The following is a 51,044-nucleotide window of genomic DNA, read 5'->3' on the forward strand; positions in this document are numbered from 1 at the left end:
CGCAAATCTTTTTTCATTTGCGCCATAATTCTTTTTACATGTCTGTCTGGATCTACAATTTTTATCTGCTTAAATTGCTCCATTCTATAGTACTTTCCATTTCTTTCAGAGAGTTCTACAATTCGTTTTTTATCACCTAATTTCGGGATGGTAACTTTAATGTTTTCCCCCAAATCAACTTTAAAAGGCACATATATTTCTGGAGATTGCGAATTAAAACGTTGCCTAATTTCTACAATAAAAAGTTCTAATAGTTCCTTATCAGTTTCATCTAACTTTTTCTTGATTTCTGTGGTGTGAGATTGAATTATAGAACCATTAGAAATCTTTAAAAAATTGGCATATCCATGGGTTTCATCAGAAATAATAGAAAAAACATCCACATTATTTATAGCCGGATTTACAATGGTACTTTTAGATTGGTAATTGCCTAACAAATCTAACTTTTCTTTAATTTTTTGCGCTTCTTCAAACTCCATTTTTTCTGCAAAACTGAGCATCATTGCTTGAAATTTCTCCAAACTTTCTTTAAAATTACCTTTTACAATATTTCGAATTTCTTTAATAGATTCGTTGTAATTAGCTTCTGTTTCCAAACCCTCACAAGCGCCTTTACAATTTTTTAAATGATATTCTAAACAAACTTTATATTTCCCATCGTTTATGTTTTGGGCGCTTAAATCGTACATGCAAGTTCTTAAAGGATACAATTCCTTAATTAAATCTAACAATACTCTAACTGTTCGTACAGAAGTATAAGGTCCAAAATATTCTGAGCCATCTTTGATAACTCTTCTAGTCATAAAAATTCTTGGAAAACGTTCTTTTTTTATACAAAGCCAAGGATAACTTTTATCGTCTTTTAAAAGAACATTGTATTTTGGTTTGTATTTTTTTATGAGGTTATTTTCTAATAAAAGCGCATCTGTTTCTGTATTTACTACAATGTGTTTTATACGAACAATTTTTTTAACTAAAACTCTGGTTTTACCATTTTCGTGTGTTTTGGTAAAGTAAGAATTAACTCTTTTCTTTAAATTTTTTGCTTTGCCCACATAAATAATTACATCTTCTTTATCAAAATATTGATAAACTCCAGGTTGATTTGGTAAGGTTTGTAATTGAAGTTCTAGAGATGCAGACATAGAACGAAAATACGTTTTTAGAGTGATAAATTAATCTATTCTATCATCAAATTCATTTAAAAATTTTGAGTTTGTATTGTCTACAACTTGCCAGCCATAAATTGCTGATAATTGATATATTTTAGAAATCTCTTCAAAAAAACGAGTTTTTGCTTCTTTTTTCAAATTGATTAACTCTACTGTTTGCTTAATTTTTTCGATACTTTTTTGATTGATTTTATTTAAATCATCTTTAGAAAAAGAGTTGAACTGACTTTGTTGTAAATCGAAATATTTAATGTCTGGAGCAATTGTAATTTCTTCTTTTGGTATTTTATTGATGTAAATTTTCTTTGCTAAAGAATCTATTTGAATTTCTAATTTAGACAAATCGTAACCAACCTCAACATTGGCATTTACAGTAACTATGGCTTGTTTATCAAAAGAAATTGTTTCGTAAAAATATTTTTTAGAGTCTTTAAAATTATAAATTTCCGAGAAACTAGCACTGGAAACTACAAGTTTACTCATGTTTTTAATAGCATTTACAACTATTTTAGTTTCCTCTTTTTGTTGCCGATTTTCACTTTTTTGATACCAAAATTTAGCAATCAAAAAACCAACGAGAAAGACGAGAATATATCTTGAAATCTTCATATAATGTGCATATAGCAATTAAATACTAATCTTTACACAAGTTACTAAAAAATATGGTGATATTTAGAAAAAGGCTATTCTTCAGCTATTTTTGTTTCAATCTCTTCTTGCTCTTCTTTTGGGAATGCATATTTGCTAAAAATAAAAAGTAAAACCACACCAATTGTAATGTAAGAGTCTGCTGGATTAAAAATATATTGAAAGAATGTAAATAAATCTCCACCCACAAAAGGAATCCATTCTGGTAAACTACCTGACCAAATTGGAAAGTAAAACATATCTACAACCTTCCCATAAAACAACTCACCATCTGTAGTTTCTGGAAATAAAGTAGCAATACTATTTTCTGGGTGATTAAAAATTACTCCATAAAAAATAGAATCTATAATATTACCAACTGCACCAGAAAAAATAAGTGAAATACCAATAATTACTGCATTGTGTACTTTGCGCTTTATATTACCAATTAGCCAATAAACTAAAGCACCAACAGCAACAACTCTAAAAAGCGTTAAAAAAAGTTTACCTGCTTTTCCTCCAAATTCAAAACCCATTGCCATTCCATTATTTTCTACAAAATGGATTTTAAACCAATCGAAAACTACAACCTCTTCACCTAAAACAAAGTGCGTTTTTACATAGATTTTTATTACCTGATCTAAAATAATTGCGATTAAAATAGTAAGAATTGCAAGATTCTTTTTTGACATTTTTTTTATTTTAAAGTCACAAAAATAACAATAATATTATCTTTATTTGGTTGTTAAGAAAATATTAGCTTTTACAGAAGTTATTTTCAATTCTTTTTTAAATTCTAAATTTTTAATTTGATACTTTTTATCATATAAAATACTATCAACACTAATCTTCCCAATATTGGAAACTACATCTATATTTGTTTTTTTTAGGTTTGCAAAAATAGTTCCAGCATATATTTTTATTTCTGTATTTGCTTGTATTTCATTTAGTTTTACAATTCCTTTTTCTATAAATATGGAGATTTCATTTGTGTAATTTTTAGATTCGATATTAATATTTTCTCCAAAAATTATCACTTTTTTATCCTTTGGAATTTTAATAATTGCTCTTGCTCTTTCTAATCTTTTGGTTATAAACTTTCTAAAAACGGTTTCGTCTTCTGGTATTTCGTTAAATTGAAAAGAGATATTAGCAACATTTTCATCATCATTAAAAATAATATGTTTTTCTAAAGGATTTTCTGCAAATAAAATAATTTCTATAAAATTGGATGTGGAATTTTCTAACACAAAATCGTCTAAGCCAGCTGTATAAAACTCAATTTGTTTAGAATCTGATTGAATCTTTTTCAAAACCTTTTTCTGAGAAAAACTCAGAAAGGATATAAAAACACATGCCATAAACGCTGTTTTTTTCATAAAAAAAAGCTTCTTAAAAAGAAGCTTTAAATAATTTAGTTTATGATTATTGAGCTCTTTTTGCTTCAATACTTAAAGTTGCGTGAGGAACTAATTTCAGACGTTCTTTCTGTATTAATTTACCTGTAACTCTACAAACACCATAGGTTCTATTTTCTATACGTAACAAAGCGTTTTTTAAGTCTCTAATAAACTTTTCTTGTCTAATTGCCAATTGCACGTTTGCTTCTTTATTCATAACATCAGAGCCTTCATCAAAAGATTTAAAAGATGGTGAAGTATCATCTGTTCCATTATCTGCATCATTTTTATACGCTGCTTTTAACAACTCTAAATCTTCGTTTGCTCTTGCAATTTTCTTATTGATGATTTCCTTAAACTCTTGTAAATCAGCTTCTGAATATTTTACTTTAACGTCTGACATGTTCTTAATTTTTTTCTATTAATATTTTACTTTTTATAGCATCAAACTCAATCTCTGTTCCATTTGATAACTCATCTACAAAAACCAATTCTGTGGTTAATGTTTCACTCATAATGTAGTCTTTATTATCTTTAATTGATTGTTGTAAGTTTTCGAAATTTAAAACTGTTAACTTAATTTTATCTGTTACTTCTAAACCTGAGTCTTTACGTGCATTCTGAATTCTGTTTACCAATTCTCTAGCAACTCCTTCCTTGCGTAATTCTTCAGTTATAGTAACATCTAAAGCCACTGTTAATGAGCCTTCATTTGCAACTAACCAACCTTCAATATCTTTAGATGATATCTCTACATCTTGGGTGTCCAAAGTAATATTTTTTCCATTAATTTCAAGAGAAATGTTGCCAACTTTCTCTATTTTGTTAATATCTTCTTGTGTAAACTTACCAACCTCTGCAGCAATAAAACGCATATCTTTCCCAAATTTAGGTCCTAATGTTTTAAAATTAGGTTTAATTTGTTTGATTAAAATATCTGAAGCATCTTCCATCAACTGAATTTCTTTGATGTTAACTTCATGTTTTATCAAATCTGCAACCGCTAAAATTTCCTCCTTTTGTTGTTGATTATCAACAGGAATCATAATTTTTTGCAAGGGTTGACGCACTTTTATCTTCTCTTTTGCTCTTAATGATAAAACTAAAGATGATATCGTTTGCGCACTTTCCATTTTACGCTCTAAAGATTTATCAACAAAAGAAGCGTCAAAAACAGGGAAATCTGACAAATGAATACTTTCTGAAGTTTCTTTATTGGTAACCGAATTCAAATCTTGATACAGTTTGTCCATAAAAAATGGTGCAATTGGTGAAGCCAATTTTGCAACAGTATTCATACAAGTGTATAAAGTTTGATAAGCAGAAATTTTATCGGTTTCATACGTTCCTTTCCAAAAACGTCTTCTACTTAAACGTACATACCAATTACTTAAATATTCTTGCGTAAAATCTGAAATGGCTCTTGCAGCTTTTGTTGGTTCGTAATCTGCATAGAATTTATCTACATTTTCAATTAGGGTGTGCAATTCAGATAAAATCCATCTGTCTAATTCTGGTCTTTCTTTTAAAGCAATATCTAATTCTTTGTATGCAAAACCATCAATATTTGTATATAAACTAAAGAATGAATACGTGTTATAAAGTGTACCAAAAAACTTACGTTTTACTTCTTCTATTCCTTCTAAATCGAACTTTAAATTGTCCCAAGGATTTGCATTGGAAATCATATACCATCTTGTTGCATCTGCTCCATAAGTTCCTAAAGTTGTAAAAGGATCTGCTGCATTTCCTAAACGTTTAGACATTTTATGTCCGTTTTTATCTAAAACCAATCCGTTTGAAACTACATTTTTATAGGCAACATCATCAAAAATCATGGTTGCAATTGCATGTAATGTATAAAACCAACCACGTGTTTGATCTACACCTTCTGCAATAAAATCTGCTTTTCGCCAAGTTGTATCTACTAATTCTTTATTCTGAAAAGGATAATGCCACTGAGCATAAGGCATTGAGCCAGAATCGAACCAAACATCAATTAAATCGCTTTCGCGTTTCATAGGTTTTCCTTCGGATGAAACTAGGATAATTTCATCGACAATGTTTTTATGCAAATCTATTTTGGCATAGTTTTCATCAGACATATTTCCGATCTCAAAATCTTCAAAAATATCCTGATTCATAACTCCTGCATCCACAGATTTCTTCATTTCTGCTTTCAATTCTTCTACAGAACCAATACAGATTTCTTCTTTACCATCTTCTGTTCGCCAAATTGGTAGTGGAATTCCCCAATAACGTGAACGAGATAAATTCCAGTCGTTTGCATTTGCCAACCAATTCCCAAAACGTCCAGTTCCTGTAGATTCAGGTTTCCAATTAATGGTTTTGTTCAACTCGTGCATTCTATCTTTTACATCCGTAATTTTAATGAACCAAGAATCTAATGGATAATATAAAATAGGTTTGTCTGTTCTCCAACAATTTGGATAACTGTGCTTGTATTTTTCGACTTTAAAAGCCTTGTTTTCATTCTTTAATTTAAGACCAAGTCTTTCATCAACAGATAAATATTTATCTTGATTTTTTAAAACGTCTTTTAATTTTTCTTGTTGCACTTTCAATTCAACCTCTTCATCACCTTCATTTAAATATTCAGATTTTACATATTCACTTGCAAAACCGTAAATAGCATCTTTAATTTCTTTTCTAAATTTACCCTGTAAATCTACCAAAGGAACTAAATTATCATTTTCATCTTTTACCAATAAAGGCGGAATTTCGGGGCTTGCTTGTTTTGCAACCAAAGCATCATCTGCACCAAAAGTGGGAGCTGTATGCACAATTCCTGTTCCATCCTCAGTGGTTACAAAATCACCTGCAATTACTCTAAATGCGTTTTGCTTATTTTCAAAATCTAAATTAAAATCTAAAAGTTGTTCGTATTTAATATTTACTAAATCTTTACCAATAAATTCTTTTACAACGTAAAAAGGAATTTTTTTATCTCCAGTATTATAAGCTTTTAATTCTTCTAAAGTTTCAACTTGAAAAGCATTTTTTCCTCCAAACTGTTTTCCAACTAAGTTTTTAGCTAAAATAACTTTTACAGGTTCAAATGTATATTGATTAAAAGTATCTACTAAAACATAGTCAATTTTTGGCCCAACAGTTAAGGCTGTATTACTTGGCAGAGTCCAAGGTGTTGTTGTCCAAGCTATAAAATGAACATCACCTAAATTTTGTAAGAAATCTGGAAGTGTATTGTTTATCGCTTTAAATTGCGCAACAACGGTTGTATCAGTAACATCTTGATACGTTCCTGGTTGATTCAATTCGTGAGAACTTAAACCAGTTCCTGCTTTTGGAGAATATGGCTGAATTGTATAGCCTTTATAAATTAATTCTTTGTTATAAATCTGTTTTAGTAACCACCAAACAGATTCCATATATTTTGGTTCATAGGTAATATATGGATCTTCCATATCTACCCAATATCCCATTTTTTGAGTTAAATCGTTCCAAATATCAGTGTAACGCATCACAGCTTTTCTACAAGCTGCATTGTAATCTTCTACAGAAATTTTTACGCCAATATCTTCTTTGGTAATTCCTAATTCTTTCTCAACACCTAATTCTATTGGCAAACCATGTGTATCCCAGCCAGCTTTTCTTTTCACTTGAAAACCTTTCATGGTTTTATAACGTGGAAAAATATCTTTAATAGCTCTCGCTAAAACATGATGAACTCCTGGTAATCCGTTTGCAGAAGGAGGTCCTTCAAAAAAAATGTATGGTTCTGCGCCTTCTCTAGAAGTTACACTTTTTTCGAAGATGTTGTTTTCTTGCCAATAATTTAGAATTTCTTCTGCTACATTTGGTAAGTCAAGTCCTTTATATTCAGGAAATTTCGCTTTCATTTTATCTCTTTTCTGATAAGGTTGCGAAATTAAGGATTTTCTTGGAAATTTTGAGTTTGTTTATGAATAAGTTACAAAGTGAAAAAAGCTACAAAGTTGCAAAGTTTAAAAGAATATAACTTTGCAACTTTGTTACTCTAAAGCTTTGTTACTTAATATTACAAACCCCTTTCATTTTTAATTTTTTCATAAGCATCTTGTATGCTTTGAAACTTTTCTTTTGCACCTTGTAAATGTTCTTCGCCCAAATCTTGTAGTTTATCTGGATGATATTTTTTCACCATTCTTCTGTAAGCGGATTTTATTTCATCATTTGATGCTTCTTTTTCGATTTCTAAAATTTTATAAGCATTTCCAGATTCATCGTAAAACATCGCTTTTATAGACTCATAATCGTTTTGATTGATGTATAAATATCCTGCAATTTTTCTAATTTCTTCAACCTCTTTTTCTGATACAAATTCATCTGCTTTTGCAATACCAAACAAAAAATGAACTAATTGTAAACGAGAAGCATGAGACATGTGTTCTCTAATTTGAATACAAACTTGACGTGCAGAAATTTCTTTTTTTACAATGCCTTTAAAAAGTTTAAAAGCGTTATTTGCTCTTTGTTTTCCATACATGTTTAAAAACTGAGAGCGCACATAATCTAATTCTCGTTGATCTACTTTTCCATCAGATTTTATAACTATCGAAGCCAAAACCAGCAAGCTCATTTCAAAATCTCCAGATTGTGTATCCTTTCTTCTAAAACCTCCTTTTGGTTGCCTTTCTTTATTATAATCTATTTGTTCTTGTTTAAACTCATCAACTGTAAAACCATCTACAAAACTACCAAGAGCAAAACCAAGTGCAGCGCCTATTGGACCTCCTAAAGTAAAACCCAAACCTGCACCTAACCATTTCGAAAAACCACTCATAAAATGTATAAATTTAGCTTCAAATATAAGTAAACATCAGCATTTTGAGGCTTTTTTATTATATCAATTTTATTGATGAATCTATAACATAACAATTTATTTTCGACTTGAATTTTATTGCTTTTATAGTTATATTTGCAACTTAAATTAAAATGATTATGTATCCAGAAGAATTAGTAAAACCAATGCGTGATGAGTTAATAAACGCAGGTTTTAAAGCATTATATACAAGTGAAGACGTGGAAAGCGCACTTTCTAAAAAAGGAACAACTTTGGTAATGGTAAACTCAGTTTGTGGTTGTGCAGCTGGAACTGCAAGACCTGGAGCAATTGCTTCTTTAGGTGCAGAAAAAACACCAACAAACTTAACAACAGTTTTTGCTGGAGTAGAAAAAGAATCTACTCAAAAAGCAAGAGAATTTATGATTCCTTTTCCTCCATCATCACCAGCAATTGCCTTATTTAAAGATGGTAATTTGGTGCATATGTTAGAAAGACATCATATAGAAGGAAGATCTGCACAAATGATTGCACAAAATTTAGCTGCTGCTTATGATGAGCATTGTTAAAAGCCTATCCTAAATCCTTTCTAAAGGAAAGGACTTTTTGATTAGCTTTTATAAACATGTAATGAAATGCAATAGTACTTGTGAGTTTTCACATTTTTATTCAAAAAAAAATAAAATTCCACGTTTTTGCGTGGAATTTGTATTTTAGTAAAAAATGAATTTATGTCATCCGTTTTAAAAACTTATACCAAAGAAGAACTTTTAAAGAAGTTTAAAACTCAAAAAAATATTGCTATTATTCAAGGGTTTGTAATTTTCTTAATGATTTTATTAGCTATTTTTTCAACCATAGAAAATGGCATTTCTTTTCAAACCTTTTTGCCTTTATTTTTTATTCCTATGGAATTTGTAATGCTTTTTGAAATGAAAAAAATAAAAAAGGAATTGGCATTAAGAAAATAAAATGGACAAAGAACAAATTATTCAAAATACTATCAATTTTGTAAAAGAAGAGTTAAAAGATGCTGAAGGTGGCCATGATTGGTTTCATATAGAGCGTGTTTTTAGAAATACTTTATTAATTGCCAAAGAAGAAAAAGTAGATGTTTTTGTAGTTTCTTTAGCTGCTTTGCTGCACGATATTGCAGACCCAAAATTTAATAATGGTGATGAAAAAATTGGCCCTAGAAAAGCAAGAAATTTTTTAATTCAACAAAAAGTACCAAAAGAAATTGGGAAACATGTCGTAAATATTATTAAATACCTTTCTTTTAAAAATAGTTTAGAGAGTTCTAAAAAACAATTTACATCTAAAGAATTAGAAGTGGTGCAAGATGCAGATAGGCTAGATGCAATTGGTGCAATTGGTATTGCAAGATGTTTTAATTATGGTGGTTTTAAAAATAGGGCTTTGTACAATCCTGAAATTATCCCCAATTTAAATATGACAAAAGAAGAGTATAAAAATTCTGATGCGCCAACCATTAATCATTTTTATGAAAAACTGTTGTTGCTAAAAGATGCAATGAATACTGATTCTGGCAAAAAAATTGCAGAAAATAGACATCAATTTATGCAAAACTATCTAAAACAATTTTATGATGAATGGAATGGAATTAGTTAAAAAACTAATTTTCGTTTGCTACTTCTAAAGCTGTAATTTTATATTCTAGAACTGCTAATTCTTCGCCAAAATCTATAATCTGTTCTACAGTTAAATCTTTGCTAGAGTTTACAAAGTCTCTAATTTGTTTGCTTTTATAATTGTAATATTCTAAAGCTTTTTCAATTTTATTTTCTGCTATCAGTTCCATATTTATTGTATTAAATCTTTCATTTCACTTCTATATTTTGAGGCACTTTTACCTGTAAATTCTTTAAATAACTTATTAAAATGAGAAAAGTTATTAAAACCGCAGTCAAAACTTATATCTGTAATATTCATATTACTTTCTGCTAATAGTTTTGTTGCATGCACAACTCTGTACTCGTTCACTAGCTTTGTAAACGTTTTTCCTGTAGATTTTTTAAAATACCTACAAAAAGCAGGCACTGTCATACTTACCAATTCAGAGACTTCGTCTAAACTAATGTGTTCTTTAAAGTTATCATTTATATGTTTATAGACAACTTCGATCTTATTACTGTCTTGATGCGAACTTTCAAAAGCAAAACCATTGGCGTTTAAAAGTGTATAATCTTCTGTGGTTGCCAAATCATTTAAAATTTCAATAAAAGAAGTAATTCTTTCTGCACCATCAAGCTCTACTAACTTTTCAATTTTAGCACCTATTCTTTGTTTAATTTCTATGTTGAAGCGAATTCCTTTTTTTGCACGTTCGAAAAGTGAATCAACAGCTGCCATTTCTGGAATTTTAAAAAAATCTTTGCCAAGAAAATCGGGCATAAATTGAATTAAAGTCTCTGAACCATTGGTTGTTAAACGATCTAAATAACCAATATGTGGCAAATTAGAGCCAATAAGTACTAATTGACTATTGTTAAAATAGCTGATATGATTCCCTATATGTCTTTTTCCTTTTCCTTTATTTACGTAAACCAATTCTATTTCTGGATGAAAATGCCAAAAAGGCGTATTGGTCTTTAAAAATTCTACATGTTTTTTCACCAATAAAGAACTCCCAAAGTTGGGTGTAATTTTTTCGAGTGTTGGTTTTTTCTGTATCATAATATAATACAAAAGTACAACACAAAAAACAGATAATGTATATAAGATTACCATTTTTGTGTTCTATTTTAACTGTTTATGGTTTTACCATAATTTTAAAAGTTAATTTAGAATATAAATGTACCAATTCTGTTGTTTTCAAAACTATACTTGTGCCGTAAATTTGCACAAAAAAAATGATGGTTAATCAAAACAGTATTTTATTTATATCAGTAATGGCATTTTTTGTAACCCTGTTTATATTTCAGTTGGTTATTGCTGCCAAAGTAATTAAAGCGATTTATAACCCTACAAAATAATTATAAAATTATGAAAACAATTAAAAGCAAAATATTGGTAATAGCATTCATGTTCATAACATTGATAGGCTATGCAAAAAGTGAAATTAATTTTAACAACGCTGTTAGTGTTTTAGACGCTAAAAAAGTAAAAGTTGAATTTAAAGATGTAAAACTAGGAGACAAGTTAGTTATTAGAAATGAAGAAAATGTTGAGCTTCATTCTGAACAAATTTCTCAAAAAGGAGATTTTTCAAAAATCTTTGATTTATCTTCTTTAGAAAATGGAAAGTATTCCATCGAACTTCATAAAGATTTTGAAATTATAGTAGAATCTTTTTTAATTGATGACAATCAAGTAATGTATTCTGAAGATTCTGAGAAAGTAATTTTTAAACCAATTGTAAGAAATGAAGAAAATTTAATATTGATTTCTAAAATTTCTTTTGACAAAGAACCTTTAATGGTAAGCTTATATTATAACAATGATCTTATTTATTCAGAAACTGTTACAGGTGATACTATTTTAAATAGAGTTTACAAATTGAATAAAGAACTAAAAGGAGATTATCGAGTTGTTTTATATAGTAATGATAAAAGTTACATCCACAATTTTAAAATTTAATGATTGGTTTATTAGTTAACTGTTAGTTAAATTCTAAATTTAACTAAAAAACGAGCCTTTATTGGCTCGTTTTTTTTTGCAATTTATTAAAAAAGGTTTTTCTCAGCATTAGATTCCTGGAAAATCTGGCTTTCTTTTTTCTAAAAAAGCGGTGGTTCCTTCTGTAAAATCTTTAGTGCCAAAACATTCTCCAAATTCTTCTATTTCTATATCAAAACCATTTACACCATCTTCAAAATTTGCGTTTATGGCTCTTATTGCTGCAGAAATTGCGACTGAAGAGTTGCGCATTATTCTACTAGCTAATTTTTCTGCCAATGGCAATAATTCTTCTTGCGTTGTAACATAATTTACCAAACCATAGGTTTTAGCTTCATCTGCAGAAATCATTGCAGCAGTCATAATTAATTCCATTGCTTTTCCTTTACCAATTAATTGTGGCAAGCGTTGTGTGCCTCCATAACCTGGAATTACGCCCAAAGAAACTTCTGGTAAACCCATTTTTGCATTGTCTGATGCAATTCTAAAATGACAGGCCATTGCCAATTCTAAACCACCACCTAAAGCAAAACCATTTACAGCTGCAATAACTGGTGTAGCTAAATTTTCTACCAAATTAAATAACATTTCTTGACCCAGTTTTGCTAATTTACCACCTTCATTCACTGAAAAATCTGCAAATTCAGAAATATCTGCGCCTGCTACAAAAGCTTTATCTCCAGAACCAGTAAGGATAATTACTTTTATTTTGGTCTCTTCTTCTAAAACTTGGAAAGCCTCACTTAACTCCTGAATAGTTTCTTTATTTAAAGCATTTAGTTTTTGGGGCCTGTTTATAGTAATTTGAGCTATACCAGCACTTTTCTCTATTAAAATATTATTAAATTTCATTTTTAAAAATTTATTCTTGTTATTATTTTTTTGGTAATATTACTGTAAATTCTGTTCCTTCTCCTTCTTTAGATGTAAACGAAATAGAGCCATCGTAAGCTTCTATAATGTTTTTTATCATTGGCAAACCTAATCCCATTCCACTTGATTTTGTCGTAAATTTAGGCTCAAAAATTAAATTTTTCACTTCTTCAGAAATCCCTCTTCCATTATCTGAAACTACAATTTTTACACTATTTTTTATTGAAAAAACCTCGACATTTATCATTGGGTTTTCTTCATTTTCTGATGCCTGTAATGCGTTTTTAACCAAGTTTGTAACAATTCTAATCAATTGAGTTTTATCTAAATGAGCAAATAATTCTTTTTCTTTTGTTGTATATATAATAAACTTTTTGTTGAATATATCTAACGCTAACTTTAAAACACTAATTACATCTATGGTTTCTCTTTTTTGGGTTGGCATTTTAGCAAAATCAGAAAAAGCCGAGGCAATAGAGCTCATCACATCAATTTGTTGAATTAAAGTTTTGCTATATTCTGCCAATTTTTCTCTTATATTTTCATCTGTAGGATCAAATTTTCTTTCGAAACTTTGCACTGACAAACGCATTGGTGTTAGCGGGTTTTTAATTTCATGTGCCACTTGTTTCGCCATTTCTCTCCAAGCTTGTTCACGCTCACTCCTTGCTAATTTTGCAGCACTTTCCTCTAATTGATCTATCATGCTGTTATATGCTTCTACCAAAATTTCTATTTCTGAACTTGCAGAATCTAGCATAATTTTTTCGTTTCGTTCGTTTAAACGTGTTTGCTGCATTTTATCAGAAATAGTTTTTATAGAACGTGTAATGTAGCTTGATAGAAAATAAGCAATGGCAATTGCGATAATAAACATTAGCAAATAAACCAATCCTAATCTAAAAATAAATTCTTCAAGCTCGTGTTCAATTTCAGAATTATCTTGTGTAAACTGCAATTCTAAAATGCCTATTCTTTTAAATTTTGGATCGTTTATGTAACTGTAAGATGTTTGGTAACCCTTTCCATCATCCATTACCAATGGTAATAAGATTCTGTGATTTGAGTTTTGTGCCAAATCATTTAAAACATTGTAGCTTAAAGGTTTTATTTTAACAACTTCGAAAGCATTTTCTTTGGACGAAACCAATAAATTTCCATGCAAATCGAATATGGATATGTTTAATCTATTTAATGAAGAAATTTCATAGATACGTTCTTGAAAAATCTTATCTAGATTAGCAGTATTTACTGGATATGTTGTTTTGTTGGTGAGTTCTAAATTTATAGTTTGTTGAGTAGTCGCTTCTTTGCGCTCAAAACGCTGAATGTTATAATCTTTCGTTTGCTCATCATATTGATAAACAGTTACTCCCAAAATTAAAATTGATGCTAACAACACCAATAAAATCATAGAGAGAAAAATGCGTATTTTTAGTGATATTTTCTTAAAATTAAACAACTTATTCTATTTTTATACGTTTTGTTTTCATCCATAAAGTATCATCAAAATCGGTGTCTTCATCCCAATCATATTTACTTTCTGCATCAAAACCAAGATTAGTTTTAATGATTTTATAAGCTACTTTAATATTTCTACCATTGTAAACATAATCAATAAATAAAGAATCTGTTTTTACAAACCATGTACCTACAGACTCATTCGATTTTTTGTTTTCTCTGTTAATAAACCAAGCAGAAAAAGTACCATCTTCTTTGTATGTAGATTGTGCAACAAATTCGGGATCATTTTCAAATTTATCTACATAAACGGATAAAGAATCTGTATTATTTACAGTTGGCATTTCTATTTTTAAATACGTAGTTTGCCAGGAGCCTGTTAAATATTCTTTTAGAGATTCTTCTTTTTTACAAGCAACAATAAGCGTTCCAAAAAGAAATAGTAAAATAAAATGTTTTGGTTTCATTTTTTACTTTTTAAAAAAGTACAAGATAAGTAAATTAAAAATTCGTTTCAGCCATAAATTAAGATTTAACAAGAGGCAAAAACTTTCTTCTAAATTCTATAATTAAAGGAATTCCTCTGGCTAAAATCCAGAGTGTGAAAGCAATCCAAATAGCTGCTAATTTATAGTCTAACCAATCAAAAAATAATAGTGTTGGTATAAAAACCAAGCCTGTTGATGCGATTAAAACATTTCGTAAATACTTCATAAAACCCATTCCTTTAAACATTCCATCAAAAATAAAAGTAATTGCGCTAATGGGTTGTGTTAAGATAACTATCCAAAAAACGCTGTAAAACTGTTCTAAAACCAAAGGTTCTTTGGTAAAAATTTGACCAATAAAATTATAAAAAATAAAGCTAAGAGAAGCAATTATAAAGCCTATCATCAAACCATATTTTATAAGCTTATTACTTAATTTTAATAAAGTTTGGTACTCTTTTGCGCCTAATAATTTACCTGCTAAAATATTCCCTGCACTGGAATAACCATCAATCATAAAAGCGCCTAATAGCCACAAATTTAACCCAATGGTATAGGCTGCTATGTATTCTTTACCATAACTTGTTGCATACGCTGTTGCAAAATATAATGCTGTATTTAAGGCAATTGTTCTTATAAATAAATTACCGATCATACTCAATAATTTAGGGATTTCTGGGTGAAAAGTAGTTTGAACTTTTAATGAAATCGATGTTTTTTTAATTAACAAAATGAATGCAATTATGGCCATTGTAATTTGTGCAATTACACTTGCATAAGCTGCTCCTTCTATATTCATTGCTGGGATAAGTCCGTCAATTCCATATACTAAAACAATATCTAAAACAATGTTTAATATTGCCCCAATTATAGCAATGATCATTGGGTAAAAAGTATTCTGCAATCCTCTAAAAATACCAAAAACTGCAAATACAAAAAGAGAAAAAGGAAAACCGAAAATTCTAATTTTAAAATAAATAATACAATATTCTAAAACTGAACCTGAAGCGTTGTAAAATTGAAAAATTTGTTTGGCAAACGGATAAGAAATTGCCAAAATTAAAATACTTCCAAAAACGATTATAGCAATAGCTTGTGCAGGCAATGACTTTATTTCGTCTAATTTATTAGCACCTAAATATTGAGATATAATAGAAGAAATAGCGCTTCTAATTTGTCCAAAAACCCAAACTAACATCGAAATAAAAGCACCTACAATACCAACAGCTGCCAAGCTTTCTGTAGCATTCTCGCTAATATTACCAATAATCGCAGTGTCTGTAATAGATAAAAATGGCTCTGCAATACCAGCTATTAATGCAGGAATTGCCAGTTTATTTATTCTTTTAAAGCTTATATCTGTATTCAAAAAAAATATTTGTGCAAAGGTACATATCTAAAAAATTAGAAAAAACCATACGCATTATAAATTCCTGAAAAATGAGTAACTTTGTAACCTAAAAATTTCTATTATGAAAAATATTTTAGTCCCTATTGGATCTACAGAAACTGCAAAAAACACCTTGCAATATGCTATTGATTTTGCAAGCGAAATAAATGCAAAAGTGTTCGTTTTTAGAGCTTATGGTGTGCACTCGAAAGCAGGGACAATGATTAATATTAATAAAATTATTGAACGTGAAACCAATTTGTATTTAAAAACAATGGTGAATTCTGTTGATATAAAAAACGTGAATGTAAAATTGGTTTCTGCACAAGGTTCTTTATTGGACACTGTTTCTAATGTTGATAATGAAATTGGTATCGATTTAATTATTGTAGGTGCAAAAAGCAATTCTATTAAAGAAGAATTATTTTTAGGAAAAACAGCTGGAAGCTTGGTAAAACAATCAGAAATACCAGTTTTAACAATACCTGAAGGTTATAAATATTCGCGTATAAATAATATTTTAATGGCGTGTAAATCTGGTAATATTGATAGTAAATCTGTTTTAAAACCTGTTCAATTTATTGCAAAGAAATTTAGCTCTGAAGTAAATCTATTGCTAATAAAAACTCCAGGTTATAAAGAAGAAGATTTAATAATAGATAAAAATTTAAAGAAAATACAATCTACTTTAACTGTAACAGAGAATGCCACTGCTTTTCAAGGAGTGTTAGAACATTTTCAAACACATCAGCCAGATATGCTTTGTGTTTTTAGACGTAAAAGAGGTTTCTTTAAAAAGTTGTGGGAAAAGAACACCATTTTAAAAAAAGAGTTTTATTCTAATGTTCCTTTACTAATTTTGATTGGGAAATAACTAATACTTCAAATCAGCAGGTTCTATAAAATCAATTTCAGGATTGTAAATTTCTTTGATATATTCTTTTAGCACTTCTATAAATTCTTCTAATTTTTCTGGAGTAATATTGTTATCTGGACTTCTGTTATTGGATGAAAAATTAATAGCTAAAAAACCACTATTCAAATTTTTAAAAGAAAAAATACCTGCTTTTAAGTTTTTAGAAAAGTCGAAATTTTTGTTTTTAGAAAATAAAAAACAATACAATAAAACCTGAATGGCTTTGTATTGTTCTTTCTCTCTCAATTGCTCAAAATTTAACACTTTTAATTCGGTACTTTTTACCATTCCAGATTTATAATCTATAATTCTAATTTCGCCATTTAACTCATCAACCCTATCTACATTACCATGCAATTTTACAGGAAAATCAATACCATCAATTTCTATTTCTGCAGATAAATTTTCTTCTGTTGCAATTATTTTTAACTGATTTCTATCGTCTTTTAACAGCTTTTTTTCTTGCGCTAAAAAATTAGTTACAAATCTGTTTGCAACTTCGAAAATTAAACGGTTTTTTCCTGTTGATAAATCTCCATTTTTAAATTGAATTTTAAAATGTTTTACAACCAAATCTTTGGCTATTTTTTCCATTTGTAAAATAGCATCAACTTTTAAAAATTTGCCTATAAATGGTTTATATAATTCGTCTAAAGTTTCGTGTACAACTGTACCTAAAGTATTGTAAGCAACTGTTTCTTCAACATCATCAAACTCTTGTATTTTTAAAATTTTCTGTTTGTAAAAAGCAACTGGATTGTGCAAATAATTGGTTATTGATGAGGGAGAAAAACCACTTTCTGCAATTTCTTTTAATCGTTCAAAAATAAAATCACTTTTCGGAATTTCTTTTAAATCCACTTTATGAGAAACAACTTTTGGCGCTACAATTTTCTGAACACAATCTGTCCTCATCATTTCTAATTGGGTAACAAATCTGCTTTTTTCTCCACTTCCGAAAACATCATTTTCTGTATTATATAAGATAAAAATATTTTTTGCTCTTTGTAATAATCTAAAAAAATGATACGAAAAAATAGCGTCTTTCTCCCTATAAGTAGGCAAACCAAACTCTATTTTCACATCAAAAGGAATAAACGAATTTTGTTGGCTACTTGCTGGTAAAATCCCTTCGTTTGCCGAGGCCAAAATTACTGTTTCAAAATCTAAAACACGCGTTTCCAACATTCCCATTAACTGTAAACCTTTTAATGGTTCTCCCTGAAAAGACAAACTTTCTGATGAAATTAATTGCTTAAAAAAATGCGAAAGTATTTTTAAATCTGTCAAATATTCGAACTCGTTTTCTAAGGTTTTTAATTGTGTAAATGCAGTATAAAATCGAAATAAATATTCTTTTTCTAAGGTATTTACATCTTCTTTTAGCAAATTTATTAAATCTAAAATTCGATCTATAAAATTGGCAACTGTAGTAAATGGTTTGAACAAATTTATTACCACTTCTTTAACCTCTGATGTTACTTCTTTTAATAAATCTGCAATTAAAGTTTCGTTTATAAAAGTTTGATTTTCTTGGGCTATTTGGGTGATAAAAGTATCGATATTATCAATTGAAGTATATATAGATTGATGTTTAAAAAAGCGAATTACGTCTTTGTAATAGAATTCGTTTACAATATTCTTTTGTAATTTTTCTTGCGAAATAAACAATTGAAAAACTGCGAATAATAAACCAGAAGTGGGTACATCTTTTAAAGGATAACCCATAGTAATATTTATGGCATTTACGTTTTTTGGTAGAGAATTTAAGGTAATTGGCATTAAAGTTTCATCAGCTAAAACCAAAGCTGTGTTTTTAAAATGATGCGTTTCTTCTAAAATTTCACCAATATATTTTATTTGAGTGGTGTTTTTTGCAGCACCAATAACCTGTATTTTTTTAGGCGATGAAAACGTATTTCCTAAAGATTTGAGTTTGTTTTTTTCGAAATACTTCCACTCTTTCTTATATTTTCTGATAAATTTTCCTGCTTGATGATTCGAATTGAAAAATACTTCATCTATGTCCCAATAAATTTCTGAATTTCCTCTTTCTAATACTTTTTGAAACAAGATTTCTTCTGCTTTATTTAATGCATTAAAACCAATAAAAAAAAACTTTTTATCACTTTTTTCATCTAAATATTGATCAACTTTTTTAATAGCTTCTCTGTACATTAAACCCTGATAACCAATGTTTTTACCTAATAAAAATTGATAAAAAGCATCATAATACGTTTTCATTTTTTCTAAAAAAGAATAATGATCTTTTATAAGTTCTGTTTCTTTAAAAGTTCCTTTTACAGACCATTTTCGCAAACGATCTATATCTCTTAAATAAATAAAAATATCATTGGTATTTACCAAATGTTGGTCTATTTCGTTAAAATCTTGTAAGACAGTTAAAGCCCAAGAAGAAAAAATATCAAAAGAATCTGCATTTTTTTCTACATTTTTATAAATACTATAAAAATGAAATAAAAGCTGAATGCTATCTACTTTCTGAATGCCCGAAATTTGCTGAATAAACTGCTCTATGTTCATCATTTCTGGCAAAAAACCTACAGAAATTTTGTCTTTGAATTCTTGTTTTACAAATACTTTTGCTCTTTGTGAAGGCAGTATAAAAACAACATTTTCAAAAGATTTTGTAGTGAGTAAAATATCGTCTATAGTTTCAGAAATAAAAGATTGCATCGCTTTTTTTTGGTTTTCTAAATTACAAAAACTTACATTTATACTTCTGTAATTTTTAAATTTATTTACATGAAAAATGAATTACATATTGTTGGTATTCAGGCTGATTTAGTTTGGGAAAATCCTAAAGAAAATCTTAGCTTTTTCGAAGAGAAAATATATACCCTCCCAAAGGAAACTGATTTGGTTGTTTTGCCAGAAATGTTTACAACTGGGTTTACAATGAAACCTGAAAATGTTTCAGAAACTATGGATGGAAATGCTGTTTCTTGGATGAAAAAAATGGCAATAGAAAATCAATTTGCAATTACTGGAAGTTTGGTAATTAAAGATAACCAGAAATATTACAATAGATTGATTTTTGTGCATCCTTCAGGAAAAATTGAAACTTATGATAAAAGACATTCTTTTACCTTGGCTGGAGAACATAAAGTTTATACTTCTGGGAGTAAAAAGCTAATCGTTGACTATAAAGGATGGGAAATTTGCCCATTAATTTGTTATGATTTACGTTTTCCTGTTTGGGCTAGAAATGCCGAAAATTACGATTTACTAATTTACATGGCAAATTGGCCTGTAACTAGAATTAAAGCTTGGGATACACTTCTAAAAGCTCGTGCAATTGAGAATATGTCTTACACAATTGGCGTAAATAGAACTGGTAAAGATGCTAACGATTATGAATATTCTGGAAATTCTTTAATTGCTGATTATTTAGGTACAGAAATCTCGACTTTAAACACAAATGAAGTTGGAATTATAAGTGCAAAAATTATTAAAGAAAATCAACTTAACACACGTGAAAAGTTAGGGTTTTTGAATGATAAAGATTCTTTTACAATAGAAATATGATTATACATAATATAGATATATCTGAAATAGAAGAAGTCTTTAAATTCTATAAAATTGCGTCAGATTATCAAAAAGCTAAAAAAACAGTCGTTGTTTGGCCCGAGTTTGATAGAAAATTAATTGAAACAGAGATTGAAGAAAGCAGACAATTTAAATTAACGATAGCCAATGAGATTGCTTGTATTTGGGCAATTACTTTTAGTGATGAACAAATTTGGGAAGAAAAAAATAGTAATAATGCTATTTATATTCATAGAATTGCCACGAACCCTAATTTAAGAAAAAATAATTTTGTGGCTAAAATTGTAGATTGGGCAAAGATTTATGCTCAACAAAAAAATATACAATTTATTAGATTAGATACGCTGGGTAATAATGAAAAATTAATTGAGCATTATAAAAATGCAGGTTTTCAATTTTTAGGAATGTTCGATATGAAAAATACAAGTAACCTGCCAAGTCATTACCATAATACGCCTGTTTGTTTGTTTGAAATTGATCTGTTTAAAACTAAAAAGTAAACAGTTTATATAACTGGAATATAAAAACGGATAAATTTAAAATTACTCTTTATCCAAAACTGTAATTGGTAAATTTTCGGTTCCTGCGTAAAAAACTATTATTTCAACAGATTTGTTGCCTTCGTTAATTCCATAATGGATTTTATTTACCAACTCTACAATTACATCACCTTCTTTTAAAATAAGGATGTTGTTATTTATATCAACAACCTTTAGAACACCTTTTAGAATAATACCCGAATTAATTACTGGATGATAATGTTTGTGAAGCTTTGTTTTTGGCGGAATTGTAATTTTTAAAACTGTAATTTTTGGTTTACCTTCTGGGTAATTTGGTAAATCATCTCCATTCCAACTTTTAGTGGTTTCTGCTAGTTTTACTACTTGAATTTCTTTTATTTTTGATACAGCACAAGAAGATAGAAATAAGACGAAAACAACAAAACAAAAGATATTTTTCATCCAAAAAAACAATAAATTAACTTGGTTGTATCATCCATTTAAAGTTGAAATCTGTCTTAGGGATTACAATTCTTTCTGTAATTTTGTACATTCTTTCTGGTAATTTCATTAAATAATCTCTGGCTTTTTCTGCATCTGGAGTTAAGTTGGTAATTTTATCTATCTCCCAATTTTCGGTTAGTTTTTTCAAAATGTCTACATAGTCGAAACCTGTATAAACGCCTAGTCTTTGTGCAACTGTAGAAAAATTATCAAACAAACTGCCTTTTGCACCAAAAGATTCTCTTAAATGCATTGCAGGCATTACAATTTTATGTTTCATCATGTGTTGAAATGCCAACATCATTTCACTCGCATCAATTTTAAAAATTTCTTTTACAAAATGTGAATATGCTTGGTGATGACGCATTTCGTCTCCTGCAATAATTTTAGACATTTTTGCTAAAGATTTATGTCCTTTTTGTCTTGCTATTTTAGCAACATTATTATGAGAAACGTATGTTGCTAATTCTTGAAATGTTGTGTACACAAAGTTCTTATAAGGGTCTGTTGATGTACCAATGTCAAACCCATCTGCAATTAAATGCTGGGTAGAAATTTCTACTTCACGCATATTTACTCTGCCAGATAAATACAAGTATTTGTTTAAAACATCTCCATGTCTGTTTTCTTCTGCTGTCCAAGTTCTTACCCATTTTGCCCAACTATTATCTGGGTCTTGACAAACACCATCTAAGTCTAACAACCAAGATTCGTAAGTTGGTAAAGCTTCTTCAGTAATAGTATCACCTACTAAAACTACCCAAAAATCGTCATGCAATTCTTTAGATATTTCTCTAATTTCTTCTACTTCTGTTATAAAAGAATCGCTTTGAGAATTAGGCAAAAAATCTGTTGGTTGCCAAATTTTTTCTGCAGGAATTAAATAAGTATCCATAAAACTCTGCATCTTTTTTTCTAAAGTTAGCATTACTTCTTTACGTACGTTTTTTATGGACATGGTATTTATTTTATATATTTTGTAATAACAGATTCTGTTTGTTCTAACAACTCTTCAAAAGGTAAAGAATCAATTTTAATAGGTTTATGAACAATTATTGTAATTGGACTTCCAATACCTAATGGAAACTTTCCGTATTTAAAAACTTTCCAAGAATTATTTATAGTTAAAGGTACAACATATCCATCTTTATTGAACTTTGTAATTACTTTTAAACCATTTATTGCAAATTTTTTAGGCTCCCCTGTTCTGCTTCTGGTGCCTTCTGGAAAAATAGCAGCTCCCCATTTATTTTTATTGATTCTTTTTGCAAACTCCATCAATTCTGATATTGCTTGTTTTGAATCTTTTCTATTAATAAGTGCTGCACCTCCATGTTTTAAATTATATGAAATACTTGGTATGCCTTTGCCTAATTCAATTTTGGAAACAAATTTTGGATTGTGTTTTCTAAAAAACCAAATAATTGGTGGAATATCGAACGTAGATTGATGGTTAGACACAAATATAATGGATGTATTTTCTGGTAATTTATGCTCGTTTATTAACCTAACAGGAACTCCAATAAGTAACATAGATCTCATTAAACACAAATTTAATAATGCCACAATTTTTGCATGTCCTTTAGAACCAAAAAGGTTAAATGCCAACCATTGTAATGGATGAAAAATAAGCAATATTAAAATAAATACAATTGCAAATATGGGTGATAGTATGTAACTTATTATCTTCATTAATTAAACCAATTGTTCCAAGGAATTCTAGAAAGAATTAATAACAATGCCAAGCCATAAAAAACAGCAAATGTTTTAAATTTTGCAACATCAGTTGTTTTCTTTTTATGTTTAGACCAACCAATTGTGATTAAAACAATCGCTAAAATCATCATTATAGGATGTTCTATTGCTAATAATCTAATTTCTTTTGTTTTCATTACTGTACTTGCATCTGTTGTTAAAAGCTCGAACCAAGGAGACATAAAATACCAACCTAAACCAATTAATAACTGAATATGAGAAACAATTAATGCAAATAGACCAATACGTAAATCTTTGTCTGTGAATTGTTTTTTTTGAGTAAACCCTATTATTGCGTTTACCACTGCAAAAATTAGTATTAATAAAACTAAATAAGCCCAGTAAGAGTGTATTTCTTTCATATAAAAAATTTTAAATTGAAATGTAAATTTACAATTTTCAAATAAAAAAACCACCTCAATTGAGGTGGTTTTATTTTAAAATCTATAGATTTTATTAAGATTGCTTATATTAGAAATTATATCTAACACTTGCATTCCAGGTTCTTCCTAAACCAAAGAAACCTCTGTTAGAAACATCAATTCCTTGAAATAATGTTGAAGATGAAGTTGCTTGATTTGCAGAAGTTAATTCTGATAAATATCTTTTATCTAAAACGTTGTTTACGTTAAATCTAAAATCTAAAGATTGAGATTTATCTTGTACTAAATTTAATCTGTAAGATACACCAGCATCAATTAATTCATAAGAAGGTAATTCCAACTCTCCTCTAGTAGGATTTACGTTTGCAAATAAACTATCGTAAAATCTTAAATCTGAATCTACACTTAAACCTGGCATAATTGTATAATCAAAACCTAAACCAGCTGTAAATTGTGCAGCATCTCCAACATTAATTCCATCTACATTCTCTACAGTAGTTGATCCAATTGGATTTCTGTTTTCATCAAATTCTTGAGTAACTAATTCACCTACATATTTCCAATCACCTACAGAAGTAAATCCTTTTATTCTTAATTGTTCTGTTGGTTGATAAATAAAATCAAACTCTGCACCCATATGATATTGACTCTGACCTGTAGTTTGAGTAAATGTAACAAGACCTGTTGTAGGATTTACATCCGAAAAACCATCAACTCTGTCTTTCCAAGAAGTACTGTATAAATTTATACTTGTAGAAAATTTTTCTGATTTGTAGTTATAACCCATTTCTAAACCTACTATTTTCTCGTTTTGAGAAACTGGGTTTACAGCATTTGTAAAGTTGTTAAAGATATTATCATGGTATGGTTGACGAGAATAAAAACCACCATTAAAATAAAAAGTACTAGCCTCGCTTAAATTAAAGCTAGCTCCAGCCTTTAAGTTGTAGCCAAGATTATTAATTTTTTCTGAATCCTCGAATTCTGGCAAATAATCGTATCTATCAAATCTTTGGTGTGCTTGATTAGAAACTGACCCTTGAAAGAAAGCTGACATTGAATCATCTGAATATTCTAACTGCGTGAACAAACCTCCATAGGTAATTCTTTCATCATTATCGTAATCAATTCTTTGAGATACATCTATTGTACTAAAAGTATTCGTCCAAGGATTTGCATCTACACTTTGATTTACTGTGTTAGCAACTACTGGTCCAACTCTATTGTCGTCATCATTTCTTAAACTTCTATCTTCTGTCCAAGAAGATAAACCTCTAAAGTTTTCAACTTGTCTAAAGTGCGTACCATAATAAGTTCTGATATCTGTTCCAATATTCCAAGTTAAATTATCATTTAATTTAGTTTCTAAATTAGAAACTACACCATACCAACTATGTAAATTCATAGAAGCTCTAGTTATGTAACCATTAGAATTACCATTTGGTCTTAAAGGATTTGTTGCATTTAACGCATAGATAGCATCATAATCTATTTGACCATCAGCGTTACTATTTACTCTTGCACCTAAAGGTCCAGTTCCTCCACCTCTACCAAAAGAAGCATACAATACTGTAGATAAATTAGTAGCATCAGAAATTTTATAATCCCAGTTTAAATTTAATACTGGTTTGTGATAAAAGTTTCTTCTTTCTGACATGTATTCTCCTTTATAAGTACCCCAGTTACCATTGTATTTATAACCTCTAGTTAAGTAATCAGAAATACTTTTTGTAAAGTTTTGATCATGCCATTGTGGAGCACCAGTAATTAAAAAGTTGAAGTTGTGAGTTTCATTAGGCTTATAACCAAAAGAAATAAAATAAGTCTGACCTTGACCTCTTGTACCTTCGTTGTAACCATCACCTTGCCAATGAGACAACATAACAGAAGTTCCCCAACCACTATCGCTAACACCTGTGTTATAAGATAAAGTTGTTTTTAAGTAACTATCATTTGCTGTACCAGCATAAAAATAACCACCTTTTTGTTTGTCTGTAGTTTTGGTTACAAAGTTCATTGTACCACCTACAGAAGAAATAGCTAATTTAGAAGCACCTAAACCTCTCTGAATTTGAATTGCACTAGCAATGTCATTAACTCCAGACCAGTTAGACCAATACATTCTACCATCTTCCATACCATTAATTGGCTGTCCATTTAATAAAAATGCTGTATTTGTTTGGTCGAAACCACGAACAGAAATTCTAGAATCTCCAAAACCTCCTGCTTGACCTGCTACATAAATAGAAGGAGTGTTTACCAATGTCATAGTAACATCTTGTGTTCCTACTTTTTTCTGAATTTCAGCAGCTTTAATGGTTGAAACCGCAACTGGTGTTTTTCTACCACCAGATAAATCGATAACTCCTTTACCAATAATTACAACTTCTTCTAAAGAGTTTTCATCAACAGTTAATTTAATTGATCCTAAACTATTATTAGCACTTGTAAACATTACCTCTTTAGGTCTGTAACCTATATAAGAGATTACCAAAGTTCCAGAAGTTTTAGTAGCTGTTAATGTAAAGTTACCATCAAAATCGGTTTGAGCACCATTTTTTGTTCCTTTTTCTAACACACTAGCTCCAGGCATTGGTTGATTGGTTTCATCAACAATCTTTCCTGTAATTTTAGTTTGTCCTAAAACCGCAGCTGATATAAAAAGTAATGCTACAAATAATAAGTTTTTAAAATTTTTCATTGTTTAATTTATTTATTAAATTTTTGGCAAAAGTCTGTCTTTTACACGATTGTTTTGTTAATTTAATGTTAAATTTTAACATTAAATTAAGATAAATAAATGTATGCTAAAACACCCTTATTGTTTGTAAATGAGTGATTTAGATATAAACAACTTTATTAACAAAATAAGAGTTATTTGTTAAGCTATTGTAGAGGCTACAATTATGAGATAAATTTACTGCTTACTTAGTAGTTTTTTAGCAAGTTCCTTACCTAATTCTACACCAAATTGGTCATAACTGTAGATATTCCATAAAATTCCTTGTGTAAAGATTTTATGTTCATATAAAGCTACTAACTTACCTAAAGACTTAGGTGTAAGCTTATCAAAAAGGATTGTATTACTAGGTCTGTTTCCTTCGAAAACTTTAAAAGGTAACAACTTATTTATTTTATTTTCATCACCAGAAAACTTTAATTCCAAATGGACTTCTTCTTTGGTTTTACCATAAGCCAAAGCTTCTATTTGTCCGTAATAATTTGCCATTAATTTTTTGTGATGATCTGTTAACCCATATAAAGATTCTTTGTAACCAATAAAATCTGCAGGAATTAATTTAGTTCCTTGATGCACCAATTGCATAAATGCATGTTGCATATTGGTACCTGTGCTACCCCAAACAATAGTTCCTGTTTGATAATCTATTTTATCACCATTTCTATCTACACCTTTTCCATTACTCTCCATAATTGCTTGTTGCAAATAATCTGGAAGTTTTGCTAAATATTGAGAATAAGGCAAAATAGCTTCGGTTTCTGCTTTGTAAAAGTTATTGTACCAAATACTTATCAATGCTAAAATAACAGGTATATTTTTATCAAAATCTTCGTTTTTAAAATGCAGATCCATTTCTTCAGCACCATCTAATAAGGCTCTATAGTTCTCAAAACCAACTGACAAACTTATAGATAAACCTACTGCAGACCAAAGAGAAAAACGACCTCCAACCCAATCCCACATTGGAAAAACGTTACTTTTATCGATTCCGAAATTATCTACTGCTTCTAAATTGGTAGAAACTGCTACAAAGTGTTTTGGAATGTCGAAAATTGTTGCCGATTTTAAAAACCAATTTTTTATAGTTTCAGAATTTGTAATGGTTTCTTGCGTTGTAAATGTTTTTGAAACAATAACAAAAAGAGTAGTTTCTGGATTTAAATGTTTTATGATTTCAGAAACATGATCTCCATCTATATTAGAAACGAAATGCGTATTTAATTGATTTTTATAAAATTTTAGAGATTGTACAATCATATCTGGTCCTAAATCTGAACCTCCAATACCAATATTTACAATATCTGTAATAGATTTACCTGTATAACCTTTCCATTTTCCAGAAATAACTTTGTTTGAAAAACTTCTAATTTTTCTTAAAGCACTTTGTATTTGAGGCTTTATATTTTTGCCATCAACTAAAACAGGTTCTTCTGATGTACTTCTTAAAGCCGTATGCAAAACAGCTCTGTTTTCTGTTACATTAATTATTTCTCCAGAAAACTGACTTTCTATGGCTTGTTTTAAACCAACCTCTGTAGCCAAGTCTACTAGTAATTTAATCGTATTTTTATTAATTCTGTTCTTCGAAAAATCTACAAGTAAGTCATCAAACTCAATAGAGAAATCTTCTTGTCTACCTTGCTCTTCGCACAAATCTTTAATCTTAATAACTTTAATTTCATTAAAATGATTTGATAATTCTTTCCAAGCTTTTGTTTTGGTTGGGTTGATGTTTGGTAAAGCCATTTTTTATTTTTTTGCTATAATTTCTTTGATAGTTTCAGGTTCTTCTACTGGAACTCTTTGATAATCTAGTTGATATTTTAGTGGTTTTATATACTCGAAAAATTTCGGTTTCATTGATGGTTTTACAGGTTCTGCACTTGGCAATTTTTCTTTTAAAGGGTCTACTTGTTTGCCAAATTTCCAAAAGCGATAACAAACATGTGGTCCCCCTGTATTTCCTGTCATACCAACATAACCAATAACATCTCCTTGCTTAACGTATTGCCCTTGTTTAACTTTTCTAGTTTGCATATGCAAATATTGTGTAGAGTAAGTACCATTATGTTTAATTTTTACGAAATTTCCATTCCCTCCTCTTCTTGCAGATTCTGATACAGTGCCACTTGCAGTAGCTATAATTGGTGTTCCAATATTTGCTGCAAAATCTGTCCCAAAATGAGGTTTAACTTTGTAACCATAGTAAGCAATTCTTCTATTTAAATTATATTTTGATGAAATTCTATATTGAAATTTTATGGGTGCTTTTAAAAACTGACTTCTCAACATATTTGCTTTTTCATCATAATATTCATGAATATTTAAAACAGAATCAGCTAAAAATCGAAATGCATATAAATCTTTACCTTTATGTTTAAATACGGCAGATTTTACTTTACCATAACCCGCAAATATTTTATCGTCTATATACTTTTCTTCGTAAAATATTTTGAAAGAATCGCCTTTTTGCAAACCATAAAAATCCAAAGTCCAAGCATAAATATCTGCAATAGTGTAGGTAAGGTTGGGTTTAATTCCAAGACTATCCATGGTTTGAGAAAAGCTAGAATACACAATTCCAGAAACTTCTTTTTCTACAATTTTTATAGGCTTTCTAAAATGTTTTGCTTTAATTATAGAATCTTTAAAATCTAAAATTGTAGCATTTATTTTATCGTGTTTGTAAATAAAAACCTGAGCTGTTTCTGTAGAGTCTTTGCTTAATAAAATAGTATAAGGCTTGCCTGCTCTAACTTTTCGAACATCAAAAATTTCTTTTACAGATGTTGCAATTTGGTTTATTTTAGGATAAAAAACATGGTGTCTGTCTAAAATAGTACCAAAACTTTCACCGCTTTTTATGGTGTCTTGAATCACTTTGTAATCATCAATATTATAACCATATCTTATTTCTGGCTCTATTTCTTGCTGAACAGAGGTTGGTTTTAATTTTTCTTTTTTACAAGAAGAAAATGATAATAGAAATGCTAGGAGGATAATTACTTTTTTCAAGAAATAGGACTTTTTTAGATCAATTTCAAAAGTACAAATAAAATCTATTTATTCTGTAAGTGATAAAAAAAGTTACGAACGCTGTTTTGTTAAACTTTTCTAAATTTTGCTAAACTCATTCGCAAGGCCTTTGTAATCTTCTAACTCTGCTCTTAAAGATCCAACTGCCAAAGATGCATTCATTTTTATAGGTATTTTATTGGCATCATCTGTAATCCAAATAGTAACACTTTCTTGTGCTTTAAAAACTCTCCCTGACTGAACTAAAGGTCTAAAAATTAATGTTTTAACTTTTCCAAATTTTGTTCTTAATTCTTCTCTTCCCAAAAAACGAAGCTTAAAGGCATATACCTGTGAATCCATAAACATATCTAATGCTATTTCATCCCCTTCTTTTAAACTAGAAACATCGTAATTTCTTAAAAAATAAAAAGAAGACATCATGTCTTGTACGTTTGTAAATGGAACAATCGTGTCTTTTTGGTTTAAAAAATCTTGAATATAAGCCTTATTAGTATCGTAATTAAAAGCAGTTATTCTATGTTTTTTATAACCTCCTTCATCAATTTTTCTTTTAAAAAGATAAGGTTTTACATCGTCTTTGTCAAAGTAAGATTCATATCTGTCATCAACTTCAAAAAACCATTTTATCATTCCAGAAGTCCAGCCAGTTCCTATTGTATGAAAAACCTTTTTACCTTTATATACTGTTTCTTCCACCTCTAAAATAGCAGATCCTGCTCTTAAAAAACCGCTGTAACTCATTTTATAACGCAACCATTCTCCACTTTTAAATGCAGGCTTACTCTTTTGAGCGAAAGCAGTGGTTAAAACAAAAACAGCTATAAATAATAATGTAAATTTTTTCATAGAAATCAAACTTATGCAATAGTAATGACAATTACCGTTCCAAAATATAAAAATATTATTTTGTAATGATTTACAAACTTCTTTTTAACGTTTTTTTTGCATTGTTTCTTTAAATGAAATAGAAGTTTTAATGGTCATTTAAAAAATAAGTGAAGTATTCTTTTCTCTTAAAATGTCCCCCAATTTTTCAATTCTTCATCACTCCATAGATATGGATAAAAAATTCTTCGTTGGTATTTTGGATGCATATATTTGCGCCAATTGCTGCCTCCTGTTGCTTTTAGTTCAGAATCACTACCACCAATATATTTTGCTGCTGCATTGTAATGAGCCATTACCCATTTTACGTTTACAGTATAATCGTAATGACGCATTGCTTTTATTAAATCTTCATTTTCTTGCACCTCTTGTGGCAATTGCTTGAATTTCAAAGACAAGTTGATATCATTATAATCTTCCATAAAATCGATAAAATCTCCCATATATTTTTTTTCAAAAAGATTTAATAAAGTCGATTTTTGACCTGTGGTATAATTTTTACCTGCTGCTTGCCAATACAAATGATTGTATGCATTTTTAAAGGATGAGTTTCTATCAATTGTATCTCTATAACGTGCGTCTATTAAGTTGATGAGTTCTGTGGATGCAAATTCTATTTTTCTGTATTGTGCTGATTGAAAACCACTTGCAGGTGTTAAAGTGTTTCTAAATTTTAGATATTGCTCTTTTTCCATGCCATCTGCCATTACTGAAAATGAATTACACAGCATATCAAAATATCGACTAATTCTACCTAAATGCAAAGTGAATTTAGCTGCATTAATCTCTTCAGATTTTGCAACTTGATCAATTTCCCATAAAATCATTTTAAATAACAACTCGTTAACTTGATGATACATGATAAAAACCATTTCATCTGGTTGGGTAGTTCTTGGTGTTTGTAAACCCAAAAGCGCATCAGTTTGAATATAATCCCAATAGGTAATTGGAGTACTCCACAATAAACCTTCTAACATTGCGTCTACAGGAACTCCTAATTCGTTGTATTTTTCTTCAATAGCTTTTAAAATTTGGTCTCTATTCATTTCTTTTTAGAATCAGGATTTTTTAGAACCAAGAAACAAGATGTTTTTGATTTTAGTTGCAATTTACTATTTAATTTAAAAATTATTTAATCTTTCATTAAAGTCTTTTAAAATAAAAAACCAAGAATTAAGAGCTTTCATCTTGATTCTTGGTTCTTTTTTTTCTTGATTCTCTTTTTACAAAGTTCCTCTTTTTGCTTGTTCTCTTTCTATAGATTCAAATAGGGCTTTAAAGTTTCCTGCTCCAAAACCTTTAGCTCCCATTCTTTGAATAATTTCAAAAAACAAGGTTGGTCTATCTTCTATTGGTTTTGTGAAAATTTGTAATAAATAGCCTTCTTCGTCAGCATCTATCATAATTCCTAAACCTTTTAACTTTTCGATATCTTCTCTTAATTCGTGACTAAAAGCTTCTAATCTTCCAGGAACAGATTTGTAATATTCTTCTGGTGGTGTTGATAAAAACTCGATTCCATTTGCTTTTAATTGCGAGACAGTTTTTATAATGTCGTCTGTAGCCATTGCAATATGTTGCACGCCTGCACCTTCGTAAAAATCTAAATATTCTTCTATTTGAGATCGTTTTTTACCTTCTGCTGGTTCGTTAATTGGGAATTTAATTCTTCCATTTCCATTAGACATTACTTTACTCATTAAAGCAGAATATTCTGTATGAATTTGCTTATCATCAAATGATAAAAAGTTTACAAATCCCATCACATCTTCATAGAATTTTACCCAAGTATTCATTTGATTCCAACCCACATTTCCAACCATGTGATCTATATATTTTAAACCTGATGTTGGTGGATTGTAATCTGATTCCCATTTTTGAAAACCTGGTAAAAAAGGTCCATTGTAATTTTTGCGCTCTACAAACATGTGCACAGTTTCTCCATAGGTATAGATTCCTGCTCTTACAACTTCACCAAACTCGTCTTTTTCGACTGTTGGCTCCATGTATGATTTTGCACCTCTTAAAGTGGTTTCTTCATAAGATTTTCTAGCATCTTCTACCCAAAGTGCCACTACTTTTACCCCATCTCCATGTTTTACAATGTGATCGTTAATTGGTGATTTACTGCTTAAAGGAGTTGTTAAAATAATTTTGATTTTATCTTGAGTTAATACATAACTCACAGAATCTTTTGAGCCAGTTTCTAATCCGCGATAAGCATGTGATTGAAATCCAAAAGCCGTTTTGTAAAAATGTGCTGCTTGTTTTGCATTACCCACATAAAATTCTACATAATCTGTACCTAACAATGGAAGAAAATCTTGTGCTCCTTCAAATATTTTTTCTAAACCGTAGTTTACTGATTTTATTTTTTTCATAATTAAAGCCCATCCTAACCTTCCCAAAGGGAAGGGACTCTCAACTGGGTATTAAAAGTCTTTTAGTTTTTTTGTTTGCTATCTGTTTCCAAACAAGTTTAGCCGTGATTGAAACGACATCCTTTTTTTTTTTTCGCAAAAAAGATATAGTGAAAAGCGCGAAATAGCTTCTAATAATTATTTTAATGAACTTTTTTTTGACCACATAGCAACATAGAAAACATAATTTTTGAGTATGTTGCTAACTCCTTCCCTTTGGGAAGGTTGGGATGGGCTTTTATAACCAAGATTTATAATAATCTTCGTCTGCAATTTTCATAGCTTCTTCAGTTACCTGCAAAGGCTTAAAAGTATCTACCATAACTGCTAATTCTTCGGTTTTTGTATGTCCAATACTTCTCTCTGTGGCTCCAGGATGTGGACCATGAGGAATCCCTGCTGGATGCAAAGAAATATGACCTTGATCGATATCATTTCTACTCATAAAATCGCCATCTACATAATACAAAACCTCATCTGAATCGATGTTACTATGATTATAAGGCGCAGGAATTGAGTTTGGATGATAATCGTACAAACGTGGCACAAAACTACAAATTACAAATGCATTGGTTTCAAAGGTTTGATGCACTGGAGGTGGTTGATGGATTCTACCAGTTATCGGTTCAAAATCGTGAATTGAAAATGCGTAAGGAAAATTATAACCATCATAACCAACTACATCAAAAGGATGAGAAGCGTAGGTCATTTCTATAATTTCGCCTTGTTTTTTTACTTTGATTAAAAAATCGCCTAACTCATTATAGGTTTCTAATTCATATGGTCTTCTTAAATCTCGTTCACAAAATGGTGAATGTTCTAACAATTGACCAAACCAGTTTCTATAACGTTTTGGTGTGTAAACAGGAGAATATGATTCTACTATAAAAAGTCTGTTATTTTCATCATCAAAATCTAATTTGTAAATAATTCCTCTAGGAACTACTAAATAATCTCCATATTTAAAATCGATATTTCCAAGATGTGTTCTTAATTTACCAGAACCTTTATGAATAAAAATTACTTCGTCTGCATCTGTATTTTTATAGAAATAATCTGAGGTAGATTTTTTTGGAGCCGATAAAATAATATTACAATCAGAATTTGTTAAAACAATTTTTCTACTTTCTAAATAATCATTTTCTGGTGGCACTTGAAAACCTCGAAATCTGTAAGATTGAATGTTATTTGCTTTCGCAATTTTTGGTTTTACAGAATATTGTTTCCCAATTTTTTTGACCATTGTTGGTCTGTGTTCGTGATAAGAATTAGTTGACATTCCATCGAAACCAATAGTACCAAACAATTGTTCGTAATATAAACTGCCGTCTTTTTTACGAAACTGTGTGTGACGTTTTGGTGGTATTTTTCCTAATTGATGATAAAAAGGCATTTTGTTGATGTATTAATGAGTTAATAAATTAATGTAACAATTGTGCATTCGCAAAACATTGCTACATTTTTACATTTAAAAATTGATACATTAAAAACTCATTCAGGATTGCGTTTTATCAAAAATTTTAAGTGTGATAATAAATCTGAGTACATTTCAATCGATTTAGTAAGCTCCACAAATATACAAAAAGGATAGCAGAAAAATTACCTTACTAAAAAGTGTAATTTTTCTGCTTAAACAGTTTATTTGAATGTCTTTATTTTGATGAGATTCTGAAACAAGTTCAGAATGACGTTACTCAATCTTTTTAATAACTGCTTTTGGAGCTTCTTTTCTTGTTCCGTCAAAACCATCTACACCACCAACTGTTGTGTATTTCATGACATATTTTTTATCTGGAAAAATACGCTGAAATGCACTTTGACACATTAAGGTAGCTTCATGAAAGCCACATAAAATTAGCTTTAATTTTCCTGGATAGGTATTTACATCACCAATTGCATAAATACCTGGAATATTGGTTTGATAGTCTAAAGCATTGTTTACTTTGATAGCATTTTTCTCAATTTCTAATCCCCAATTTGCAATAGGTCCTAATTTTGGTGATAATCCAAAAAGCGGAATAAAATGGTCTGTTTCTAAAGTAAAAGGTTCATTTCCATCTTGAATAATAGAAACTCCTTCAACTTTATCTGTGCCCATAATTCCTATTACTTCAGCTGGAGTTATCATCGTAATTTTACCTGCATTTTTTAATTCTTGAACTTTATCTACAGAATCTAAAGCACCTCTAAACTCGTTTCTTCTATGAACTAAAGTTACTGAAGATGCAATATCCGTTAAAAAAATAGACCAATCTAAAGCAGAATCTCCACCACCAGAAATAACCACTTTTTTATTTCTATACAATTCTGGTTCACGAATCATATACTCTACTCCTTTATCTTCAAAATTGGTGATATTTGGAATTGGTGGTTTCCTAGGTTCGAAAGACCCTAAACCACCTGCAATTGCTACAATTGGAGCATGATGCTTTGTGCCTTTATTTGTGGTTACTATAAAAGTACCATCCTCTAATTTATCTATAGTTTCTGCACGTTCTCCCAATGTAAAACCTGGTTCAAATTGTTTGCATTGTTCTAACAATTTATCTGTTAAATCTCCTGCTAAAATTTCTGGATATGCAGGAATATCGTAAATCGGTTTTTTAGGATAAATTTCTGAACATTGACCTCCTGCTTGTGGTAAAGCATCTATTAAATGACAGCGTAATTTTAATAAACCTGCTTCGAAAACAGTAAATAAACCTGTGGGTCCTGCACCAATTATAAGTATGTCTGTTTTTATCATTTTGATAAAAATATTTTTGAGTTTACTGAGCGCGTTAGGGATTGAAGTGGAAATCCTTTTTATTGTCAGTTCGAGTGAATTTGTGAAGTATGAACAAATTTATATCGAGAACAAAATAAAAAGATTGCAACGTAAAGCCCGACCTTTTTAGGGAACGCCCAAATTATTATTTAGTTAAGCAACATTTATAACTTCTTGAATCTGTGGAGCATATTTTTTTATGGTAGCTTCTACTCCGTTTTTTAAGGTCATTTGATTTACAGAACAGCCTGTGCAAGCGCCTTCTAATTGCACTCTTACAATAGCATCTTCTATAGAAAGAAGTCTAATATTTCCTCCATCGCTCATTAAAAAAGGGCGAATTTCATCCAACGCTTTTTCTACATTATTTAAAGTTTCTTGTGCTGTCATAATCTTATTTTTTTACTGCGCTACAACCACTCATTGTTGTAATTCTAACTACTTCTGTTGGTGGTAAATTGGCATTTCTTTTTAACAATTGGGCAACCATTTCTTTGGTAATTTCTTTAAAAGCGGTTTCTAAAACTGTGCCTTCTTGCAGAGCAACTGGATGACCAACATCTCCAGATTCTCTAATGCTTTGTACCAATGGAATTTCGCCTAAAAATTTGGTGTTTATGTCTTCTGCTAAATTTTTAGCACCATCTTTTCCAAAAATATAATATTTATTATTTGGTAATTCTTCAGGTGTAAAATATGCCATATTTTCTATAATTCCTAAAACTGGCACTTTTATACTGTCTTGTTGAAACATGGCAACTCCTTTTTTGGCATCTGCTAAAGCAATATTTTGTGGAGTTGAAACCACAACTGCTCCATTAATTGGCAAAGCTTGTACAATTGATAAATGCACATCTCCTGTTCCTGGAGGTAAATCAATGAGGAGGAAATCTAACTCGCCCCAATCTGCATCAAAAATTAATTGTTTTAATGCTTTAGATGCCATTGGTCCGCGCCAAATTACTGCTTGATCTGGATTTGTAAAAAACCCTAAAGACAATAATTTTACGCCATAATTTTCTACAGGTTTCATTTTAGAGCGACCATCTACATTTACAGAAAGTGGTCTTGCTTTTTCGACATCGAACATAATATGTTGAGATGGCCCATAAACATCTGCATCTAAAACACCCACACTAAAGCCCATTTTTGCTAATGAAATTGCAGTATTTGCTGTAATTGTAGATTTACCAACACCACCTTTACCAGATGCAATTGCAATGATATTTTTAATATTAGGAATTTCTTTTCCACGAATTAAATTTGGATCTTCTTTTGGTGCTGACTTTTCTACTTTTAAATTGATTTTTACTTCAATTTTGTCATCCACATTTGTTAGGATGGCTTTGGTAATTTCTGCCTCAATTTTCTTTTTTGCTTGTAATGTAGGATTACTAATGGTAACATCAACATTTACTTCATTTCCAAAAATAACCACATTTGTAACATTATTATTTTCTATTAAACTTTTTCCTTCTCCAGGAGCTGTAATAGTTTCTAATGCGTTGTATATATCTTGTTTTTTAAAACTCACGTCTTATTTTTATTTAATCTTGATTACAAAGATACAGCTTAACAACAAGATAATAAAGTGAATAAATTGTGAAAATTTATAGTTTAATAGGTAGCGCTTATAAAATAGAGTTTTTGTAATTATTTCCTAATTTATTATAAATTAGGAAATATTAGGATAAATTGTATATTTGTAATTATTTGTAAATTTTACTAAAATTAGGAAATATTAGCAATTATGATTGAGAAAGCACCGAAATTTGAAAGAGATTTTAACCAACTTAAAACAGAAGTTTTGTTCAGACTGGTTTCTACTCATGAAGTTTTTCAAAAAATTGAAAAAGAGTATCTTTATTGGGATAAGATAAAACATCTAAAAATAATAAACTTCGAAAGTATAGACATTTGGAATTTAGTTAAATCAAAAAGAAACTTTAATCAAGACTTTATACAAATAGATAAAGTTTTAACCTTTTATAATGTTAATAAGTTTCTCCAATCAAAACTTCAGTATTTAGATTTCAACTATGGAGCTGGTTTACAAAAAGAGCAACTTTTATCAGAATTAGAAAAACAACAATATCTTAAAAATGCATTGATGGAAGAAGCTGTTTTTTCTTCAATGATTGAAGGCGCTACAACAACTCGTGTAAAAGCGAAAGAAATGTTGCGAAAAAATAAAAAGCCAAAAACACATTCTGAACAAATGATATTGAATAATTATAAAACGATTCAATATATAAGTGAACACAAAGAAGAAGATATTTCAATTGAAAAATTATATGAACTTCATAAATTAGTAACAGAAAACACATTAGAAAATGAAAATGTTGGAATTTTCAGAAAAAGTAATGATGTAAATGTAGTGAATGAAATTACAGGAGAAATTGTTCATGTTCCACCAAAATTTGAAGATTTAAATGGTTTGATGAATTCTTTTGTTGTGTTTTTTAATAACAATCCTAAAGAAAATTTCATTCACCCTATTGTAAAAGCTAGTATTTTGCATTTTTTAATTGGATACATTCATCCTTTTGTAGATGGAAATGGAAGAACAGCAAGAGCAATATTTTATTGGTACTTATTAAAAAATGGGTATTGGTTAACTGAATATTTATCAATTTCTAGAGTAATTATGCAAACAAAAGTACAGTATGAAAAGGCTTACATCTATACAGAAATTGATGATATGGATGTTACCTATTTTATTCATTATCAAGTAAAAGTATTAATTAAAGCTTTTGAAGATTTAAAAAAATACGTTGCTAAAAAGAAAAAAGAGGAAGTGAATCTTTTAAAATTTTTGCAAATTCCAGAAATTAATGAAAGACAAGCTGAAATTTTATACAAATTAGAGAAAAATGCTACTAAATTTTTTACTGTTAAAGAAATAGAAAACACTTACTCTGTTACGAATCAAACTGCGAGAACAGATATTGAGGAATTAGTAGAAAAAGGTTTTTTAAAGAAAGTAGCTGTCAATAAAAAAAGCTACAATTATTGGAAAGGAAATAAATTTGATGATACATTTTTATAACTCTTCTAAAGGATTCCAAAAAACTTTTTCTAAATCTTGAATTTGATTATCGACAACAACAATGCCTTCGTTTTCTAATAATTGCTGCATTAAATTAGTTCCATCAAAATGATGTTTGCCTGTTAACAAACCTTTTCTATTAACAACTCTGTGTGCAGGAACATCTTCTAAATTATGCGCTTTATTCATAGCCCAACCAACCATTCTTGCAGATTTTACAGCTCCTAAATAGGCTCCAATTGCACCATAACTTGTAACTCTACCAAATGGAATATTACGAACTACAGTATAAACTTTGTCGAAAAAATTATCGGATTTTTTCATGGAGTGAAGATAGATAATTTTACACTGATTTTAACAGACACGAATTTCACTAATTCAACAAATGGTTGTGTAAAAAGTTTGACTATGTTAAAGAGCTTTTTTCAAAAATTTCTATTTTTTTTCTAATAATTGAAAAAAGAAGCATGATTTATAAAGAAAATAACATGAGAGTATTTCTTCCCTTTGGGAAGATTAAGATGGGCTTTTAATACTTCAATCGAAATTGAATATACGTAATCCATTTACCAACTTCTAAATATTGGTTTTCATAAAACGTTTGCGTTTCCGTAACTTCTTTTGGAGCACCTTCGTTCTTATAAACATTATGATTCGAATATAAAATTTCATGACCTTCTCCATGTAACAACCCTAAAGTATAACCATGCATAAACTCAGAATCTGTTTTTAAATTTACAATACCCTGTTCTTTTAAAATAGTGTGGTATTTTTTTAGAAAGCTAGAGTTTGTCATTCTATGCTTTGTTCGCTGGTATTTTATTTGAGGATCTGGAAATGTAATCCAGATTTCAGAAATTTCATTCTCTGCAAAAATAAAATCTACCAACTCAATTTGAGTTCTTACAAAAGCCACATTGCTTAAGTTTTCTTCGATAGCAGTTTTAGCACCTCTCCAAAAACGAGCGCCTTTAATATCGATACCAATATAATTTTTATTCGGATTTTTACGAGCTAAAGCAATTGTATACTCGCCTTTTCCACAACCAAGCTCAACAATAATTGGATTATTGTTTTTAAAAAAAGAATGCCATTTGCCTTTTTGAGAAAAGTTATTTATAACTTCTTCTCTAGTTGGCTGAATGACATTTTTAAACGTTTCATTTTCGTTGAAACGCTTTAATTTATTTTTACTTCCCAAGTTGTAGGTTTAAGCTCTGTCTTCTGTTCCTTCTTTTACGAACTTTCTAGACTCTTTCATCCAATAATAAAAAAGACCTAATAATACTGCTAAAAAAAGCCAATTAATTCCATTAGACAACCACCAACCGAAATCTGCTGTGGCAACATCTAATCTTAACTTATTAAAAGGGATGAACAAAAAATCGGTAAATAAACTACCAATAAATCTAAAAATATTGCTTGCTATCATAACTTAATTATCTTTACACTGCAAAAATAACAAAAGAAACAATGCTAGCCAATTTTTTAAACAAATCTAAACCAATCAATTTTATAGGTTTGTTGGTTTTCTTTTTTTTGGTCTATGTAATTACGGTTTCTTCAAACTTTTTTTTGCCTGGTTTTTCTGCTGATAAGCTCATAAAAAGCACTTTTTTGTTAATCTTATTTTTTAGTGTTTTTTTTATGTACAACTTTATCGTGGCAAAAAATAAATTAACACACGACAATTCTTATGCTTACTATTTATTTACGCTATTAATCATTACATTTTTATCTGAAATATTAGATTATAAAACATTAATTTTAATGTTTATCTATCTACTTTTTGTTCGGAAAATTTACAGTTTACGATCATCAAAAAAAGTTTTAGAAAAACTTTTTGATAGCAGTTTTTGGTTGGGAGTTTTGTTTTTATTGGAGTCTAATTTTTTAGTTTTATTTCTACTAATTTACATTGCTGCATATCTGCACAATAAAATTACCATTCAAACCCTTTTGGTTCCTGTATTGGGTTTTATGACTCCTATATTCTTGTATTTTACCTATTTGTTTTGGTTTGATAAAATAGAAAGTTTCTCTAATTTATTTATTTTTAATATCAATTTTGATGTTCAATTTTACTTAAAATCCAGCCATTTTTGGTTGCTACTAATGTTGCTGGTTTTAATAATTTTTTCGATCTTTTCTAAATCTATAAAAACATTAAGAATTAATAATACATTTAAAAAAAGCTGGATTTTAGTGATTTTTAATTTCTTAATTTTAATTTTATTCATTCTTATCTTCCCTGCTAAAAATAACTCTGAAATTATTTTTATACTGTTTCCTATATCTATCATTTTAGCCAATGGAATTGAGCTAATTCAAAAAAAATTAATTAAAAATTTGGTACTTTATTTCTTGCTTTTAGGCGCTATTTTTTATCATTTCTTTTTATAGTTTTTCGCCAAAAGCCAAATCTCCAGCATCTCCTAAACCAGGAACTATATAACCTTTGTCATTTAAAACATTATCTATTGTAGCAATCCATAAATGAGTGTTTTCTGGAAAATTTTTTTCAATAAAAGCAACTCCTTCTTTAGCCCCAATTACTGCTATAATATGAATTTCTTTTGGGTTTCCATGAGATTTAATAGCTTCGTAAACAGCTACCAAACTTTGTCCAGTGGCCAACATTGGATCTGCCAACAACAATGTTTTATTTTCTATTTCTGGTGAGGCAAAATACTCTACTACGATTTCAAAATCTTTGTTATTATTTGGGTGATGTCTGTATGCAGAAATAAAAGCATTTTCTGCTTTATCAAAATAATTTAAAAGGCCTTGATGTAAAGGCAAACCTGCTCTAAGAATGGAACATAAAACGATATTATTGTTAGATAATGTCATTTCCTTTTTACCTAGAGGAGTTTCTACAAAAGTATCAGAATAAGAAAGGTTTTTACTTAACTCATACCCCAAAATTTCGCCTATTCTTTCTATATTCCTTCGAAAACGCAAAGAATCTTTTTGAATATTTTTATCCCTAATTTCTAATATAAAAGTGTTTAATATAGAATTGTTTTCGCAAATGTGATGAATTGTCATTCTTTATAGTTTTTATCCCTCCAAAATAATGATTTTGGTTTTAATAGAACCCAAAATAAAAAATAATCCTCAACTTTGTTGCTTGTTAAAATAAATAATGAAAACAAGAAATTTAGCATTTATAGCTGTTTCTATTGCTACCCTAATTTACGGTTTAAATTACACCATTGCAAAAGATGTAATGCCCACATATGTAAAACCTTTCGCCTTTATTTTATTAAGAGTTTCTGGAGCTACCATCGTTTTTTGGATCGCTAGTTTATTTGTAAAATCAGAAAAAATTGACAAATCAGATTTTAAGAAGATTTTTATAGCTTCTTTCTTTGGTATTGCTTTAAATATGTTAGCCTTTTTTAAAGGATTAAGTCTAACCACGCCAATAAGCGCCTCTGTAATGATGGTTACTTCTCCAATAATGGTGCTTATTTTTTCGAGTATTTTAATAAAAAAAGGAATTGAAAAACAGAAAATTTTAGGAGTTTTTATTGGTTTAATAGGTGCCATTTTGCTAATTATTTATGGCAGTTCTTCAAACAATGCTTCTACTAATAGCAATTGGGGCAACTTTTTAGTATTTATAAATGCAGCTTCTTATGGTTTGTATTTAGTTTTAGCCAAAAATTTAATAGCAAAATACCATCCAATTACCTTTATAAAATGGCTTTATTTATTTGGGTTAATATTAGTAATTCCTTTTGGTTTTAATGAGTTACAAGAAATTGAGTGGCAAAAAATACCTGAAAATATTTATTGGAGTATTGGTTTTGTGGTGGTTTTCACTACGTGTATAACGTATCTTTTTAATCTCTATGGTTTATCGAAATTAAAACCAACTACTGTAGGTGTTTTTATTTACTTACAGCCAGTAATTGCAACAATGTATGCCTTGTTTATGGGGAGCGATTCTTTAAATTTAGTGAAGATCTCTTCAACACTACTCATATTTTTAGGTGTCTATTTAGTTACAAAGAGAACCAAGAAATAAAGCAAATAAAAGGTATATTTGCACTTCATTTAAAACAATGTTTGTATGATTCAATCTATGACTGGTTATGGAAAATCGGTATTACAATTACCTACCAAAAAAGTAACCATAGAAATAAAATCTTTAAACAGTAAAAATTTAGATTTAAACGTTCGAATTCCTTCTTATTACAAAGAAAAAGAATTAGATGTAAGAAAAAAACTGGCGAGCACCTTAGTTCGTGGAAAAATAGATTTCTCCATTTTTGTAGAAATGACAGCAGATGAAACCTCAACAACCATAAATCATGGTGTTGTAAAACACTATATGCAACAACTAAGAAATGTTGTTCAAACAGGTAGTTCTGATGATATTGCTCTGCTAAAAATGGCAATTACAATGCCAGATGCTTTAAAAACAGAACGTGAAGAACTAGATGAAAACGAGTGGAATTTAATTAATATTAATATTGATGAAGCTCTTACAAATATTGTACAATATAGAATTGACGAAGCTGCTTCTTTAGAGATTGATTTTAGAGAAAGAATTGCAAATATAAAAATGTATTTAGAAGAAGTCTACTCTTTTGATGCAGATAGAATTAATAATGTAAAAGAGCGTTTGCAAAAGGCGATTGACGATTTAAAAGTTGAAACAGACCAAAACAGATTTGAACAAGAACTGATTTATTATCTCGAAAAATTAGATATTAATGAAGAAAAAGTGCGTTTGGCAAATCATCTAGATTATTTTTTACAGACATTAGAAACACCAGATTCTAATGGAAAAAAGCTAGGTTTTATTGTACAAGAAATGGGAAGAGAAATTAACACAACTGGTTCTAAAGCCAATTTTGCACCTATGCAAAAAGCAGTTATTCAAATGAAAAACGAACTAGAGCAAATTAAGGAACAAATATTAAACGTTCTTTAAGCTTAGGTTTTAATTATAAATACTGATACAAGTTCAGGATAACAAAATTAATTATGGACGATAATTTTGTAGGTAAATTATTTGTGTTTTCAGCACCTTCTGGTTCTGGTAAAACAACTATTGTTCGCCATTTATTACAACAAGAAAAATTTAATTTAGAATTCTCAATATCAGCAACTTCTAGAGAGCCAAGAGGCTTTGAAAAAAATGGTATAGACTATTATTTTATAACTTTAAAAGAGTTTAAAAACCATATTAAAGCAGATAATTTTTTAGAGTGGGAAGAGGTGTATAGAGATAATTTTTACGGAACTTTAAAAAGTGAAGTAGAACGTATTTGGGCACAAAAAAAACATGTTATTTTTGATATTGATGTTGCAGGTGGTTTAAGAATTAAAAAGAAATTTCCAAAACAAACGTTAGCCGTTTTTGTAAAACCCCCAAGTATAGATGAATTAAAAATTCGACTAAAAAAACGCAAAACAGAAAGCGAAGAAAAGATAAATATGCGTATTGCAAAAGCCTCTATTGAGTTAGCAACAGCACCTCAGTTTGATAAGATTATTAAAAATTACGATTTAGAAGTTGCCTTAAAAGAAGCAGAAGATTTGGTAGATACTTTTTTAGGATTATAAAGAGAATAAAGAATAGAGAAACAAGAAAACAGATGAGAAAATAGCATCAAAAAGAAGCCTTTTTTCTTTCGTGTTTTTTCTAATATCTTTTAAAAATGAGTAAAATAGGTTTATATTTTGGCACTTTTAATCCAATTCATATTGGTCATTTAATCATTGCAAATTATATGGTTGAAAATTCTGATTTGGATGAAATTTGGATGGTTGTAACACCTCACAATCCATTTAAAAAGAAAAGTTCATTATTAGAAAATCATCATAGATTTGAGTTAGTTTACAGGGCTACAGAAAGTTACCAAAAAATTAAACCATCAGATATTGAGTTTAAATTACCTCAACCAAATTATACAGTTCACACGTTAGCACATATTTCAGAAACCTATCCTGAGAAAGAATTTTGCCTAATAATGGGTGAAGACAATTTAAAAAGTTTTCATAAATGGAAAAATTATGAAACTATTTTAGAACATCATCATTTATATGTTTATCCAAGAATTGCTGAAGGAGAAGTAGAACATCAATTTAAACTTCATCCGAAAATTCATAGCGTTGATGCCCCAATTATTGAAATTTCATCGACTATGATTCGAAAAGGAATTAAAGATAAAAAGAATATAAGGCCACTTTTAACCAAAGAAGTTTGGAATTATATTGATGAGATGAATTTCTATAAAAAATAGATTTACTATTTTTACGTTAACGCTAAATAATCCTCAAAAAATACTTTGTGAAAAAAAAGATAAAAAAAAGATCTATTCTAAAACAAAAACTAGTTGATAAATACAGATTAGTTGTTTTAAATGAAGATACTTTTGAAGAGCGTTTCTCTTTAAAACTTTCGCTTTTAAACGTTTTTGTATTAGGTGGTGTGCTTTCTTTTCTGCTAATATTTATCACCACATTTTTTATAACTTTTACACCCATAAAACAATTTATTCCTGGTTATTCTTCTACAGAATTAAAAATTAAAGCTAGCAAGTTGGCTTTTGAAACAGACTCTTTAAAAAGAAAATTAGATGTTTTAGAAGATTATACTAGAGCTTTACAACCTATTCTAAGAGGAGATATTAAGGCAGATTTTATTGACACATTATCCACTGAAACAGAGAAGGTTTTTATAAAAGATAGTTTGTTAAACGCTTCTAGAGAAGACTCTTTGTTTAGAGAAAAAATAGAAAGTCAAGATCGTTTTCCTATTCAAAATAGAGCTTTAGAAAAAGTGAAGGTTGTGTTTTTTGCTCCCTTAAATGGTAACATTTCTGAAGGTTTTGAAACGAAATCAAAACACCTTGCTATAGATATTGTTGCTCCAAAAAACACCCCAATTAAAGCAGCTGCAGATGGTGCTGTAATTTTTTCTGGCTGGACAACAGAAACAGGTTACGTAATTATTTTAAAACACGCCAGCGATTATATTACTGTTTATAAACACAATGGAAATTTACTAAAACAACAAGGAGATTTTGTAAAATCTGGTGAAGTTATTGCAAGTGTAGGCTCTACAGGCGAATTTACAACAGGACCTCATTTACACTTTGAGCTTTGGAGTGGAGGTTATGCAGTAAATCCTTTAAATTATATTGATTTTAGATAATGAGCATCAAATCATTTTTTGCAATTCCATTTGCCAAAATAGCTACCAAAAAAGTGTTTAAATGGGCAAATAATCCACATAAAACGCAAGAAAAAGTTTTTAGGAATCTAATTACTCAAGCGAAGCTTACAGCCTTTGGTAAAGACCACGATTTTAAAAATATTGTTTCATATAATGATTTTAAAAAGCGAGTAAAAGTAACAGATTACGAAGGTTTAAAACCCTATGTAGATAGGGTTGTTGCTGGAGAATCTGATGTGCTTTGGAAAGGAAAACCACTTTATTTTGCAAAAACTTCTGGCACAACTTCTGGTGCAAAATACATACCAATTACCAAAGAATCGATGCCAACGCATATTAAAGCTGCAAGAAATGCTTTGTTATTTTATATTGTAGCAAAAAATGACGCAAGTTTTGTGAATGGCAAAATGATTTTTTTACAAGGAAGCCCTATTTTAAGCGATAAAAATGGAATAAAATTAGGCAGATTAAGTGGAATTGTTGCACATTATGTACCTAAATATTTATTAAAGAATAGGTTGCCAAGTTGGGAAACTAATTGTATTGAAGATTGGGATAGCAAAGTAAATGCAATTGTAGAAGAAACCATCAACGAAGATATGTCTGTAATTAGCGGAATTCCTTCATGGGTGCAAATGTATTTCGAAAAACTGATAGAAAAAACAGGTAAATCTGTTTCAGAATTATTTCCAAATTTTAACTTTTTCATTTATGGTGGGGTAAATTTTGAACCTTATAAAAACAAGTTCGAAAGTTTAATTGGCAAAAAAATAGATTACATAGAACTCTATCCTGCATCAGAAGGTTTTATTGCATACCAAGATTCTCAAACAGAAAAAGGAATGTTGTTGCAATTAGATTCTGGAATCTTTTATGAGTTTATACCTGCATCAGAATTTTTTAATGAAAACCCAACAAGAATTTCTCTAAAAGATGTAAAAACGGGCGTAAACTATGTCATCATTCTAAATACAACAGCGGGTCTTTGGGGTTATAATATTGGAGATACCATTGAATTTACATCCGTAAAACCCTACAGAATTAAAGTTACAGGAAGAATTAAACATTTCATCTCAGCCTTTGGCGAACACGTTATTGGTAAAGAAGTGGAAAAAGCTTTAAATGACTCTATATCAGGTACAAATATTAATATTAGTGAATTTACAGTAGCACCACAAGTGAATCCAAAAAATGGTTTACCTTATCATGAATGGTATATAGAATTTGAAAGTGATCCAAAAAATTTAGAGGATTTTGCATCTAAAATTGATGCTTCTATGCAAGCCCAAAACATTTATTATTTCGATTTAATTAAAGGGAAAGTTTTGCGTCCTTTAATCATCAGAAAAGTAAAAAAAGGTGGTTTTCATGAGTATATGAAATCGATTGGTAAATTTGGTGGGCAGAATAAAATTCCGCAATTATCTGATAATAGAAAAATTGCAGAGGTTTTAGAAAATTTTTTAATTGAAGAATAACAAAAATAGAAAAAATGGGAGGAGATTATTTATTTATAATATTAGCAATAGCTTTGGTTATTGTATACTTTTATAACAAATTTAGAAACAGACGTTAATGAGCACAATTAGAATTACAAAACAATTCAACTTCGAAACCGGCCATGCATTATATGGTTATGATGGTAAATGTAAAAATGTTCATGGGCATTCTTACAAGCTTTCTGTAACCGTTTCTGGCAAACCAATTAAAGACAATACCAATGTAAAATTTGGAATGGTGATAGATTTTGGCGATTTAAAAAAAATTGTAAACGAAGAAATTGTTGATGTTTTCGACCACGCAACTGTGTTTAACAAAAACACACCCCACGTAGAATTGGCAAAAGAATTAATGGATAGAGGACATGACGTTTTATTAGTAGATTACCAGCCAACAAGTGAAATGATGGTGATAGATTTTGCTAAAAAAATAAAGAAAAGATTGCCAGAAAATATAAAGTTACACTCTATAAAATTACAGGAAACAGAAACTAGTTTTGCAGAATGGTTTGATAGTGAAAATTAATTTTAGCTTAAAACCAATTTTTAATTTTAAGAAATTTCTTTATAAATAGTATCTTTGAAAAAAAATTAAAATTATGAAAAAATTAAAAATAATATTTATCCTGTTTATTGCTGTTTCACTTCCTAGCTGCAGTGATGGAGATTCTAAAACAATTGCTTTCGATTTTTCGGTTGCGAATGTTTCTGGTTCTTATAAATTAAAAACTCTAACCGCAAACTTAACAAATACAGCTGTCACGCAAGGTGTGGTTGCACCAATATCTACAGCTACAGAAATTGGCGATACTTTTAATGCTAACTTAACATTAAATGCAAACGGAACTTTTAATTTAAAAGGTAATTATAGAATTGTAACAGCTGTAACTCCAACTGGAGGATCCACAACAAATAACGCAGAAATTATAATTTTGGATGACTCTGGAACTTACACCATAAACGCACAAACAAGAACCATTAGTTTTGCATCTACAAATACTCAACTTTTAGAGGGAGAGTATAAAGTAACTATTTTTAGTGAAACTACGCTTTCTTTAACCCAAGCATCTACTGAAGTAAATGGAGGAATTACCACTAAAACAGATGCCACAATTGTTTTTGATAAACAATAAAAAATAATTTCATATAAAATAAATCAATCTTATTCAAGGTTGATTTATTTTATTTAGAGCAATTACTTCCCATTAAATTCATTCATCGTTTTTGCCAAACCAATAGTGCCAAAAGAAGTAATTACTTTTGATGATGTTGGTAAACGTTCTATTAATAGGCTAGTTTCTTCTTTATTCCATTCTCCTAGTACATAATCTACTTGTCGTCCTTTAGAGTAATTACTCCCAACACCAAATCTAAATCTGGGATAGACATTAGTGCCTAATTTCTCTTGAATATCTTTCAATCCATTATGGCCACCATCACTTCCTTTTGCTTTAATTCTGATGGTTCCAAAATCGATATTTAAATCATCTGTAACTACTAATAAATTATCTACAGAAATTTTTTCTTTATCCATCCAATATTTAACTGCTTTACCACTTAAATTCATAAAAGTACTTGGTTTTAAAAGGATAAAAGTTCTTCCTTTAAAACGAAAAGTGGCAATATCCCCTAACTTGTCAGTTTCGAAAGTAACATTATGTTCTTCTGCAGCTTCATCAACAATTTTAAAACCAATATTATGACGTGTATTTACATATGTATCTCCAACATTACCCAAACCAACTATTAAAAACTTTTTCATTAACTCTTCTTTCGATTCAACCTTACTTTTAAATAATTTAAAAAAGAAATGTTTAAAATTCATTTTTCAAAAATAAGGAGAAAAAAATTATTTGCTCTTTTTTAAATACTATTATATACTTTAAAAAATAGATATAAAAAAAAGCGTTACTAAAATAGTAACGCTTTTATAATAAGTATTAAGAAATTTATTCTGCTGCAGTTTCTTCTGTTTCTGCTGCATCAACTCCTTCTTCTTCTTCTTCATCCTCTTCTACTGCAACACCTGCATTACGTGAAGTTCTTACTTGAACTACAACAGTATTGTCTGGGTGCATAAACGTATAATCATCATTAAATAATGAAGTTATAAATAATTTATGTCCGATTTTTAATTTAGAGATATTTGCAGTTACAAAATCTGGTAAATTAGCTGGTAAAGCTTTTACTTTAAGTTTACGGTTTGTAAAACGTAAAGATCCACCATTTAAAACCCCAGGAGACGTACCTGTTAATTTCACAGGAATGTTCATTGTAATTTCTTTATCATCAAAAAGTTGATAAAAATCTACATGTAAAATACCTTCTGAAACCGGGTGAAATTGAATGTCCTGCAAAATTGCAGAAATCTTTTGTCCATCAACATTAATACTTGCAGTATAAACATTCGGAGTGTATACCAAATTTTTAAACGCTTTTTCTTCTGCTGAAAAGTGTATTGGTTGTTTTCCTCCGTAAATAACGCAAGGAACCATTCCAGCATTACGTAAGGCTTTAGTCGCAACTTTGCCCACGCTTTCTCTTTTTGATCCTTTAATTGTAATTGATTTCATTACTTTTGTTTAAATTAATTTTTACATTAAAAATTGTCCACTTATTGATGTGTTATCCTGTACTTTGTGCATAACATCAGCGAATAAGGGCGCGCAAGATACAACTTTTATTTTAGAAGTCTCTTTTTTTAGTGGAATTGTATCAGATACTATTAATTCTGTAAGTGCTGAATTTTCTATTTTTTCATACGCTTTTCCAGAAAGTATTGGGTGTGTACAAACTGCACGTACACTTAATGCCCCTCTTTCTTTCATTAAATTAGCTGCATGTGCAAGCGTACCACCAGTATCAATCATGTCATCAACTAAAATTACATTTTTGCCTTCGACATCACCTATTAACTCCATATGTCCGATTACATTTGCTTTTTTACGTTGTTTATAACAAATTACAACATCGCAAAGTAAGTGTTTGGAATAGGCGTAAGCTCTTTTAGAACCACCCATATCTGGTGATGCTATTGTTAAATTATCTAAATTTAAGTTTTTGATATATGGTAAAAATATAGTTGATGCGTACAGATGATCTACAGGTTTTTCAAAAAACCCTTGAATTTGATCTGCATGTAAATCCATAGTCATAATTCTCGTAGCTCCTGCAGATTCTAATAGTTTTGCAACTAATTTCGCTCCGATTGCAACTCTTGGCTTGTCTTTTCTGTCTTGTCTTGCCCAACCAAAATAAGGCATAACTGCTGTTATATGTCTTGCTGATGCTCTTTTTGCAGCATCTAACATTAATAACATTTCCATTAAATTATCTGCATTTGGAAATGTAGATCCTATGATAAAAATTCTTCTTCCACGAATTGATTCCTCAAATGCTGGTTGAAACTCTCCATCACTAAAATAGGTTGTGTGAACTTTTCCCAACTCTGTATTATACTCTTTAGCTATTTTTTCTGCTAAAACCATACTTTGCCTGCAAGCAAAAAGTTTTGGAGCAAGTTGACTAGTTATCATAAAATGAGTTTTTTTGATGAGTTTTGTAAGTCTACAAAAGTAGAAATTATTTATTGAGTTTGGAATTAAATTATAGACTTTAAGATAAAATATTTTAATACATTTGCAAACCAATAATGAATGACTATTGCTCAAGTGGCGGAATTGGTAGACGCGCTGGATTCAAAATCCAGTTCTTTCGGGAGTGTGGGTTCGATTCCCACCTTGAGTACTTTTAAAAACCTTAACTACTTTATTATAAGATAGTTGAGGTTTTTTATTTTATAAAATAACAACCATTTGACAACGATTTGCAAATAACTCACTTTTTTACATTAGAAAAACAGATTAAAAAAGATTAATTAATTAAAGTTTTTGAAGTAAAAATTAAATAAATATCATTAATGATTTGAATATTTGTTGAATTCTAAACATTGAGTTACTAATCTT

At 29.5% G+C, this 51,044-nt stretch carries 52 protein-coding genes and 1 tRNA gene (1 of these 53 cut by a window edge); 18 read left to right on the forward strand and 35 right to left on the reverse strand.

The window, feature by feature from the left end; genetic code table 11:
- The 7 genes from uvrC to WAO74_RS00930 all read right to left on the reverse strand — a co-directional run.
- Positions 1-1,145, reverse strand: the 5' portion of a protein-coding gene (gene uvrC / locus WAO74_RS00900; protein WP_422158897.1) for an excinuclease ABC subunit UvrC. 661 nt of this gene lie to the left of the window's left edge; only the first 1,145 of its 1,806 coding nucleotides appear in the window; the start codon lies at positions 1,143-1,145; the stop codon falls past the left edge of the window.
- Between the two features lie 30 nt (positions 1,146-1,175).
- On the reverse strand, positions 1,176-1,655 hold the full coding sequence (locus WAO74_RS00905) for a DUF4230 domain-containing protein (RefSeq protein ID WP_422158899.1): 480 nt from the start codon (positions 1,653-1,655) through the stop codon (positions 1,176-1,178).
- A 200-nt stretch (positions 1,656-1,855) separates the two neighbouring features.
- Positions 1,856-2,491 carry a lipoprotein signal peptidase gene (locus tag WAO74_RS00910; protein WP_422158901.1) on the reverse strand — a complete coding sequence of 212 codons (636 nt, stop codon included), beginning with the start codon at positions 2,489-2,491 and terminating at the stop codon, positions 1,856-1,858.
- A 42-nt stretch (positions 2,492-2,533) separates the two neighbouring features.
- The gene (locus WAO74_RS00915) at positions 2,534-3,178 is read right to left on the reverse strand and encodes a hypothetical protein (RefSeq protein ID WP_422158902.1); all 645 of its coding nucleotides are present in this window, start codon (positions 3,176-3,178) and stop codon (positions 2,534-2,536) included.
- Positions 3,179-3,224: 46 nt separating this feature from the next.
- Positions 3,225-3,602 (reverse strand): TraR/DksA family transcriptional regulator, encoded by a 378-nt coding sequence (locus WAO74_RS00920; protein ID WP_422158903.1) that lies wholly within the window; start codon positions 3,600-3,602, stop codon positions 3,225-3,227.
- Between the two features lie 4 nt (positions 3,603-3,606).
- Entirely contained in the window at positions 3,607-7,080 is a 3,474-nt protein-coding gene (ileS, locus tag WAO74_RS00925; protein WP_422158904.1) for an isoleucine--tRNA ligase, read from the reverse strand.
- Between the two features lie 158 nt (positions 7,081-7,238).
- Positions 7,239-8,003 carry a TerB family tellurite resistance protein gene (locus WAO74_RS00930; RefSeq protein WP_422158905.1) on the reverse strand — a complete coding sequence of 255 codons (765 nt, stop codon included), beginning with the start codon at positions 8,001-8,003 and terminating at the stop codon, positions 7,239-7,241.
- A gap of 158 nt (positions 8,004-8,161) precedes the next feature.
- Between WAO74_RS00930 and WAO74_RS00935 the strand changes: the two genes are divergently transcribed.
- From WAO74_RS00935 to WAO74_RS00945, 3 genes are all read left to right on the forward strand, one after another.
- The gene (locus WAO74_RS00935; RefSeq protein WP_422158906.1) at positions 8,162-8,572 is read left to right on the forward strand and encodes a BrxA/BrxB family bacilliredoxin; all 411 of its coding nucleotides are present in this window, start codon (positions 8,162-8,164) and stop codon (positions 8,570-8,572) included.
- Positions 8,573-8,734: 162 nt separating this feature from the next.
- Positions 8,735-8,974 carry a hypothetical protein gene (locus tag WAO74_RS00940; RefSeq protein WP_422158907.1) on the forward strand — a complete coding sequence of 80 codons (240 nt, stop codon included), beginning with the start codon at positions 8,735-8,737 and terminating at the stop codon, positions 8,972-8,974.
- 1 nt (position 8,975) lies between these two features.
- Complete coding sequence (locus WAO74_RS00945; protein ID WP_422158908.1) at positions 8,976-9,635, forward strand: HD domain-containing protein; 660 nt, start codon at positions 8,976-8,978, stop codon at positions 9,633-9,635.
- 4 nt (positions 9,636-9,639) lie between these two features.
- Here the strand turns inward: WAO74_RS00945 and WAO74_RS00950 are convergent, their stop codons facing one another.
- Together WAO74_RS00950 and WAO74_RS00955 are read right to left on the reverse strand one after the other, a co-directional pair.
- On the reverse strand, positions 9,640-9,825 hold the full coding sequence (locus tag WAO74_RS00950; RefSeq protein ID WP_422158910.1) for a hypothetical protein: 186 nt from the start codon (positions 9,823-9,825) through the stop codon (positions 9,640-9,642).
- Positions 9,826-9,827: 2 nt separating this feature from the next.
- Positions 9,828-10,700 (reverse strand): AraC family transcriptional regulator, encoded by an 873-nt coding sequence (locus WAO74_RS00955; protein WP_422158912.1) that lies wholly within the window; start codon positions 10,698-10,700, stop codon positions 9,828-9,830.
- Positions 10,701-11,009: 309 nt separating this feature from the next.
- On the opposite strand from WAO74_RS00955, the gene WAO74_RS00960 reads away from it, so the two are divergent.
- Complete coding sequence (locus tag WAO74_RS00960; protein ID WP_422158913.1) at positions 11,010-11,603, forward strand: hypothetical protein; 594 nt, start codon at positions 11,010-11,012, stop codon at positions 11,601-11,603.
- Between the two features lie 108 nt (positions 11,604-11,711).
- Here the strand turns inward: WAO74_RS00960 and WAO74_RS00965 are convergent, their stop codons facing one another.
- The 4 genes from WAO74_RS00965 to WAO74_RS00980 are packed head-to-tail and all read right to left on the reverse strand — an operon-like array spanning position 11,712 to position 15,833.
- Positions 11,712-12,494 carry an enoyl-CoA hydratase/isomerase family protein gene (locus tag WAO74_RS00965; protein ID WP_422158915.1) on the reverse strand — a complete coding sequence of 261 codons (783 nt, stop codon included), beginning with the start codon at positions 12,492-12,494 and terminating at the stop codon, positions 11,712-11,714.
- Between the two features lie 22 nt (positions 12,495-12,516).
- Entirely contained in the window at positions 12,517-13,929 is a 1,413-nt protein-coding gene (locus WAO74_RS00970; RefSeq protein ID WP_422158973.1) for a sensor histidine kinase, read from the reverse strand.
- A 49-nt stretch (positions 13,930-13,978) separates the two neighbouring features.
- On the reverse strand, positions 13,979-14,443 hold the full coding sequence (locus tag WAO74_RS00975) for a hypothetical protein (protein ID WP_422158916.1): 465 nt from the start codon (positions 14,441-14,443) through the stop codon (positions 13,979-13,981).
- Between the two features lie 58 nt (positions 14,444-14,501).
- Positions 14,502-15,833 (reverse strand): MATE family efflux transporter, encoded by a 1,332-nt coding sequence (locus WAO74_RS00980; RefSeq protein WP_422158917.1) that lies wholly within the window; start codon positions 15,831-15,833, stop codon positions 14,502-14,504.
- Between the two features lie 103 nt (positions 15,834-15,936).
- On the opposite strand from WAO74_RS00980, the gene WAO74_RS00985 reads away from it, so the two are divergent.
- Entirely contained in the window at positions 15,937-16,728 is a 792-nt protein-coding gene (locus WAO74_RS00985; RefSeq protein ID WP_422158918.1) for a universal stress protein, read from the forward strand.
- On the opposite strand, the gene WAO74_RS00990 is transcribed toward WAO74_RS00985, so the two are convergent.
- A complete protein-coding gene (locus tag WAO74_RS00990) occupies positions 16,729-19,467 on the reverse strand; it encodes a PD-(D/E)XK nuclease family protein (protein ID WP_422158919.1) in 2,739 nt (912 codons plus the stop codon).
- 69 nt (positions 19,468-19,536) lie between these two features.
- Here WAO74_RS00990 and WAO74_RS00995 point away from each other — a divergent pair, with 69 nt between their 5' ends.
- Complete coding sequence (locus WAO74_RS00995) at positions 19,537-20,319, forward strand: amidohydrolase (protein WP_422158920.1); 783 nt, start codon at positions 19,537-19,539, stop codon at positions 20,317-20,319.
- Positions 20,316-20,840 carry a GNAT family N-acetyltransferase gene (locus WAO74_RS01000; protein WP_422158921.1) on the forward strand — a complete coding sequence of 175 codons (525 nt, stop codon included), beginning with the start codon at positions 20,316-20,318 and terminating at the stop codon, positions 20,838-20,840. The genes WAO74_RS00995 and WAO74_RS01000 overlap by 4 nt, the downstream gene beginning before the upstream one ends.
- Positions 20,841-20,882: 42 nt before the next feature.
- Here the strand turns inward: WAO74_RS01000 and WAO74_RS01005 are convergent, their stop codons facing one another.
- The 14 genes from WAO74_RS01005 to WAO74_RS01070 form a co-directional block, all read right to left on the reverse strand.
- Complete coding sequence (locus tag WAO74_RS01005; RefSeq protein WP_422158922.1) at positions 20,883-21,302, reverse strand: cupin domain-containing protein; 420 nt, start codon at positions 21,300-21,302, stop codon at positions 20,883-20,885.
- A gap of 16 nt (positions 21,303-21,318) precedes the next feature.
- Positions 21,319-22,302 (reverse strand): acyl-ACP desaturase, encoded by a 984-nt coding sequence (locus tag WAO74_RS01010; protein WP_422158923.1) that lies wholly within the window; start codon positions 22,300-22,302, stop codon positions 21,319-21,321.
- A 5-nt stretch (positions 22,303-22,307) separates the two neighbouring features.
- Complete coding sequence (locus WAO74_RS01015) at positions 22,308-23,036, reverse strand: lysophospholipid acyltransferase family protein (RefSeq protein WP_422158925.1); 729 nt, start codon at positions 23,034-23,036, stop codon at positions 22,308-22,310.
- Entirely contained in the window at positions 23,036-23,461 is a 426-nt protein-coding gene (locus WAO74_RS01020) for a hypothetical protein (RefSeq protein WP_422158927.1), read from the reverse strand. The genes WAO74_RS01015 and WAO74_RS01020 overlap by 1 nt, the downstream gene beginning before the upstream one ends.
- A gap of 109 nt (positions 23,462-23,570) precedes the next feature.
- Positions 23,571-26,183 (reverse strand): TonB-dependent receptor, encoded by a 2,613-nt coding sequence (locus WAO74_RS01025; protein ID WP_422158929.1) that lies wholly within the window; start codon positions 26,181-26,183, stop codon positions 23,571-23,573.
- A 216-nt stretch (positions 26,184-26,399) separates the two neighbouring features.
- Positions 26,400-27,968 carry a glucose-6-phosphate isomerase gene (gene pgi / locus WAO74_RS01030; protein WP_422158930.1) on the reverse strand — a complete coding sequence of 523 codons (1,569 nt, stop codon included), beginning with the start codon at positions 27,966-27,968 and terminating at the stop codon, positions 26,400-26,402.
- Between the two features lie 3 nt (positions 27,969-27,971).
- Complete coding sequence (locus WAO74_RS01035) at positions 27,972-29,237, reverse strand: peptidoglycan DD-metalloendopeptidase family protein (RefSeq protein WP_422158931.1); 1,266 nt, start codon at positions 29,235-29,237, stop codon at positions 27,972-27,974.
- A gap of 99 nt (positions 29,238-29,336) precedes the next feature.
- Entirely contained in the window at positions 29,337-30,107 is a 771-nt protein-coding gene (locus WAO74_RS01040; protein WP_422158933.1) for a DUF3108 domain-containing protein, read from the reverse strand.
- A gap of 167 nt (positions 30,108-30,274) precedes the next feature.
- Positions 30,275-31,192, reverse strand: coding sequence for a tryptophan 2,3-dioxygenase family protein (locus tag WAO74_RS01045; protein WP_422158935.1), 918 nt, complete (start codon positions 31,190-31,192; stop codon positions 30,275-30,277).
- Between the two features lie 177 nt (positions 31,193-31,369).
- On the reverse strand, positions 31,370-32,530 hold the full coding sequence (gene hppD, locus WAO74_RS01050; RefSeq protein WP_422158975.1) for a 4-hydroxyphenylpyruvate dioxygenase: 1,161 nt from the start codon (positions 32,528-32,530) through the stop codon (positions 31,370-31,372).
- Between the two features lie 274 nt (positions 32,531-32,804).
- Positions 32,805-33,959 (reverse strand): homogentisate 1,2-dioxygenase, encoded by a 1,155-nt coding sequence (locus WAO74_RS01055; RefSeq protein ID WP_422158937.1) that lies wholly within the window; start codon positions 33,957-33,959, stop codon positions 32,805-32,807.
- Between the two features lie 297 nt (positions 33,960-34,256).
- The gene (locus tag WAO74_RS01060) at positions 34,257-35,312 is read right to left on the reverse strand and encodes an NAD(P)/FAD-dependent oxidoreductase (RefSeq protein ID WP_422158939.1); all 1,056 of its coding nucleotides are present in this window, start codon (positions 35,310-35,312) and stop codon (positions 34,257-34,259) included.
- 174 nt (positions 35,313-35,486) lie between these two features.
- Positions 35,487-35,723 carry a NifU family protein gene (locus WAO74_RS01065; RefSeq protein WP_422158941.1) on the reverse strand — a complete coding sequence of 79 codons (237 nt, stop codon included), beginning with the start codon at positions 35,721-35,723 and terminating at the stop codon, positions 35,487-35,489.
- Positions 35,724-35,727: 4 nt separating this feature from the next.
- The gene (locus WAO74_RS01070) at positions 35,728-36,867 is read right to left on the reverse strand and encodes an Mrp/NBP35 family ATP-binding protein (RefSeq protein ID WP_422158942.1); all 1,140 of its coding nucleotides are present in this window, start codon (positions 36,865-36,867) and stop codon (positions 35,728-35,730) included.
- 216 nt (positions 36,868-37,083) lie between these two features.
- On the opposite strand from WAO74_RS01070, the gene WAO74_RS01075 reads away from it, so the two are divergent.
- Positions 37,084-38,382, forward strand: coding sequence for a Fic family protein (locus tag WAO74_RS01075; RefSeq protein WP_422158944.1), 1,299 nt, complete (start codon positions 37,084-37,086; stop codon positions 38,380-38,382).
- Here the strand turns inward: WAO74_RS01075 and WAO74_RS01080 are convergent.
- The 3 genes from WAO74_RS01080 to WAO74_RS01090 form a co-directional block, all read right to left on the reverse strand.
- On the reverse strand, positions 38,377-38,706 hold the full coding sequence (locus tag WAO74_RS01080) for an MGMT family protein (protein ID WP_422158946.1): 330 nt from the start codon (positions 38,704-38,706) through the stop codon (positions 38,377-38,379). The two genes, WAO74_RS01075 and WAO74_RS01080, sit on opposite strands and share 6 nt — an antisense overlap.
- 205 nt (positions 38,707-38,911) lie before the next feature.
- The gene (trmB, locus tag WAO74_RS01085) at positions 38,912-39,583 is read right to left on the reverse strand and encodes a tRNA (guanosine(46)-N7)-methyltransferase TrmB (RefSeq protein WP_422158948.1); all 672 of its coding nucleotides are present in this window, start codon (positions 39,581-39,583) and stop codon (positions 38,912-38,914) included.
- Positions 39,584-39,592: 9 nt separating this feature from the next.
- On the reverse strand, positions 39,593-39,814 hold the full coding sequence (locus tag WAO74_RS01090; RefSeq protein ID WP_422158949.1) for a DUF6341 family protein: 222 nt from the start codon (positions 39,812-39,814) through the stop codon (positions 39,593-39,595).
- 41 nt (positions 39,815-39,855) lie between these two features.
- Between WAO74_RS01090 and WAO74_RS01095 the strand changes: the two genes are divergently transcribed.
- Positions 39,856-40,785, forward strand: a complete 930-nt coding sequence (locus WAO74_RS01095) for a DUF6427 family protein (RefSeq protein ID WP_422158951.1) — start codon at positions 39,856-39,858, stop codon at positions 40,783-40,785.
- On the opposite strand, the gene upp is transcribed toward WAO74_RS01095, so the two are convergent.
- The gene (gene upp / locus WAO74_RS01100; RefSeq protein WP_422158953.1) at positions 40,780-41,433 is read right to left on the reverse strand and encodes a uracil phosphoribosyltransferase; all 654 of its coding nucleotides are present in this window, start codon (positions 41,431-41,433) and stop codon (positions 40,780-40,782) included. The two genes, WAO74_RS01095 and upp, sit on opposite strands and share 6 nt — an antisense overlap.
- A 97-nt stretch (positions 41,434-41,530) precedes the next feature.
- Here upp and WAO74_RS01105 point away from each other — a divergent pair, with 97 nt between their 5' ends.
- From WAO74_RS01105 to WAO74_RS01140, 8 genes are all read left to right on the forward strand, one after another.
- Positions 41,531-42,418, forward strand: a complete 888-nt coding sequence (locus WAO74_RS01105) for a DMT family transporter (protein WP_422158955.1) — start codon at positions 41,531-41,533, stop codon at positions 42,416-42,418.
- 57 nt (positions 42,419-42,475) lie between these two features.
- Positions 42,476-43,330: a YicC family protein gene (locus WAO74_RS01110; RefSeq protein WP_422158977.1), complete on the forward strand. Its 855-nt coding sequence runs from the start codon at positions 42,476-42,478 to the stop codon at positions 43,328-43,330.
- Between the two features lie 53 nt (positions 43,331-43,383).
- Positions 43,384-43,965 carry a guanylate kinase gene (gmk, locus tag WAO74_RS01115; RefSeq protein WP_422158957.1) on the forward strand — a complete coding sequence of 194 codons (582 nt, stop codon included), beginning with the start codon at positions 43,384-43,386 and terminating at the stop codon, positions 43,963-43,965.
- A gap of 95 nt (positions 43,966-44,060) precedes the next feature.
- Positions 44,061-44,645 (forward strand): nicotinate (nicotinamide) nucleotide adenylyltransferase, encoded by a 585-nt coding sequence (gene nadD, locus WAO74_RS01120; RefSeq protein WP_422158959.1) that lies wholly within the window; start codon positions 44,061-44,063, stop codon positions 44,643-44,645.
- A gap of 47 nt (positions 44,646-44,692) precedes the next feature.
- Positions 44,693-45,559 (forward strand): M23 family metallopeptidase, encoded by an 867-nt coding sequence (locus WAO74_RS01125; protein ID WP_422158961.1) that lies wholly within the window; start codon positions 44,693-44,695, stop codon positions 45,557-45,559.
- Positions 45,559-47,058 carry a GH3 auxin-responsive promoter family protein gene (locus tag WAO74_RS01130; RefSeq protein WP_422158963.1) on the forward strand — a complete coding sequence of 500 codons (1,500 nt, stop codon included), beginning with the start codon at positions 45,559-45,561 and terminating at the stop codon, positions 47,056-47,058. Before WAO74_RS01125 ends, WAO74_RS01130 begins: the two co-directional genes overlap by 1 nt.
- A gap of 97 nt (positions 47,059-47,155) precedes the next feature.
- Positions 47,156-47,605 carry a 6-pyruvoyl trahydropterin synthase family protein gene (locus WAO74_RS01135; protein WP_422158964.1) on the forward strand — a complete coding sequence of 150 codons (450 nt, stop codon included), beginning with the start codon at positions 47,156-47,158 and terminating at the stop codon, positions 47,603-47,605.
- A gap of 73 nt (positions 47,606-47,678) precedes the next feature.
- Positions 47,679-48,212 (forward strand): hypothetical protein, encoded by a 534-nt coding sequence (locus tag WAO74_RS01140; protein WP_422158966.1) that lies wholly within the window; start codon positions 47,679-47,681, stop codon positions 48,210-48,212.
- Positions 48,213-48,274: 62 nt separating this feature from the next.
- On the opposite strand, the gene pth is transcribed toward WAO74_RS01140, so the two are convergent.
- The 3 genes from pth to WAO74_RS01155 all read right to left on the reverse strand — a co-directional run bounded on the left by pth (position 48,275) and on the right by WAO74_RS01155 (position 50,615).
- Positions 48,275-48,841, reverse strand: coding sequence for an aminoacyl-tRNA hydrolase (gene pth / locus WAO74_RS01145; protein ID WP_422158968.1), 567 nt, complete (start codon positions 48,839-48,841; stop codon positions 48,275-48,277).
- Between the two features lie 187 nt (positions 48,842-49,028).
- Positions 49,029-49,652 (reverse strand): 50S ribosomal protein L25/general stress protein Ctc, encoded by a 624-nt coding sequence (locus tag WAO74_RS01150; RefSeq protein WP_422158970.1) that lies wholly within the window; start codon positions 49,650-49,652, stop codon positions 49,029-49,031.
- Between the two features lie 21 nt (positions 49,653-49,673).
- Entirely contained in the window at positions 49,674-50,615 is a 942-nt protein-coding gene (locus WAO74_RS01155; RefSeq protein WP_422158971.1) for a ribose-phosphate pyrophosphokinase, read from the reverse strand.
- A 129-nt stretch (positions 50,616-50,744) separates the two neighbouring features.
- Between WAO74_RS01155 and WAO74_RS01160 the strand changes: the two genes are divergently transcribed.
- Positions 50,745-50,826: transfer RNA gene (locus WAO74_RS01160), tRNA-Leu, on the forward strand.
- Positions 50,827-51,044: the final 218 nt, after the last annotated feature.

The organism is Polaribacter sp. (assembly GCF_049276715.1).
In the GTDB taxonomy this organism is placed as follows: Bacteria; Bacteroidota; Bacteroidia; order Flavobacteriales; family Flavobacteriaceae; genus Polaribacter.

What these genes read in the sequence shown, in the direction of transcription:
- WAO74_RS00905 (WP_422158899.1), bottom strand. Translation starts at nt 1,655, where the DNA reads ATGAGTAAACTTGTAGTTTCCAGTGCTAGTTTCTCGGAAATTTATAAT.
- WAO74_RS00910 (WP_422158901.1), bottom strand. Translation starts at nt 2,491, where the DNA reads ATGTCAAAAAAGAATCTTGCAATTCTTACTATTTTAATCGCAATTATT.
- WAO74_RS00915 (WP_422158902.1), bottom strand. Translation starts at nt 3,178, where the DNA reads ATGAAAAAAACAGCGTTTATGGCATGTGTTTTTATATCCTTTCTGAGT.
- WAO74_RS00920 (WP_422158903.1), bottom strand. Translation starts at nt 3,602, where the DNA reads ATGTCAGACGTTAAAGTAAAATATTCAGAAGCTGATTTACAAGAGTTT.
- ileS (WP_422158904.1), bottom strand. Translation starts at nt 7,080, where the DNA reads ATGAAAGCGAAATTTCCTGAATATAAAGGACTTGACTTACCAAATGTA.
- WAO74_RS00930 (WP_422158905.1), bottom strand. Translation starts at nt 8,003, where the DNA reads ATGAGTGGTTTTTCGAAATGGTTAGGTGCAGGTTTGGGTTTTACTTTA.
- WAO74_RS00935 (WP_422158906.1), top strand. Translation starts at nt 8,162, where the DNA reads ATGTATCCAGAAGAATTAGTAAAACCAATGCGTGATGAGTTAATAAAC.
- WAO74_RS00940 (WP_422158907.1), top strand. Translation starts at nt 8,735, where the DNA reads ATGTCATCCGTTTTAAAAACTTATACCAAAGAAGAACTTTTAAAGAAG.
- WAO74_RS00945 (WP_422158908.1), top strand. Translation starts at nt 8,976, where the DNA reads ATGGACAAAGAACAAATTATTCAAAATACTATCAATTTTGTAAAAGAA.
- WAO74_RS00950 (WP_422158910.1), bottom strand. Translation starts at nt 9,825, where the DNA reads ATGGAACTGATAGCAGAAAATAAAATTGAAAAAGCTTTAGAATATTAC.
- WAO74_RS00955 (WP_422158912.1), bottom strand. Translation starts at nt 10,700, where the DNA reads ATGATACAGAAAAAACCAACACTCGAAAAAATTACACCCAACTTTGGG.
- WAO74_RS00960 (WP_422158913.1), top strand. Translation starts at nt 11,010, where the DNA reads ATGAAAACAATTAAAAGCAAAATATTGGTAATAGCATTCATGTTCATA.
- WAO74_RS00965 (WP_422158915.1), bottom strand. Translation starts at nt 12,494, where the DNA reads ATGAAATTTAATAATATTTTAATAGAGAAAAGTGCTGGTATAGCTCAA.
- WAO74_RS00970 (WP_422158973.1), bottom strand. Translation starts at nt 13,929, where the DNA reads ATGATTTTATTGGTGTTGTTAGCATCAATTTTAATTTTGGGAGTAACT.
- WAO74_RS00975 (WP_422158916.1), bottom strand. Translation starts at nt 14,443, where the DNA reads ATGAAACCAAAACATTTTATTTTACTATTTCTTTTTGGAACGCTTATT.
- WAO74_RS00985 (WP_422158918.1), top strand. Translation starts at nt 15,937, where the DNA reads ATGAAAAATATTTTAGTCCCTATTGGATCTACAGAAACTGCAAAAAAC.
- WAO74_RS00990 (WP_422158919.1), bottom strand. Translation starts at nt 19,467, where the DNA reads ATGCAATCTTTTATTTCTGAAACTATAGACGATATTTTACTCACTACA.
- WAO74_RS00995 (WP_422158920.1), top strand. Translation starts at nt 19,537, where the DNA reads ATGAAAAATGAATTACATATTGTTGGTATTCAGGCTGATTTAGTTTGG.
- WAO74_RS01000 (WP_422158921.1), top strand. Translation starts at nt 20,316, where the DNA reads ATGATTATACATAATATAGATATATCTGAAATAGAAGAAGTCTTTAAA.
- WAO74_RS01005 (WP_422158922.1), bottom strand. Translation starts at nt 21,302, where the DNA reads ATGAAAAATATCTTTTGTTTTGTTGTTTTCGTCTTATTTCTATCTTCT.
- WAO74_RS01010 (WP_422158923.1), bottom strand. Translation starts at nt 22,302, where the DNA reads ATGTCCATAAAAAACGTACGTAAAGAAGTAATGCTAACTTTAGAAAAA.
- WAO74_RS01015 (WP_422158925.1), bottom strand. Translation starts at nt 23,036, where the DNA reads ATGAAGATAATAAGTTACATACTATCACCCATATTTGCAATTGTATTT.
- WAO74_RS01020 (WP_422158927.1), bottom strand. Translation starts at nt 23,461, where the DNA reads ATGAAAGAAATACACTCTTACTGGGCTTATTTAGTTTTATTAATACTA.
- WAO74_RS01025 (WP_422158929.1), bottom strand. Translation starts at nt 26,183, where the DNA reads ATGAAAAATTTTAAAAACTTATTATTTGTAGCATTACTTTTTATATCA.
- pgi (WP_422158930.1), bottom strand. Translation starts at nt 27,968, where the DNA reads ATGGCTTTACCAAACATCAACCCAACCAAAACAAAAGCTTGGAAAGAA.
- WAO74_RS01040 (WP_422158933.1), bottom strand. Translation starts at nt 30,107, where the DNA reads ATGAAAAAATTTACATTATTATTTATAGCTGTTTTTGTTTTAACCACT.
- WAO74_RS01045 (WP_422158935.1), bottom strand. Translation starts at nt 31,192, where the DNA reads ATGAATAGAGACCAAATTTTAAAAGCTATTGAAGAAAAATACAACGAA.
- WAO74_RS01055 (WP_422158937.1), bottom strand. Translation starts at nt 33,959, where the DNA reads ATGCCTTTTTATCATCAATTAGGAAAAATACCACCAAAACGTCACACA.
- WAO74_RS01060 (WP_422158939.1), bottom strand. Translation starts at nt 35,312, where the DNA reads ATGATAAAAACAGACATACTTATAATTGGTGCAGGACCCACAGGTTTA.
- WAO74_RS01065 (WP_422158941.1), bottom strand. Translation starts at nt 35,723, where the DNA reads ATGACAGCACAAGAAACTTTAAATAATGTAGAAAAAGCGTTGGATGAA.
- WAO74_RS01075 (WP_422158944.1), top strand. Translation starts at nt 37,084, where the DNA reads ATGATTGAGAAAGCACCGAAATTTGAAAGAGATTTTAACCAACTTAAA.
- WAO74_RS01080 (WP_422158946.1), bottom strand. Translation starts at nt 38,706, where the DNA reads ATGAAAAAATCCGATAATTTTTTCGACAAAGTTTATACTGTAGTTCGT.
- WAO74_RS01090 (WP_422158949.1), bottom strand. Translation starts at nt 39,814, where the DNA reads ATGATAGCAAGCAATATTTTTAGATTTATTGGTAGTTTATTTACCGAT.
- WAO74_RS01095 (WP_422158951.1), top strand. Translation starts at nt 39,856, where the DNA reads ATGCTAGCCAATTTTTTAAACAAATCTAAACCAATCAATTTTATAGGT.
- upp (WP_422158953.1), bottom strand. Translation starts at nt 41,433, where the DNA reads ATGACAATTCATCACATTTGCGAAAACAATTCTATATTAAACACTTTT.
- WAO74_RS01105 (WP_422158955.1), top strand. Translation starts at nt 41,531, where the DNA reads ATGAAAACAAGAAATTTAGCATTTATAGCTGTTTCTATTGCTACCCTA.
- WAO74_RS01110 (WP_422158977.1), top strand. Translation starts at nt 42,476, where the DNA reads ATGACTGGTTATGGAAAATCGGTATTACAATTACCTACCAAAAAAGTA.
- gmk (WP_422158957.1), top strand. Translation starts at nt 43,384, where the DNA reads ATGGACGATAATTTTGTAGGTAAATTATTTGTGTTTTCAGCACCTTCT.
- nadD (WP_422158959.1), top strand. Translation starts at nt 44,061, where the DNA reads ATGAGTAAAATAGGTTTATATTTTGGCACTTTTAATCCAATTCATATT.
- WAO74_RS01130 (WP_422158963.1), top strand. Translation starts at nt 45,559, where the DNA reads ATGAGCATCAAATCATTTTTTGCAATTCCATTTGCCAAAATAGCTACC.
- WAO74_RS01135 (WP_422158964.1), top strand. Translation starts at nt 47,156, where the DNA reads ATGAGCACAATTAGAATTACAAAACAATTCAACTTCGAAACCGGCCAT.
- WAO74_RS01140 (WP_422158966.1), top strand. Translation starts at nt 47,679, where the DNA reads ATGAAAAAATTAAAAATAATATTTATCCTGTTTATTGCTGTTTCACTT.
- pth (WP_422158968.1), bottom strand. Translation starts at nt 48,841, where the DNA reads ATGAAAAAGTTTTTAATAGTTGGTTTGGGTAATGTTGGAGATACATAT.
- WAO74_RS01150 (WP_422158970.1), bottom strand. Translation starts at nt 49,652, where the DNA reads ATGAAATCAATTACAATTAAAGGATCAAAAAGAGAAAGCGTGGGCAAA.
- WAO74_RS01155 (WP_422158971.1), bottom strand. Translation starts at nt 50,615, where the DNA reads ATGATAACTAGTCAACTTGCTCCAAAACTTTTTGCTTGCAGGCAAAGT.